This is a genomic window from Hoeflea sp. CAU 1731 (assembly GCF_039888615.1).
In the GTDB taxonomy this organism is placed as follows: domain Bacteria; phylum Pseudomonadota; class Alphaproteobacteria; order Rhizobiales; family Rhizobiaceae; genus Flavimaribacter.
This window is the reverse complement of record NZ_JBDQQS010000012.1, coordinates 1-55,560: the sequence shown is the minus strand read 5'-3', so window position 1 is coordinate 55,560 and position 55,560 is coordinate 1. Positions and strand designations below refer to the sequence as shown.

General features: G+C 57.0%; 61 protein-coding genes and 1 tRNA gene (1 of these 62 only partly in view). 27 read left to right on the top strand and 35 right to left on the bottom strand.

Translation table 11 applies throughout. The annotated features are described in order from the left end of the window. Together AAFN47_RS19025 and AAFN47_RS19020 are read left to right on the top strand one after the other, a co-directional pair. Positions 1-217: the 3' portion of a class I SAM-dependent methyltransferase gene (locus AAFN47_RS19025; RefSeq protein WP_499810937.1), read on the top strand. 428 nt of this gene lie to the left of the window's left edge; the window shows 217 of its 645 coding nt (coding positions 429-645); the start codon falls outside the window, past its left edge; the stop codon is at positions 215-217. A 69-nt stretch (positions 218-286) separates the two neighbouring features. Then, on the top strand, positions 287-694 hold the full coding sequence (locus AAFN47_RS19020; protein ID WP_499810829.1) for a DUF1761 domain-containing protein: 408 nt from the start codon (positions 287-289) through the stop codon (positions 692-694). A gap of 6 nt (positions 695-700) precedes the next feature. On the opposite strand, the gene AAFN47_RS19015 is transcribed toward AAFN47_RS19020, so the two are convergent. Then, positions 701-1,261 carry a L,D-transpeptidase family protein gene (locus AAFN47_RS19015; protein ID WP_499810828.1) on the bottom strand — a complete coding sequence of 187 codons (561 nt, stop codon included), beginning with the start codon at positions 1,259-1,261 and terminating at the stop codon, positions 701-703. 168 nt (positions 1,262-1,429) lie between these two features. Between AAFN47_RS19015 and AAFN47_RS19010 the strand changes: the two genes are divergently transcribed. Both AAFN47_RS19010 and AAFN47_RS19005 read left to right on the top strand, forming a co-directional pair. After that, a complete protein-coding gene (locus AAFN47_RS19010) occupies positions 1,430-2,113 on the top strand; it encodes a response regulator transcription factor (protein ID WP_220229109.1) in 684 nt (227 codons plus the stop codon). A 76-nt stretch (positions 2,114-2,189) separates the two neighbouring features. After that, entirely contained in the window at positions 2,190-2,663 is a 474-nt protein-coding gene (locus tag AAFN47_RS19005) for a cyclic nucleotide-binding domain-containing protein (protein ID WP_499810827.1), read from the top strand. A gap of 13 nt (positions 2,664-2,676) precedes the next feature. Here AAFN47_RS19005 and AAFN47_RS19000 read toward each other — a convergent pair whose 3' ends face one another. The 6 genes from AAFN47_RS19000 to tesB form a co-directional block, all read right to left on the bottom strand. Further along, positions 2,677-3,495, bottom strand: a complete 819-nt coding sequence (locus AAFN47_RS19000) for an exodeoxyribonuclease III (protein WP_499810826.1) — start codon at positions 3,493-3,495, stop codon at positions 2,677-2,679. 155 nt (positions 3,496-3,650) lie between these two features. Then, a complete protein-coding gene (locus AAFN47_RS18995) occupies positions 3,651-4,322 on the bottom strand; it encodes an outer membrane lipoprotein carrier protein LolA (RefSeq protein ID WP_499810825.1) in 672 nt (223 codons plus the stop codon). 92 nt (positions 4,323-4,414) lie between these two features. Beyond that, positions 4,415-7,051 carry an FtsK/SpoIIIE family DNA translocase gene (locus AAFN47_RS18990; protein ID WP_499810824.1) on the bottom strand — a complete coding sequence of 879 codons (2,637 nt, stop codon included), beginning with the start codon at positions 7,049-7,051 and terminating at the stop codon, positions 4,415-4,417. Positions 7,052-7,261: 210 nt separating this feature from the next. Next, positions 7,262-8,623: an ammonium transporter gene (locus AAFN47_RS18985; protein WP_499810823.1), complete on the bottom strand. Its 1,362-nt coding sequence runs from the start codon at positions 8,621-8,623 to the stop codon at positions 7,262-7,264. 19 nt (positions 8,624-8,642) lie between these two features. Continuing rightward, positions 8,643-8,981 (bottom strand): P-II family nitrogen regulator, encoded by a 339-nt coding sequence (locus AAFN47_RS18980; RefSeq protein WP_499810822.1) that lies wholly within the window; start codon positions 8,979-8,981, stop codon positions 8,643-8,645. Between the two features lie 311 nt (positions 8,982-9,292). Continuing rightward, positions 9,293-10,165 (bottom strand): acyl-CoA thioesterase II, encoded by an 873-nt coding sequence (gene tesB / locus AAFN47_RS18975; protein WP_499810821.1) that lies wholly within the window; start codon positions 10,163-10,165, stop codon positions 9,293-9,295. A 164-nt stretch (positions 10,166-10,329) separates the two neighbouring features. Here tesB and AAFN47_RS18970 point away from each other — a divergent pair, with 164 nt between their 5' ends. From AAFN47_RS18970 to AAFN47_RS18950, 5 genes are all read left to right on the top strand, one after another. Next, the gene (locus tag AAFN47_RS18970) at positions 10,330-11,556 is read left to right on the top strand and encodes a ubiquinone biosynthesis hydroxylase (protein ID WP_499810936.1); all 1,227 of its coding nucleotides are present in this window, start codon (positions 10,330-10,332) and stop codon (positions 11,554-11,556) included. A 105-nt stretch (positions 11,557-11,661) separates the two neighbouring features. Further along, complete coding sequence (locus tag AAFN47_RS18965; protein WP_499810820.1) at positions 11,662-12,303, top strand: TetR/AcrR family transcriptional regulator; 642 nt, start codon at positions 11,662-11,664, stop codon at positions 12,301-12,303. A 1-nt stretch (position 12,304) separates the two neighbouring features. Beyond that, positions 12,305-13,261, top strand: coding sequence for an HlyD family secretion protein (locus AAFN47_RS18960; protein WP_499810819.1), 957 nt, complete (start codon positions 12,305-12,307; stop codon positions 13,259-13,261). Continuing rightward, entirely contained in the window at positions 13,251-14,192 is a 942-nt protein-coding gene (locus AAFN47_RS18955) for an ABC transporter ATP-binding protein (protein ID WP_499810818.1), read from the top strand. Before AAFN47_RS18960 ends, AAFN47_RS18955 begins: the two co-directional genes overlap by 11 nt. 4 nt (positions 14,193-14,196) lie before the next feature. Continuing rightward, positions 14,197-15,327, top strand: a complete 1,131-nt coding sequence (locus AAFN47_RS18950) for an ABC transporter permease (RefSeq protein ID WP_499810817.1) — start codon at positions 14,197-14,199, stop codon at positions 15,325-15,327. Between the two features lie 13 nt (positions 15,328-15,340). On the opposite strand, the gene AAFN47_RS18945 is transcribed toward AAFN47_RS18950, so the two are convergent. The 5 genes from AAFN47_RS18945 to AAFN47_RS18925 all read right to left on the bottom strand — a co-directional run bounded on the left by AAFN47_RS18945 (position 15,341) and on the right by AAFN47_RS18925 (position 18,562). Further along, the gene (locus AAFN47_RS18945; RefSeq protein WP_499810816.1) at positions 15,341-15,919 is read right to left on the bottom strand and encodes a TetR/AcrR family transcriptional regulator; all 579 of its coding nucleotides are present in this window, start codon (positions 15,917-15,919) and stop codon (positions 15,341-15,343) included. After that, positions 15,916-16,116 carry a Trm112 family protein gene (locus AAFN47_RS18940; protein WP_499810815.1) on the bottom strand — a complete coding sequence of 67 codons (201 nt, stop codon included), beginning with the start codon at positions 16,114-16,116 and terminating at the stop codon, positions 15,916-15,918. The genes AAFN47_RS18945 and AAFN47_RS18940 overlap by 4 nt, the downstream gene beginning before the upstream one ends. Before the next feature lie 13 nt (positions 16,117-16,129). Continuing rightward, positions 16,130-16,804, bottom strand: coding sequence for an LON peptidase substrate-binding domain-containing protein (locus tag AAFN47_RS18935; protein ID WP_499810814.1), 675 nt, complete (start codon positions 16,802-16,804; stop codon positions 16,130-16,132). Positions 16,805-16,916: 112 nt separating this feature from the next. Then, complete coding sequence (gene trxA, locus AAFN47_RS18930; RefSeq protein ID WP_499810813.1) at positions 16,917-17,900, bottom strand: thioredoxin; 984 nt, start codon at positions 17,898-17,900, stop codon at positions 16,917-16,919. 152 nt (positions 17,901-18,052) lie between these two features. Next, the gene (locus tag AAFN47_RS18925) at positions 18,053-18,562 is read right to left on the bottom strand and encodes a prolyl-tRNA synthetase associated domain-containing protein (protein ID WP_499810812.1); all 510 of its coding nucleotides are present in this window, start codon (positions 18,560-18,562) and stop codon (positions 18,053-18,055) included. A 193-nt stretch (positions 18,563-18,755) separates the two neighbouring features. On the opposite strand from AAFN47_RS18925, the gene AAFN47_RS18920 reads away from it, so the two are divergent. From AAFN47_RS18920 to AAFN47_RS18875, 10 genes are all read left to right on the top strand, one after another. Further along, positions 18,756-18,830: transfer RNA gene (locus tag AAFN47_RS18920), tRNA-Gly, on the top strand. Between the two features lie 367 nt (positions 18,831-19,197). Beyond that, positions 19,198-19,563: a hypothetical protein gene (locus tag AAFN47_RS18915; RefSeq protein ID WP_499810811.1), complete on the top strand. Its 366-nt coding sequence runs from the start codon at positions 19,198-19,200 to the stop codon at positions 19,561-19,563. 72 nt (positions 19,564-19,635) lie between these two features. Further along, entirely contained in the window at positions 19,636-19,857 is a 222-nt protein-coding gene (locus AAFN47_RS18910) for a hypothetical protein (protein ID WP_499810810.1), read from the top strand. Next, positions 19,854-21,311: a TolC family protein gene (locus AAFN47_RS18905; protein WP_499810809.1), complete on the top strand. Its 1,458-nt coding sequence runs from the start codon at positions 19,854-19,856 to the stop codon at positions 21,309-21,311. The genes AAFN47_RS18910 and AAFN47_RS18905 overlap by 4 nt, the downstream gene beginning before the upstream one ends. A gap of 14 nt (positions 21,312-21,325) precedes the next feature. Next, a complete protein-coding gene (locus AAFN47_RS18900; protein WP_499810808.1) occupies positions 21,326-22,675 on the top strand; it encodes a multicopper oxidase family protein in 1,350 nt (449 codons plus the stop codon). Between the two features lie 42 nt (positions 22,676-22,717). Continuing rightward, positions 22,718-23,005, top strand: a complete 288-nt coding sequence (locus AAFN47_RS18895; RefSeq protein WP_499810935.1) for a copper-binding protein — start codon at positions 22,718-22,720, stop codon at positions 23,003-23,005. A gap of 13 nt (positions 23,006-23,018) precedes the next feature. Beyond that, positions 23,019-23,468, top strand: a complete 450-nt coding sequence (locus AAFN47_RS18890) for a c-type cytochrome (RefSeq protein WP_499810807.1) — start codon at positions 23,019-23,021, stop codon at positions 23,466-23,468. 30 nt (positions 23,469-23,498) lie between these two features. Beyond that, entirely contained in the window at positions 23,499-23,969 is a 471-nt protein-coding gene (locus tag AAFN47_RS18885) for a DUF411 domain-containing protein (RefSeq protein ID WP_499810806.1), read from the top strand. A gap of 154 nt (positions 23,970-24,123) precedes the next feature. Further along, complete coding sequence (locus AAFN47_RS18880; RefSeq protein ID WP_499810805.1) at positions 24,124-24,972, top strand: DUF6692 family protein; 849 nt, start codon at positions 24,124-24,126, stop codon at positions 24,970-24,972. A gap of 357 nt (positions 24,973-25,329) precedes the next feature. Then, positions 25,330-26,172, top strand: coding sequence for a hypothetical protein (locus AAFN47_RS18875; protein ID WP_499810804.1), 843 nt, complete (start codon positions 25,330-25,332; stop codon positions 26,170-26,172). A 48-nt stretch (positions 26,173-26,220) separates the two neighbouring features. Here AAFN47_RS18875 and AAFN47_RS18870 read toward each other — a convergent pair whose 3' ends face one another. From AAFN47_RS18870 to AAFN47_RS18845, 6 genes are all read right to left on the bottom strand, one after another. After that, positions 26,221-26,475 (bottom strand): hypothetical protein, encoded by a 255-nt coding sequence (locus tag AAFN47_RS18870; protein ID WP_499810803.1) that lies wholly within the window; start codon positions 26,473-26,475, stop codon positions 26,221-26,223. 185 nt (positions 26,476-26,660) lie between these two features. Continuing rightward, positions 26,661-26,921 (bottom strand): hypothetical protein, encoded by a 261-nt coding sequence (locus AAFN47_RS18865; protein WP_499810802.1) that lies wholly within the window; start codon positions 26,919-26,921, stop codon positions 26,661-26,663. After that, positions 26,918-27,610 (bottom strand): hypothetical protein, encoded by a 693-nt coding sequence (locus AAFN47_RS18860; protein WP_499810801.1) that lies wholly within the window; start codon positions 27,608-27,610, stop codon positions 26,918-26,920. The genes AAFN47_RS18865 and AAFN47_RS18860 overlap by 4 nt, the downstream gene beginning before the upstream one ends. 71 nt (positions 27,611-27,681) lie before the next feature. Continuing rightward, entirely contained in the window at positions 27,682-28,143 is a 462-nt protein-coding gene (locus AAFN47_RS18855; protein ID WP_499810800.1) for a S24 family peptidase, read from the bottom strand. A gap of 66 nt (positions 28,144-28,209) precedes the next feature. Continuing rightward, positions 28,210-28,533: a hypothetical protein gene (locus AAFN47_RS18850; RefSeq protein WP_499810799.1), complete on the bottom strand. Its 324-nt coding sequence runs from the start codon at positions 28,531-28,533 to the stop codon at positions 28,210-28,212. Between the two features lie 378 nt (positions 28,534-28,911). Then, positions 28,912-29,484, bottom strand: coding sequence for a DUF4760 domain-containing protein (locus AAFN47_RS18845; RefSeq protein ID WP_499810798.1), 573 nt, complete (start codon positions 29,482-29,484; stop codon positions 28,912-28,914). Between the two features lie 551 nt (positions 29,485-30,035). Here AAFN47_RS18845 and AAFN47_RS18840 point away from each other — a divergent pair. Next, entirely contained in the window at positions 30,036-31,757 is a 1,722-nt protein-coding gene (locus tag AAFN47_RS18840) for an adenylate/guanylate cyclase domain-containing protein (RefSeq protein WP_499810797.1), read from the top strand. 611 nt (positions 31,758-32,368) lie between these two features. Here AAFN47_RS18840 and AAFN47_RS18835 read toward each other — a convergent pair. The 4 genes from AAFN47_RS18835 to AAFN47_RS18820 form a co-directional block, all read right to left on the bottom strand. Continuing rightward, positions 32,369-33,904, bottom strand: coding sequence for a sulfatase family protein (locus tag AAFN47_RS18835; protein WP_499810796.1), 1,536 nt, complete (start codon positions 33,902-33,904; stop codon positions 32,369-32,371). 56 nt (positions 33,905-33,960) lie between these two features. Next, on the bottom strand, positions 33,961-35,433 hold the full coding sequence (locus AAFN47_RS18830; RefSeq protein ID WP_499810795.1) for an NAD-dependent succinate-semialdehyde dehydrogenase: 1,473 nt from the start codon (positions 35,431-35,433) through the stop codon (positions 33,961-33,963). A 112-nt stretch (positions 35,434-35,545) separates the two neighbouring features. Then, positions 35,546-36,931 (bottom strand): aspartate aminotransferase family protein, encoded by a 1,386-nt coding sequence (locus AAFN47_RS18825; protein ID WP_499810794.1) that lies wholly within the window; start codon positions 36,929-36,931, stop codon positions 35,546-35,548. 74 nt (positions 36,932-37,005) lie between these two features. Further along, complete coding sequence (locus tag AAFN47_RS18820; protein ID WP_499810793.1) at positions 37,006-37,707, bottom strand: GntR family transcriptional regulator; 702 nt, start codon at positions 37,705-37,707, stop codon at positions 37,006-37,008. Between the two features lie 469 nt (positions 37,708-38,176). Here AAFN47_RS18820 and AAFN47_RS18815 point away from each other — a divergent pair, with 469 nt between their 5' ends. The 5 genes from AAFN47_RS18815 to AAFN47_RS18795 all read left to right on the top strand — a co-directional run bounded on the left by AAFN47_RS18815 (position 38,177) and on the right by AAFN47_RS18795 (position 43,797). After that, on the top strand, positions 38,177-38,728 hold the full coding sequence (locus AAFN47_RS18815) for a tripartite tricarboxylate transporter TctB family protein (protein WP_499810792.1): 552 nt from the start codon (positions 38,177-38,179) through the stop codon (positions 38,726-38,728). 4 nt (positions 38,729-38,732) lie between these two features. Further along, positions 38,733-40,265, top strand: a complete 1,533-nt coding sequence (locus AAFN47_RS18810; protein WP_499810791.1) for a tripartite tricarboxylate transporter permease — start codon at positions 38,733-38,735, stop codon at positions 40,263-40,265. Continuing rightward, positions 40,262-41,215, top strand: coding sequence for a Bug family tripartite tricarboxylate transporter substrate binding protein (locus AAFN47_RS18805; protein WP_499810790.1), 954 nt, complete (start codon positions 40,262-40,264; stop codon positions 41,213-41,215). The genes AAFN47_RS18810 and AAFN47_RS18805 overlap by 4 nt, the downstream gene beginning before the upstream one ends. Positions 41,216-41,333: 118 nt before the next feature. Further along, positions 41,334-42,743 (top strand): amidase family protein, encoded by a 1,410-nt coding sequence (locus AAFN47_RS18800; protein WP_499810789.1) that lies wholly within the window; start codon positions 41,334-41,336, stop codon positions 42,741-42,743. Between the two features lie 85 nt (positions 42,744-42,828). Next, entirely contained in the window at positions 42,829-43,797 is a 969-nt protein-coding gene (locus AAFN47_RS18795; RefSeq protein ID WP_499810788.1) for a tripartite tricarboxylate transporter substrate binding protein, read from the top strand. 167 nt (positions 43,798-43,964) lie between these two features. Here the strand turns inward: AAFN47_RS18795 and AAFN47_RS18790 are convergent, their stop codons facing one another. Both AAFN47_RS18790 and AAFN47_RS18785 read right to left on the bottom strand, forming a co-directional pair. Beyond that, positions 43,965-44,255 (bottom strand): hypothetical protein, encoded by a 291-nt coding sequence (locus AAFN47_RS18790; protein WP_499810787.1) that lies wholly within the window; start codon positions 44,253-44,255, stop codon positions 43,965-43,967. Between the two features lie 271 nt (positions 44,256-44,526). Then, a complete protein-coding gene (locus tag AAFN47_RS18785; RefSeq protein WP_499810786.1) occupies positions 44,527-45,765 on the bottom strand; it encodes a hypothetical protein in 1,239 nt (412 codons plus the stop codon). 65 nt (positions 45,766-45,830) lie between these two features. Here AAFN47_RS18785 and AAFN47_RS18780 point away from each other — a divergent pair, with 65 nt between their 5' ends. Then, entirely contained in the window at positions 45,831-46,067 is a 237-nt protein-coding gene (locus AAFN47_RS18780; RefSeq protein ID WP_499810785.1) for a hypothetical protein, read from the top strand. On the opposite strand, the gene AAFN47_RS18775 is transcribed toward AAFN47_RS18780, so the two are convergent. From AAFN47_RS18775 to AAFN47_RS18760, 4 genes are read right to left on the bottom strand one after another with little or no spacing between them, the layout of a single operon-like run. Then, on the bottom strand, positions 46,064-47,752 hold the full coding sequence (locus tag AAFN47_RS18775) for a hypothetical protein (RefSeq protein WP_499810784.1): 1,689 nt from the start codon (positions 47,750-47,752) through the stop codon (positions 46,064-46,066). The two genes, AAFN47_RS18780 and AAFN47_RS18775, sit on opposite strands and share 4 nt — an antisense overlap. After that, positions 47,752-48,762 (bottom strand): hypothetical protein, encoded by a 1,011-nt coding sequence (locus tag AAFN47_RS18770; protein WP_499810783.1) that lies wholly within the window; start codon positions 48,760-48,762, stop codon positions 47,752-47,754. The genes AAFN47_RS18775 and AAFN47_RS18770 overlap by 1 nt, the downstream gene beginning before the upstream one ends. Before the next feature lie 13 nt (positions 48,763-48,775). Beyond that, positions 48,776-49,048, bottom strand: a complete 273-nt coding sequence (locus tag AAFN47_RS18765; protein WP_499810782.1) for a hypothetical protein — start codon at positions 49,046-49,048, stop codon at positions 48,776-48,778. 14 nt (positions 49,049-49,062) lie between these two features. Continuing rightward, positions 49,063-49,269 (bottom strand): hypothetical protein, encoded by a 207-nt coding sequence (locus AAFN47_RS18760; RefSeq protein ID WP_499810781.1) that lies wholly within the window; start codon positions 49,267-49,269, stop codon positions 49,063-49,065. 325 nt (positions 49,270-49,594) lie between these two features. Here AAFN47_RS18760 and AAFN47_RS18755 point away from each other — a divergent pair, with 325 nt between their 5' ends. Beyond that, positions 49,595-50,239, top strand: coding sequence for a hypothetical protein (locus AAFN47_RS18755; RefSeq protein WP_499810780.1), 645 nt, complete (start codon positions 49,595-49,597; stop codon positions 50,237-50,239). An 80-nt stretch (positions 50,240-50,319) separates the two neighbouring features. Here AAFN47_RS18755 and AAFN47_RS18750 read toward each other — a convergent pair whose 3' ends face one another. From AAFN47_RS18750 to AAFN47_RS18720, 7 genes are all read right to left on the bottom strand, one after another. Beyond that, positions 50,320-50,643 carry a DUF6074 family protein gene (locus tag AAFN47_RS18750; protein WP_499810779.1) on the bottom strand — a complete coding sequence of 108 codons (324 nt, stop codon included), beginning with the start codon at positions 50,641-50,643 and terminating at the stop codon, positions 50,320-50,322. Beyond that, on the bottom strand, positions 50,640-51,314 hold the full coding sequence (locus AAFN47_RS18745; RefSeq protein ID WP_499810777.1) for a helix-turn-helix domain-containing protein: 675 nt from the start codon (positions 51,312-51,314) through the stop codon (positions 50,640-50,642). The genes AAFN47_RS18750 and AAFN47_RS18745 overlap by 4 nt, the downstream gene beginning before the upstream one ends. Beyond that, the gene (locus AAFN47_RS18740; RefSeq protein ID WP_499810934.1) at positions 51,311-51,643 is read right to left on the bottom strand and encodes an HNH endonuclease; all 333 of its coding nucleotides are present in this window, start codon (positions 51,641-51,643) and stop codon (positions 51,311-51,313) included. The genes AAFN47_RS18745 and AAFN47_RS18740 overlap by 4 nt, the downstream gene beginning before the upstream one ends. A gap of 484 nt (positions 51,644-52,127) precedes the next feature. Further along, positions 52,128-52,394: a hypothetical protein gene (locus tag AAFN47_RS18735; RefSeq protein WP_499810776.1), complete on the bottom strand. Its 267-nt coding sequence runs from the start codon at positions 52,392-52,394 to the stop codon at positions 52,128-52,130. Between the two features lie 218 nt (positions 52,395-52,612). Beyond that, positions 52,613-52,819 carry a helix-turn-helix transcriptional regulator gene (locus AAFN47_RS18730; RefSeq protein WP_499810775.1) on the bottom strand — a complete coding sequence of 69 codons (207 nt, stop codon included), beginning with the start codon at positions 52,817-52,819 and terminating at the stop codon, positions 52,613-52,615. Between the two features lie 99 nt (positions 52,820-52,918). After that, the gene (locus AAFN47_RS18725; RefSeq protein ID WP_499810774.1) at positions 52,919-53,707 is read right to left on the bottom strand and encodes a hypothetical protein; all 789 of its coding nucleotides are present in this window, start codon (positions 53,705-53,707) and stop codon (positions 52,919-52,921) included. 1 nt (position 53,708) lies between these two features. Beyond that, positions 53,709-55,016: a tyrosine-type recombinase/integrase gene (locus AAFN47_RS18720; protein ID WP_499810773.1), complete on the bottom strand. Its 1,308-nt coding sequence runs from the start codon at positions 55,014-55,016 to the stop codon at positions 53,709-53,711. Between the last annotated feature and the right edge of the window lie 544 nt (positions 55,017-55,560).

Genomic DNA, 55,560 nt, shown 5'->3' with positions numbered 1-55,560 from the left:
TGCCGGCGACGTGTTCTATGAAAAGGCGATGGCCGACCAGCTTGTGTCTTGGTTCGCGACGCTCGCCGCGCGTGGCGCGCTCGTGTTGATCGGCGATCCGAAACGGGCCTATTGTCCGGTCGACAGGCTCACGCTGCTGGCCACATACGCGGTCCCCGTCAGTCGCGAACTGGAGGATCAGGACGTCAAGAAGACGAATGTCTGGCGATTTTTCTGATTGGTGGCGCCCGGTCGGTCTTGCAGTCTATAATAAATGCCGCACACACAATGGATCAGGAGTTTCGCCATGATATTCGCCGGCATGAACTATCTCGCAATTCTGGTTGCAACCATCGCGGCGTTTCTGATCGGCGGCGCCTATTACGGCGTTCTCGGCAAACCGTGGATGAAGGCGGCGCGGATCGATCCCAAGGACGCCAAAATGTCGCCCATGCTGTTTGCGATCTCCATCCTGAGCGAACTGGTCATGGCGTTCTTTCTCGCCGGCGTGATCGGCCATCTTGGCGACGGTCAGGTGACGCCGTGGAACGGAGTGGTGTCAGCCTTCTTCATCTGGCTGGGCTTTGTATTGATGACGATGATCGTCAACCACCGATACCAGGGTTTCAACTGGGACCTGACGCTGATCGACGGCCTGCACTGGTTGCTGGTGCTGGTCGCAATGGGCGCGATCATTGGCTGGTTTGGGGTTTAGGGCCTATCAAGGCATGACGATGACGGCCGTTCCGCGATGCACGCGCTCGAGCATCCATATCATGTCGCGCAGACTGACGGCAATGCAGCCTTCCGTCGGGCGCTCCGGTTCGGCCTTCAGGTGAAAAAAGATGGCGCTGCCCATGTTCCTGCTCCGCCGCCGTATGTTCCAGTCCATCACGAGGCAAATGTCGTAGAGACCATCTTCACGCAACATGCGCTCATGTCCGCCCGCGAAAGGTAGCGTAACCGGCCGGTTGTACAAAGCTTGGCCGCAATCATCGCACCAACCGAGTGACGACGGGATTGGCTTCATGGCAAGGCGACTTCGCGGTCTTGGCAGTCGGTCGGCGCGATAGAAACCATACAGCAAAGACATGCGCGCGATAGGCGTGGCGCCATCGCCTTCGCGTTTGAGCAGGGCGCGGCCCGACCTGCCGATCGCTGCGCTGAACACCCGCCCTCCGACGTTGACCAGAGCCCTGCGAGCGTCTCCCGGAACGCCGCGAACCGTGACTGTATCTATTCCATGGCGTTTGCGGCGATTCGTCATTACACTGTTAATCATGATTCTATTCCGCACCTTCGGATCACAAATATGCCTGCAAACCATGTAAGTAACCGCTTTTTTGCGCTGCGATACAGAGAAGCTTTTGCTTCTGCAGTCCTTTTCTGGAAGCAGACAAAACCTATGTAACGGTCCAGGCGCAGGTTGCGACCGCATTGGAGGTAGTGAATGACGGCCAGATCCATTCTTCTCGTTGATGATGACGACGATCTGAGAAACACGCTAGTGGAGCAGCTTTCACTCTATGAAGAGTTCTCCATCAGCCAGGAAACCACTGCCGCGAAAGCGGTCCAGACGGCCCGCAACGACCATATCGACCTGCTGATCATGGATGTCGGCCTGCCCGACATGGATGGCAGGGAAGCGGTCAAGCTCCTGCGCAAGGGCGGATTCAAGGCTCCGATCATCATGTTGACGGGCCACGACACCGACTCCGACACGATCCTTGGCCTCGAAGCCGGGGCGAACGACTATGTGACGAAGCCCTTCCGCTTCGCAGTTCTGCTTGCCCGCATTCGCGCGCAGCTTCGCCAGCATGAGCAGAGCGAGGACGCGACCTTCACTGTCGGCCCCTATACTTTCAAGCCGAGCCAGAAACTGCTGATCGACGACAAGGGCGGCAAGATTCGCCTGACTGAAAAGGAGTCCGCGATCATCCGCTACCTCTACCGCGCCGACGAAAAAGTCGTCACGCGCGACGTATTGCTGGAGGAAGTCTGGGGTTACAATTCCGGCGTGACCACCCACACGCTGGAAACCCACGTGTACCGTTTGAGGCAGAAGATCGAACGCGATCCCTCCAATGCCGAAATTCTTGTCACCGAAAGCGGCGGCTATAAGATCATTCCGTGAGTCGATATCGCGAGCAATCAGTTTGCCAATCCGGTCCGCGGCTCGTATATCCGGAGACCGGGGGTGAGCGACACGCATGGCACTGAATACCGAAATTGCGTTTCTATCCAAGATTCCTTTGTTCGAAGGTTTCTCCGAGGAAATGCTTCGGCTGTTGGCTTTCGGATCTGAACGGCGCACGATCGAGCAGAATCGCTATCTGTTTCATGAAGGCACGGCGGCGGACAGCGCCTTCGTGATCGTGGCCGGCCGGTTTGAACTGACGCAGAAGGACCGCAAGGGAAAGCCTCGCGTGGTCGGCGAAGCAATGGCGGGCGATCTGCTCGGCGAACTCGCCATCATTTCCGCAACCGAACGCAAGCTCACCGCGCTGGCGCTCGAGGACAGCGAAACCTTGCGCATCAGCCGCCCGATGTTTCGGCGCATGATGGAGGAATATCCTCAAATCGCGACGCTTCTACGCCGCCGCATCAACGCCAACCTGGCGACCATGCTGCACAGCATCAACGCGCTGTCTCCGCAATTCGACAACGACAACAACAAGAGCTGAGACGACTGGCTCCTCAGACGCCCGCCATATTGAAATGCGCGAACACCGGAACATGATCCGACGGGCGCTCCCAGCTGCGCGCATCGCGCAACACCCTGATGTTCCGCAATTGCGGCGACAGGTCGCCTGACGACCAGATATGGTCCAGCCTGCGTCCGCGGTCGGCGAGGGCCCAGTCCTTCGCCCGGTAGCTCCACCAGGTGTAGATCTTTTCTTCCGGCGGAATATGCTGGCGCATGAGGTCCACCCAGCCGCCGCTCTCCTGCAGTTGCAAAAGACCCTCGGTCTCGACCGGCGTATGGGAAACCACGCGCAAGAGCTGCTTGTGCGACCATACATCGGTTTCCAGCGGAGCGATGTTGAGATCGCCGACGAGAATCGAGGAAACGCCGTCTCCCCGTTCCATTTCGGAGTGAAGCTGCTTCATCTCCTCCAGGAAAGCCAGCTTGTGCGCGAATTTCGGATTGATCTCCGGATCGGGCTCGTCGCCGCCGGCCGGAACATAGAAATTGTGAATTCTGATCCGCCGGCCATGCGCATTGACGATCGCCGAAATATGCCGCGTGTCGCCGATATCGCAGAACCCGATCCGGTCAACAAGCTCGAGCGGCAGTTTCGAAATTATGGCGACGCCGTGATAGCCCTTCTGCCCGTGTATGGCGATGTGCTCGTAACCGAGCTTCCTGATCTCCGACAGCGGAAAATTGGCGTCGGGACACTTGGTTTCCTGCAGACAGAGAATATCGGGCGATTCGGTTTCGAGCAGCGTCTTTACCAGCGGCAGGCGCAGCCGGACCGAATTGATGTTCCATGTCGCGAGGGAAAATTGCATGCGGCGGATCTCTTGTCGTTCATCGGCCGCAGGTCGGCCTTTTCAAGCCAAGCACATGCCACAAAGAATCTGGATGAGCCACCCCGGCGGCCGGCGATTCGGCGGCTGTCTAATAGATATTCACCGGCCGTCGCCAGAACGCGCCGCTCAGGCGCTCAGCGGTCGCCGCGCGAGGCGTAGACCTCGTTGTAGGGCACTTCGAAAACGCTGTCGGCGAATTGCACGCCGGTCTGGACTTCGAAGATCATCACGGTCGTATCCTTGCCCTGGGCGTCTGTGATGGTCCACTGGCGCAGGTCGTAGGTTTCCGTGTCGAACATCATGGTGATCGTCGAATTGCCGAAGATCGAACGGTCGCCGAGAACAACCGTCGTCAGGTCCGTGTCGACATTGACGGACTTGACCATGGCGCCGCCGAGATCGATCCGCTCGCCAAGCAGCAGCTTGAGCGGGGTTTTCGACAGCGGATAGATGTCCCATGTCTTGAGTTCGCGATTGCCGATGACCACCGACTTGCCGTCGGAGATCACGCGGACCGGCGAAGGGTCTTCATAATTGAAGCGCAGCTTGCCCGGACGCTCGATAAAGAACTTTCCGCCTATCTGCTGGCCCTTGGGTCCGAACTGGACGAATTCCCCGGTCATGGTCTTCACGCTGGAGAAATGGTCGGCGATGCTGCGGGCGATGTCGTCGGACGCCGCGGCGACGCTGGCCGCCAGGCTGCCGATGGCTACGACGCCGGCGGCGGCCGCCATCTTCAGGGTCGATGCAAATCGGCGATTGGTTTTCACCATGTCATTCATCCGTTTGGTTCGTTGCCGGAACATCCGCAAACCCGTCTGGACAGGAAGTGCGGCGTGAGTGTGACGCGTGACTGTCCATCTATATAGTCGGGAACGGGCGCCGAAACACCGGCGTCCTACATTTTATCTTCTTCCGTCGGCACGAGGATTTCGCGCTTGCCGGCGTGATTGGCGGGACCGATCACACCCTCGTCCTCCATCCGCTCGATGAGCGACGCAGCGCGATTGTAGCCGATGCCGAGCCGGCGCTGGATATAGGAGGTCGACGCCTTGCCGTCGCGCAGCACCACGGCGACCGCCTGATCGTAGGGATCGTCCGAATCTTCCATGTTGCCGGCGCCGCCGGAGCCGCCCTCGCCGCCGTCCTCGTCGTCGTCTTCTGTGATCGCGTCGAGATATTCCGGGACGCCCTGGGATTTCAGGAAGCCGACGATGTCCTCCACCTCGTTATCCGAGACGAACGGCCCGTGCACGCGCTGGATGCGACCGCCGCCGGCCATGTAGAGCATGTCGCCCATGCCCAGGAGCTGTTCGGCTCCCATTTCGCCGAGAATGGTGCGCGAATCGATCTTCGACGTGACCTGGAAGGATATTCGCGTCGGAAAGTTCGCCTTGATCGTGCCGGTAATGACGTCGACCGACGGTCTCTGCGTCGCCATGATCACGTGAATGCCCGCGGCGCGCGCCATCTGCGCCAGACGCTGCACGGCGCCCTCGATATCCTTGCCGGCGACCATCATCAGGTCGGCCATCTCGTCGATAATGACGACGATATAGGGTATCGGGGACAGTTCGAATTCCTCTGTCTCGTAGACGGCCTCGCCCGTATCGCGATCGAATCCGGTCTGCACCGTTCGGGTGATTGCTTCGCCCTTCTTCAGCGCCTGTTCGACGCGGTTGTTGTACCCGTCGATATTACGCACGCCGATCTTGGACATCTTCTTGTAACGGTCCTCCATCTCCCGAACCGTCCATTTCAGCGCGACGACCGCCTTCTTGGGATCGGTGACGACCGGCGTGAGGAGATGGGGGATGCCGTCATAGACGGAAAGCTCCAGCATTTTCGGATCGATCATGATCAGTCGACACTTCTCCGGCGGCAGCCGGTAGACGATCGAAAGGATCATCGTGTTGATAGCGACCGATTTACCGGAACCGGTGGTGCCGGCGACGAGCAGATGCGGCATCTTCGCGAGGTCGGCGATCACGCCCTCGCCGCCGATCGTCTTGCCGAGCGACAGCGCCAGCTTGGCCTTCGAGGTCTCGAAATCGCGGCTCGACAGAAGCTCCTGAAGATAGACCGTTTCGCGGCTCTGGTTCGGCAGTTCGATACCGATCGCATTGCGTCCCGGCACCACGGCGACACGGGCCGCGATGGCGCTCATGGACCGCGCGATATCGTCGGCGAGACCAATGACGCGCGAAGACTTGATGCCCGGCGCGGGCTCGAGTTCGTAGAGCGTCACCACCGGACCGGGTCGGACCTGGATTATTTCTCCGCGCACGCCGAAATCCTCCAGCACCCCTTCGAGCATGCGGGCGTTCTGCTCAAGCGCATCCTGCGAAAGGCTGGGATCCTTGGCGATGCTTTTCGGTTCGGCGAGCAGGTGCAGCGGCGGAAGCTGGAAACCGCCGGACTTGATGAGCGAAGCCTGGGCCTCCTTGTTGACGCGGGTTCCCTGTTTCGGGCGCTTTATCTGCGAGACAAGGGACGGCCCTTCCGACGCCTTGCGGGCAGGCGCGGTCTGCGGAGCCCAGTCGGACACCGGGTCATAATCCTCATTCGCGCGCTCGCGGCGCGCCCCGCCGCCTGGCTGGCCCGGATCATTCGCGGCCCGCCACTGATCCGCGCGGGACGGAGAAGGATCGTCGTCAAACGGCGGTTCATCACTGAACATGGAGAATTCCGGTTCGATCCGCTCGTCATTGTTGAGGCGGATGAAATCATCCTCGTTGAAATCGTAAGGCGCGTCCGGGTGACCGTTCCAGGGCTCGGCATTACGGCCGCAGATCCGCCGGAACTGAGCCCTCAGGAGCAAAAAGAGATGCGTGGATGCGCCGATTAAGTGGGAGGAAGCGCGGAAGAAGGCCGAGCCGCCGTCATCATCCTCTTCTTCGTCGCGTTCGTGGATTTCCGCGTCAAGGCGCGCAGATCTTGGCCTGTCGACCGCCAGCGGCCGCGAGACCAGCAATGCGCCGTAGAGCAGAAGCCAGATCGCCGGGAAGAACAGGGCGACCGCCAGAACAGCGGCGAGAATGCCGGACGGATAGTCGCCAAGGAAGAATGCAGGCAGGTTGAGAACCATGTCGCCGAACACGCCGCCAAGCCCTGTCGGCAGGGGCCAGCCACCAGGCGACGGCATGCAGGCAAAGAAACCCGCCGCCAGAAGCGACCCGCAGAACCAGGCGAGAAGCCGCTGCGGTATGCGGTCGATTGACCAGTTTCGGCCGAAATAAAGACTCCACATGACAAGCGGCAGCAGCGAGACAATCGCCGTCAACCCGAGAAACTGCATCATCAGGTCGGCAAAGACCGCGCCCGGATATCCGAGGATGTTCGTGGGCGCCTTTCCGGTCGCATAGCTGAGACTCGGATCGGAGACATTCCAGGTGGCGAGCGCCGCAACGGCGAGCGCCAGGAGGCAGGCGACCAGGGCGCCGGTAAGCATGCGCATCGGTCGGCGCAGGAGCTCCGGCACCCGGAAACCTGAAACGAGTTGGCCACCTAGAACGATCGGATTGCTGGTCTGCATCACTTGTCTCTAAACTCGACATCAAACGGAGCGCGACCGCGCGCAGGCGGCCGTCATTGAGAGCAAGTCTAGCGCCGGTGAGTTAATGCGGCATTAACCATGCCACGTTTCGAACACGCGCACGGCCTGATTAAATGTCGGATGGCTTCACCAAAAGAAATCGGGGCCCCGAAGAGCCCCGACCGTTGTTTTCTGAATGTGATCCGGAAATCAGATCTTGGTGAATTCCGGATAGGCTTCGACGCCGATCTCGCTCTTGTCGAGACCGTCCATCTCCTCTTCCTCGCTGACGCGCAGACCCATGATTCCGTTCAGGATGAGCCAGACGACACCGGAGGTGACGATCATGAAGACAGCGACGATGACGATAGAAGCGACCTGACCGTAGACGGTTGCATCATCATTAGTGAAGACGACCGCGAAGGTGCCCCAGATACCTGCAAGCAGGTGAACCGGGATGGCGCCAACGACGTCGTCGATCTTCAGCTTGTCGAGAAGCGGCACCGCGAAGACCACAATAACGCCGCCGATGGCGCCGATGATGGTGGCTACGCCAAGGCTCGGCGTCAGCGGCTCAGCGGTGATCGAAACGAGACCTGCAAGAGCGCCGTTGAGCACCATCGTGATATCGACCTTCTTGTAGAGGATCTGGGTCAGGATCAGCGCAGCAATAGCGCCGCCGGCAGCCGCGGTGTTGGTGTTGGCAAAGATGCGCGAAACGTCTGCAACGTCACCGACCGAACCCATGGCGAGCTGGGAGCCGCCATTGAAGCCGAACCAGCCGAGCCACAGGATGAACGTTCCAAGCGTAGCAAGCGGCATGTTGGAGCCCGGCATCGGATGAACCTGGCCATCGACATATTTGCCCTTGCGCGCGCCGAGGATCAGAGCGCCTGTCAATGCGGCCCAGCCGCCGACCGAATGCACAACCGTCGAACCAGCGAAATCCAGGAAACCGAAATCGGTGTCAAGGAAACCGCCGCCCCACTTCCAGGAGGCCTGGATCGGATAAAGGATACCCGTCAGGACAATGGTGAAGATCAGGAACGGCCAGAGCTTCATGCGCTCGGCAAGCGTGCCTGACACGATGGACGCCGTGGTCGCACAGAACATCAGCTGAAAGAAGAAGTCAGAACCGGTGCTTGCGTAATCAAGAGCATCGGCCGCGTCTGGCGATACGCCGACAGGCTCCAGCGTCGCAACGCCGAAGGCGCCGAGAATGCCGGGGATCGTCCAGCCGTCGCCCGGATACATCAGCATATAACCAATCAGGTAGTACATGATCGCCGCGATCGAAAACAGCGCGACGTTCTTGGTGAGCTGCATGGAAACGTTCTTCGAGCGGACGAGACCGGCTTCGAGCATGGAAAAGCCAGCCGCCATCCACATCACCAGGAAGCCGGAAACGACAAACAGCAATGTGTTGAGAATATAGACGGTGTGGACCGGAACCTCGGTCGCCGCGACGGCAACCTCGGGAGCAGCGGCGGTATCCTGCGCAAATGCCGGAAGCGCCATTGCACCGAGCATCAGCAGCGCTGAGCCTGGCTGCAAGAGGGTTTTGATTTTCATGTGTTTTTCTCCTGTCAACTTACAGCGCGTCCGCGCCGGTTTCCCCAGTGCGGATACGCATGACTTGCTCCAGATCACAGACGAAAATCTTTCCGTCGCCGATCTGTCCGGTCTTCGCTGCACTTGAAATCGCTTCGATAGCCGCTTCCGCCAATTCGGCCGACACTGCGACTTCGATTTTCAGTTTGGGTAGAAAGGCCACCGCATATTCGGTGCCACGGTAAATTTCCGTGTGGCCTTTCTGGCGGCCGTATCCCTTGACTTCGGTCACTGTCAGCCCCTGAATCCCCACTTCGGTCAGAGCCTCTCGCACCTCGTCCAGTTTGAACGGCTTGATGATTGCCATTATTATCTTCATCCGGATTCCATCCTTGTTTTTCGGCGGTCACGAATTGTCCGGTTTCCATCCGCAGCCTGAACTGCATGCCGGTTCCGGTACTCATTTCGCACTCTCGATCCCGCTTGACGCAACAGGATTGCGGGTGCAATCTGACGACGACCACCCCACAGGCGATCATTGTCATGCACCAAACGATTCAAGGATCGTGCCAATTCGGAATCGGCAAACCTAATAGATTGTAATAATTATGTGATTCCACACGCACCCAAAGAGTGCGCTGAACTCTTGTGCAGCATATGCACAAAAATTAGGCAGCCGATGCAGAACTCTTAAGACTGACGCGGCGGGCGCTGTCGAATCAGGCCTTCCTGTGCAACGGAAGCGATCAGACGACCGTCCCGGTTGTAGAGGCCGCCTCGCGTGAGGCCGCGCGCGCCGATTGCGTTGGGACTGTCCTGCGCATAGAGCAGCCAGTCGTCGAGCATGCAGTCCCGGTGAAACCACATCGCATGATCCAGGCTCGCAGCCTGGATTCGATTGCTGAAGATTGAAACGCCATGCGCGAACAGGGAGGTGTCGAGCAGCGTCATGTCCGAGAGATAGGCGAGCACAGCCGCCTTGATACGGCGATCGTCGGGAACTGCGCCGGTGGTGCGCACCCAGATATTCTGCAGCGGATCAAGCTTCTTGTCCGACACGTAATGCGTCAGCGACAGGGGGCACATTTCGATCGGCCGCTCCCTCTCCCAATAGCGGCGGACATTCTCCGGAGCAGCGTGAAGGAATTTCTGCTTCAGTTCATCGAGGCTGACCAGGTCTTCCGGGGTCGGCACATCAGGCATGTTGATCTGATGATCGAATCCGGGTTCGTCGATCTGGAACGAGGCGGACAGGGAAAAGATCGCCTCGCCATGCTGTATGGCGACGACCCGCCGGGTCGTGAAGCTCGATCCATCGCGGATCCTGTCGACATTGTAGACAATCGGCACCGACGGATCGCCGGGCAGCATGAAATAGGCGTGCAGAGAGTGGACGAAGCGGTCTTCCTCGACGGTGCGCTGTGCCGCGACCAGCGCCTGGGCGATGACCTGGCCTCCGAAGACGCGCTGCCATTCATCCTTCGGACTGACGCCGCGATAAAGATTGTGCTCTATGCGCTCGATATCGAGAAGGTCGAGAAGCGCGTCCATTGCCTGGGACATGATGTTTCTTTCCGGTGTGTCGACTGCAGAAGGGATCCGCGCGCGACAGTCTGCCTGTTTCCGTATTCCTGCGCATCCCCTATATGATGGGGACACAAGGGGTCGCATATCGCATGATGGCGGCGATCCCGCAATCGGAAGACGGATATTCGGGATACGAGACAATGGCCGAAGCGACACTGGACATTCTCATTGGCGGGGGCGGTTATGTCGGCCTCGGCGCGGCTGTCGCCATCAAGGACGCGGCGCCGCATCTGGCCATTGCGCTCGTCGACGCGGCGCCTGAAGGCGTGTGGATGAAGGATCAACGGGCGTCGGCGATCGCCGCCGGCGCGAGCCGCATGCTGAGCCGGCTGCAGATCTGGGACGCCATTCTTCCCGACGCGCAGCCGATCAACGACATGGTGGTTACCGATTCACGCGCCAGCGACCCGGTAAGGCCGGTCTTCCTCACCTTCGGCGGCGACGTCGAGCCCGGGGAGCCTTTCGCCCACATGGTTCCGAACAAGTCGCTTGTCGGAGCGCTGCGTCAGCGCGCCATAGACCTTGGCGTTGAGATACTGCAGGGGGAGACGGTCGAGGATTTTAGCCGTAACGGTCCGCACGTGGACATAACGCTCGGGAGAGGCGCGAAACGACGCGCAAGACTGCTTGTGGCCGCGGACGGCGTTCGGTCGGGTCTGCGCGACAAGGCTGGCATCAAGATCGTGCATTTCGACTACGGCCAGTCGGGCATCGTGACGACGGTCGCCCATGAACGGCCACACGGGGGCCGGGCGGAAGAGCATTTCCTGCCGGCGGGGCCCTTCGCCATCCTGCCGCTCAAGGACAACCGGTCCTCGCTGGTTTGGACCGAACGCACACGGGAAGCGGAAAAACTTCTCAAGGCGGATGAGCTCGTGTTCGAAACCGAACTCGAACAGCGTTTCGGCCACAAGCTCGGCGCGATCGAAGTCGTCGGGGATCGGCGCGCCTATCCGCTTGGCCTGACGCTCGCGCGCGAATTCGTCCGGCCGCAATTTGCGCTGTGCGGCGACGCCGCCCACGGCATCCATCCTATTGCGGGGCAGGGCCTGAACCTGGGTTTCCGCGATATCGCCGCGCTCGCAGAGACCGTCGTCGAGGCGGATCGTCTGGGCCTGGAGATCGGGTCCCTCGCCGTGCTCGAGCGTTATCAGCAATGGCGACGCTTCGACACATTCCGCATGGGCGTGACCAGCGACGTGCTGAACCGGCTGTTTTCCAACGACCGCGCCCCTGTCAGGGCCATTCGCGATCTCGGACTCGGTCTTGTCGACCGCATGCCGGGGCTGAAGTCGATGTTCATTCGCCAAGCTTCCGGCCTGCCGGGACGCGACGGACCGCGACTGCTGCGCGGCCAGCCTATCTGACGTCATTCCCAGGGTCTTTCCCTGGCCGCGCCTGTGGGCCGGCATTGACTCTCGTCGTAGCCAATAATAAGTAAATGACTGGTCATTTACTTAATGGAGTGGTTCTTGCCCAGCGAACCCGAACCAAAATGGCGCCGCCGCGCCGAGGATCGGCCCGACGAGGTGCTTGACGCGGCGCTGTCGCAGTTCGTCAGCCGAGGCTTCGCGGCGACGAAGGTCGAAGACATCGCGCGCGAGGCCGGCCTTTCGAAGGGCGCGATCTATCGATATTTCGCAAGCAAGGAAGACATCCTGGAATCGCTGATCCGACGCGCTATCGTGCCAATCGCCGAACGCGTGTCTGAGCTGGCCAGGACATCGACGGGCGACCCGGTTGAAGTCATACGGTCGATGATGTCGGTGGTGATCGTCAATATCGCCGATCCGAACACCCTGGCGATCCCCCGCCTGGTGCTGCAGGAATCCGGAACTTTTCCGCAGCTCGCGGAAATCTATCGGCGCGAGGTGCTCGACCGTGGCGTCTTGGCGATGGAAACGCTGATCGAACGTGGCGTCGCCGAAGGGTTTTTCAGGCCCGTCCAACCGCGCTTTGCGATCAGAAACGTGATTGGCCCCTTAGTCGCACACATTCTGCTCGTCCAGGTTTTCGGAATGGAAAGACGGCAGGAGGAAACGATGGAAGCGTTTCTCGAAAGCCATCTCGACATTCTCATGAACGGTCTCTCGAAAAATCCGGAAGGCGCTTGAGATGGACAAGATCTATGCCGGCATCGTCGCCTTCCTTGCAGGTCTCTGGCCCGGCGGAGACGCCGCGGACAACGCCGCATGGTTCGGCTATGTGGAAGGCGAGTACGTATATGTCGCAGCACAGGCGAGCGGCGTTCTCGAGACGCTCGCCGTAGCGCGCGGCGACGCAGTGACAGCCGACGCGACACTTTTTCATCTCGACCGCGACAAACAGGAAAACGCCGTTGCTCAGGCGAGAGCCGAGCTGGTTGCGGCGCAAAAGAACCTCGAAGACGAAACCACGGGCAAGCGGCCCGAGGAAATCGCGGTCATCGAAAAGCAACTCAAAAGCGCAAAGGCTGATTTCGAGCTGGCGAAAGCGTCATACCGTCGCGCCAGTGAACTGGAGAAACGCAACGTCGTCGCAACCAGCGAACTCGACCGACGGAAGGCCGAACGCGATGCGGCGGACGCCGCCGTGGCGCAACGCATGGCGGAACTGGACGTGGCGCGCCTGCCGGCAAGACAGGCTGAAATCGACAGGGTCCGCAGCGCCGTGGACAAGGCGAGGCTCGCTGTCGAACGCGCCGACATCGACCTTGGCGAACGCACGGTCACAGCGCCTGCGACGGGTTTTGTCGAACAGACCTATTTTCTTCCAGGCGAATTCGTAACCGCTGGCGCGCCGGTCGTCTCCATCCTGCCGCCCGGAGAAGTTCACTTCCGCTTTTATGTTCCCGAGCCGCAGCGGGCGGCAATCAGGATCGGCATGCCGGTGGAAGTCTCCTGCGACGGTTGCGGCGAACCGGTCAAGGCGCATATCTCCTATCTGTCGTCTGCCGCGGAGTTCACTCCACCCGTCATTTACAGTCTCGACGAGCGCGCCAAGCTTGTCTTCCTGGCCGAAGCGCTGCCTGACCAGCAGACGGACCTGCTTCCAGGCCAGCCAATCGAGGTCAGGCGGGCCGATGAGCAATGAGCCGAACGTCATAGAGGTCAGCGGTCTCAGCAAGCGTTTCGGCGACAAGACGGTCGTCGATGATTTCGCAATCTCCGTTCCAAAAGGCGCGATCTACGGCTTTCTCGGGCCGAACGGCAGCGGCAAGACCACAACGATCCGCATGCTGTGCGGCTTGCTGACGCCGGACGCCGGGTCCGGGAGCTGCCTTGGCTACGACATCCTTCGACAGTCGGACATGATCAAGGAACATGTCGGCTACATGACGCAGAAATTCTCGCTCTATTCCGATCTGACGATCCGCGAGAACCTCGATTTCATGGCGCGCATGTACAAGGTCCCGAACCGCCGCCAAAAGGTCGACGAGGCGCTGAAGGACCTTGGCCTCCACAACCGGTCGAGCCAGCTCGCCGGAGAGCTGTCCGGCGGCTGGAAACAACGACTTGCGCTGGCTGCCTGCCTGCTGCACAAGCCGGACCTGCTGCTGCTCGACGAACCGACCGCCGGCGTTGATCCGAAGGCCCGTCGCGACTTCTGGGACGAGATCCGCCGACTTTCCGACCATGGCGTGACGGTTCTGGTCTCCACCCACTACATGGACGAGGCGATCCAGTGTCACAACATCGCCTATATCGCCTACGGACGAAAGCTGATCGACGGACCGGCCACGGCGATTCCGGACATGGTCGGGCTGCACACCTGGCGCGTCGAGGGTCCGGATCTTGCCGAACTCGAACAGACCCTCAAAGGGCTTGATGGAGTGGAGCAGGTCGCCCGCTTTGGCTCCGCGCTGCACGTCTCCGGCACCGACCGCGAGGCGCTGCGCAGCGCCGTCGAAACCTTTCTTGAAAACACCGCCTGGCAATGGACCGAGCAGCCGGCCGGGCTGGAGGAAGTGTTCATCCATCTGATGGCTGGCTCCACCGACAATTTCGCAGGCGCGGAGGCCTGAGTCGATGGCGCTTTCCGCAAGCCGGTTCATGGCGATTCTCAACAAGGAATTCATCCAGATGCGGCGCGACCGCATGACGTTCGCGATGATGATCGCGATACCGATCATGCAATTGCTGCTCTTTGGCTATGCGATCAATTCCGACCCGCGTCACCTGCCTTCGCTCGTGGAGATGCATGAAAGCGGACCGTTTACCCGCAGCTTCATTTCGGCGATGCGGATTTCGACCTATTTCGATTTCCAGGGCACAGTCGGAAACGCCGAAGAAGCCGATCATGCGCTGAAATCCGGCCGCGCCGCCTTCGTCGTCACCATTCCGGAAAATTTCGAACGCGACATCATCCGTGGGCGCATGCCTTCGCTGCTGGTCGATGTCGACGCCTCGGACCCGGCGACTGCGGGCGCGGCCACCAGCGCCCTGACCCGGATCGCCGCCAATGCCGTTCAGGATCTGGCCATCGGACCGCTGAGCTATCTTCAACCGGAACCCGAAGCCTTTAACGTCATCGCCCACAAGCGCTACAATCCGGCCGGAAAGACCAGCTACAACATTGTTCCGGGTCTGCTCGCGATCATCATTTCGATGACCATGGTAATGATCACCGCGATCGCCATCGTGCGCGAAAGCGAGCGTGGCACCATGGAGACGCTGCTTGCGACACCGGCCCGCGCCCCGGAGGTCATGCTCGGCAAGATCATTCCTTACGTTCTGATCGGCTATGTGCAGACGCTCGTCTTCTTCTTTCTGGCGTTCCTCGTCTTCGGCGTGCCCTTTGAAGGCCGGGCGCTGCCGTTTCTCATCGGGCTGAACCTGTTCATTCTCGTCAACCTGGCGCTGGGCTTCCTCTATTCGACCATCGCCAAGAGCCAGATGCAGGCCATGCAGATGTCGTTCTTCTATATGCTGCCGTCGATCCTGCTGTCGGGCTTCATGTTTCCCTTTGCAGCCATGCCCGGCTGGGCGCAGGCGATCGGCACGATCATTCCCACCACCCATTTCATTCGCATTATCCGCAAGGTGATGCTGAAGGGCGCCGGTCTGACCGATATCGCTCCGGACCTGAGAGCGCTCGTGATCATCGTAACGGTCGTCACGATTATCGCGATGCTGCGATACCGGCGCACGCTGGACTGATGCGGCGGCCTGACTATTGGTAATTCGACTGGAGCAGCTTCTGTTCGGCGCGGCGCATCGCCTCCGCCAGGATCGTCGGATCCTCAAGCGCATGGGCCAGCGCGATGCCGCCCTGCCATTCGACGATGATCTCGCGCGCGCGGGAAAGTGCGATGGACGGCCGCGCGCCGGTGCGTTGCAACTCCCGTCCGATGAAGCCGATCAGCAATTCAAAGGCGCTCGCGGCGCGCCTTGCCGCGGCGGGCGCCGCCTCACTGAAGTCCCGCGCCGCAAGCGCGATTGGGCAACCCCGCTTGACCCGGCTGCGATTGGATTCCGAAAGCCTTCTGATCAGCGCCTGAACGCGCCGACGCGGATCGGCTTCCGCCTCGGCCACCTCCCGAAGCATGGTTTCCGTTTCCGCGAAAAAAATGTCGGCGACGCCGGCGGCGATATCCTGCTTGGTCTTGAAATAGTAGTAGACGTTGCCGAGCGGCACGTTGGCGTCTGAGGCAATGTCGGCAAGGCTGGTGTTGCCGAACCCCTGGCGCCAGAAGCGGTTCGCCGCGGCCGCCAGTAACTGGCTGCGCCGCAATTCGCCGCGCTTGTTCACTTTTCGTCCTCGAGTTGACGCGCCTCGGAGGGAAGCATGATTGGTATTCCGTCTCGCACGGGATAGGCGAGTTTCGCCTTTTCGGACACAAGCTCCGCCGCATCGCGGTCATAACGAAGCGGTCCCTTGGTCAACGGACAGACGAGAATATCGAGAAGCTTGCGATCAATCTCCTGATCATCATCCTCGTCGCTCATCGCCTCGTTCATCCTACTGCAACAGGGTTTCGTCGTCGCCGTCGCGCGCGAGCGCGATTTCTGTCATGGCGATCAGCGTTTCCGCCCGCGTCTTCAGATCGGGCGCTTCCAGAAGCGCCTGTTTCTCGGCGGGTCCGTAGGGCGCCATCATCGACATGGTGTTGACCAGCGTCGTGTTGCTCGCCTGCTTAACGCTTTCCCAATCGGCCTCGAGCTGGTTTGCCTCGAGATAGGTTTTGAAGGTGTGGAGCAGAGCCTTGCGATCCACGTCGTCTGCGCCAGCGTCATCGGCCAGGTCGCCAATAAACGGCGCGATCCGGCCACGCCGATAGACTTTCCTGCTCGCTGTTTCCTCAAGCAGGCGAAAGCGGCAAACGCCTATCAACGACATGATGTAGCGGCCGTCTCCGGTTTCCGTGAAAGACGTTATGCGCCCAATCGTGCCGACTGTGCACAGGGGCGGATGCTCCATGCGATCGACATCGCCTTCGATATCGAAACGCGGCTGGATGATCGCAATCAGCCGATCGCTCGCCAGAGCGTCGTCGATCATGGAAAGGTAGCGCGGTTCGAATATGTTGAGTGGCATCTGACCGCAGGGGAGCAACAAGGCTCCTGACAACGGGAACAGCGAAACCGTTTCGGGGAGATCCTTTTCCGTCCGGTAATGTCTGTTGCCTGCCCGCAATACATCCTCTGGATTTTCTTCAAGACGGTCGCGCCGGGCTTTCCGGGCGACCGCAAGATATTAAAACAATGTGGCTCTTACCGCGCAATTCTCAAGGGGCGCGGGGCGAGCCTCACGAGAACATCAGCGACGACAGTTTGCGCCGGGCGGCGAGCGTCGCCGGATCGGTCGGCCCCCACGCCTCGAAGAAAGTAAGCAACTGCTTGCGCGCGCCGTCATCCTGCCAGGCGCGATCGACCTTCATGATATGCAACAGAAAATCCGCGGCCTGTTCGCGTTCGCCTTGAATATTAAGGATCTTGGCCATGTCGAAACGCGCCTGATGATCGTTCGGGTCGGCGTCGAGACGGGCTTGAAGCGCCGTCGGCTCGCCAAGGCTCGCCACTTCCTCTTCCAGTTTGAAACGAGCGACGATCGCCGCAATTTCCGGCGTCTCTTTCTGTTCGTCCGTCAGATCCTCGAGCATGGCCTTCGCGCGGTCTTTCTGACCGGTGGCGATCAGGCATTCCATCATGCCGGCGAGCGCCCTGGCGTTCTCCGGCTCCTGCTGCAAAACGGCGCCGAAGACCTGGGCGGCGGCGTTGACGTCGCCAGCTTCCAGCGCCGCGCGGCCCTGTTCCAGGATGGCTTCGAGGTCTGGCCCTCCGCCGCCGCCATGCTCCTGTATTTGCTTCTCGATGAACTGACGTATCTGGCTTTCCGGCACGGCGCCCATGAAGGCGTCCACCGGCTTGCCGCCCGCGAAGGCAACAACGGCCGGAATGGACTGGATGCCCATCTGTCCGGGAATCGCCGGGTGCTCGTCGATGTTCATCTTGACGAGTTTGACGGCGCCGCCGAAACTCTGAACCACCTTCTCGATGATCGGGCCAAGCTGTTTGCACGGACCACACCACGGCGCCCAGAAGTCGACGAGCACCGGCTGGGTTTCCGATTCGCCGATTACGTCATCGCGAAAAGCGGCCGTGGTCGTATCCTTGATCAGGGCGCCTCCGCCCGCAGGCGACTGCTGCACGGCGCCGTCCGCGTCGAAATTCACCGTTCCGCTCATTTGGCCGCCCATCGAGCCGCCATAGGGATTGTCACCATTCTGCATTGTGTCCTCCGGTGTCTATATGTCCGGGTCGCCGGTTGCGCGTCGTATCAAATTGGCGGGATACGCATTCCCGGTATTGGTCCGATCGCTTGTCCGGCTCGCTGTTCTCGTGATCTCTTATGCCGCCCGAAGCCCGTGTTTCGCAAGCTTTTTCAGGAAACCGCGACAATAAGCGGACTGTGCCCGGTCGATTCGAGAAAACGCACGAGGTCGTCGCGGGCGATCGTGGTGGTCGCGTCGTTCCTCAGCGGATGCGCGTTGATCATGTCATGCTCCATCAGCGAACTGTCGAGCACTACCTGGACCTGACCGGCGTCGTCGTTGATTGCGCCGAACGCAGTCACCGATCCGGGAACAACGCCAAGATACTCCATGAGCTTGTCCGCGTTACCGAAGGAGACCCGGCCCTTCGCGCCGATCAGCGTGTGGATCGTCTTCAGATCGATTTCGGCGTCCTGCAGGGCCGTGACGAGGAAGTAGCGGCCCTTTTTGTCCTTCAGAAACAGGTTCTTGGTGTCGCCGCCCGGCAACTCCATCTTTACTGTCTTCGATTCGGCGACGGTGAAGACCGGCGCATGTTCGAGCGTGCGATGGGAGATGTCGAGACTGTCGAGATATGCAAACAGGTCGTCCGACGTTTTCGGCTTGGCTTCCGCCGACATTTCTAACCTCCGCTCAAGGATCTGACGGCTGTGTAGATAGGCGCGACGGCGGCCGAGCGCAACCACCCGACAGAGCGCAGCGATGTTTCATTTTCCTGTTGCATTTGGCGAAGGCTTGCGCCATATAGCGCCGGTCGCAAGAAATTGCGGCGTGACCCGGTCGCAGCGTTTTACGCGGTCGCGACGAAGCCAAGCGGGCGTAGCTCAGGGGTAGAGCACAACCTTGCCAAGGTTGGGGTCGTGAGTTCGAATCTCATCGCCCGCTCCAATTTCTTCTTTATAATCAGATACTTTGCGGCCTGCTGCATTTGCGGACAGATATCGTCATGCATCGTGTAGTCACCATGTAGTCACCGTTTAAAAAAGCAAATCTATGGAAGCCGCTCCTGAATAATCCTCGCCCGCTGTCTGATCCTAAGAATACGATTGGGATATTTCGCCTGGATCCAATCCAAATAGATGTGAGCGTGTGTTGCGCCCTGGCGCACATCCGATAAAATTTCGGTCTGATGGCCCTTGACCTTCCAGTAGATGGAAGCATTAACACATCATCATTCCGTGATCGTACGGATCACCCCTTGATCACAACACACACTTATCATTGTGTATCACTTATGTGCTTTACTAAGGTTCAGATGCGAACATTACAGAGGATCGTCCGCCTATTGCTGCTGACGGTGTTCCTGTTGCCGTCAACGCCTGTCCTCGCCTCTTGTGAAGCGATCATTCCGCTGCTGTCCGAATTGGAAACCGTGCAGACCCATGCGGATCATGCTGCTGGGCACCACGGCCATCTGTCCATGGCCAATGATGTGTCTCCGGACGACGCGCCGCTCGACCAGGACATGTGCAATGCCTGCTCGACATTCTGCACGGGAGCCGTGCTGTTCGGCGCGCCGTCCCTCCAAGCCTATCGTATGACTGATGATTACGATAAGCGCGCTCAGTCGGCTCTGATCAGTTCCAGTCCGACATTGCCCCAGCGACCACCAAAATCCTGAACAGACAGATTCATTGATTGATAGGCCGCTTGCCGATCGCAAGCGCAATCTGACCTGTTCAGGAGTGCTTAAATGAAAGAACTGACTCTCGTCGTAGCTCTGGCGTTTCTTGCCGGATGCGCGTCCACACCGCCAGCCGACGTATTGGCGGATATCTCGCCGGATGACGCCTATGCGCACATCCCGGATCCTTCCTATAGCTCCGTTGTGGCGGGATTTACGCCTCGCCGGCCGGTCGAACCCGGATCGTGGCGCCAACTGAACGAAAACTCCGGCGACGGAGCCGGTTCATGATTGGCCGTACGTCAATCGCGGTGTTGGCGTTGGTTTCGCTGGCCGGCTGCAGCACGATTGGAACTGAGGACTATGCGCAGTCCGATGCCGGCTTTGCGGCGGTTTCCGTCAAATCCGTATCGATTCTCGACAAGCAGACCGTTTGGATACAGGGCCGCGAGCAGGCACAGCAGGCCGCTGATGTCGTCCGCGCCATGGTCTACGGGAAAACCATTACCGCAGAGACCGCGGTTCAGGTCGCCCTCTACAACAATCGCGGCCTCCAGGCGTCCTACGCGGATCTGGGAATGGCGAGCGCGGAGGTCTGGCAGCAAAGCCTGCTGGAGAACCCTGTCGTCTCAATCGGAACGCTGGGAATAGGAAGTCCTGAACTTGGCGCCTACAGGGCCATCGAGGCGGTCGTCGCAGCAAACATCGTATCACTCGTCACACGGAACAAGCGCGTCGCAGTAGCGGAAGCACAGTTTCGGCAAACGCAAATGGAGGCCGTGGTGGATACCTTAAGCCTGGCAAACGAAACGCGTCGCGCCTGGATCGATGCGGTGTCCGCCTTCGAGCGTGTCTACTATCTAAATCAGGCGCTGAAAGCGGCGGACGCCGCTTCGGAGCTCGCTGAAAAACTGGGGGAAACGGGCGCCCTGAACAAGATGGGGCAGGCTCGGGAGCACGTTTTCTATGCCGAGCTGACCGGCCAGAAGGCGGAGGCGGTGCTTGCTGCAAGGAATGCAAAGGAAAGGCTCACCCGCCTCATGGGTCTCTGGGGCGCCGACACCAAATATTTCGTTCCGGACAAGCTTCCGGACCTCCCCGGGTCGGTCACAGTCAAACGCGACGTCGAACAAAAGGCACTGCTCTCGCGCGCGGATCTACAGGTGGCCAGGTTGCAGCTGGAATCCACGGCGCTCTCCTACGGCCTGACAGAGGCGACCCGTTATTTGACCGACCTCGAAGTCATCGGCGGCTTCGAAACGGAGCGCGAGCTGGAAGACGAACGGGTCAAAACAAAAACGACCCCGCAAGTCGAGCTGGAATTCACCATACCCATCTTCGACAGCGGCAAGGCGCGACTGCGCAAGGCGGAGATGGCCTACATGCGCGATGCGAACAGGTTGGCCGAAAAGGCCGTCAATGTACGCTCAGAGGCAAGGTCGGCCTATACCACCTATCACGCCACGCACGATATCGCTCGGCACTATTCCAGGAACGTGCTGCCACTGCGGGTCCTCATCGAGGAAGAGGCGCTTCTCAACTACAACGGAATGATCGGCAGCCCCTTCGAACTGCTTGCCGACACACGATCGAGAATCGGCAGCGTTCTGCTCTCGGTCGACGCCAAGAGAGCATTCTGGCTGGCTGACGCAAACATGAATGCGGCTATTTTCGGTCCGGGCCTGACCCCGGACGACGGCAATGACCAGGAAATGGTGTCCAACGCCGGCAACGGCGGACATTGAAAGGAAAATCGCAGATGATGAACCGACGTCAACTCATCGGCGCAAGCGCCGCCTTCGCCTCAACTACCGCCTGGGCGAAAACATCCAACATGGGGCTGCCCGAGGCAGCGGTCGCAGACAACGCAGCGACACAACCTCCGCAACATCCCGAAAGCGGCCCCGATTATCAACCGGTCGTCACTCTGAATGGCTGGACCCTGCCTTTTCGAATGAATGGCGGCGTCAAGGAGTTCCATCTCGTCGCCGAACCCGTCGAAAGGGAACTGGCGGAAGGCATGGTCGCCAATCTCTGGGGCTATAACGGCCAATCCACCGGACCGACCATCGAGGCCGTCGAGGGAGACCGGGTCCGGATATTCGTCACCAACCGTTTACCGGAACATACCTCCGTCCACTGGCACGGCATGATCCTGCCGTCGGGCATGGACGGCGTGGGAGGCTTGAGCCATCCGGCTATCCCCCCCGGAAAGACCTATGTTTACGAGTTCGACCTGCTGAAGAGCGGCACCTTCATGTACCACCCGCACGCCGACGAAATGGTGCAGATGGCGATGGGCATGATGGGAATGTTAATCGTTCACCCGAAGAATCCGGACCTTATGCGGGTCGATCGGGATTTCTGCTTCCTGCTCAACGCGTTCGACATCGAACCCGGTTCTTACCTGCCCAAGATCATGACCATGACGGATTTCAACATGTGGTGCTGGAACAGCCGCATATTTCCGGACATCGATCCTCTGGTCGTTTCCAAGAACGATCGCGTGCGGGTGCGGGCCGGCAACCTCACGATGACAAATCATCCTATCCACATGCACGGCTACGACTTCGAAGTCACCGGCACCGATGGAGGATGGGTCAGGCCGGAAGCCCGATGGCCGGAAGTGACGATCGATATCCCGGTCGGAGCCATGCGCGCCTACGAGTTCGACGCCGTCCATGAGGGGGATTGGGCAATCCACTGCCACAAATCTCACCACACCATGAACGCAATGGGTCACGATGTCCCGACGCTCATCGGCGCCGACGTGCAGGATCTGACCGCCAAGATCCGGCAGGTTCAGCCCGAATACATGTCCATGGGCACGGCGGGAATGGCGGATATGGGCATGATGCAGATGCCTTTGCCGGACAATACCATCCCGATGATGACCGGGTGGGGACCATTCGGACCACTTGAGATGGGCGGCATGTTCTCGGTGGTCAAGGTGCGTGAGAGTCTTTCCGCCAACGATTATTCCGACCCCGGCTGGTACGAAAACCCGCCCGGCACGCAGGCATGGGAATGGACCGGAGAATTGCCGGATCACGCGCGGATGGAGTCGGCCAAGACGCGGATTACCGACGCTTCGGGCCATACGGACTAACCAACATCAGAGAACAAACCAGGAGAAGCAACCATGAAAATCATGAAATCGACATTTCTGTCGGCCGTAATCCTTTCCGCTTTTGCAGGAAATGGACTGAGCGCCGACTACACAAAGGGGGTCGTCAAGAAAATCGATGCCAAAGGCAAAAATATCACCATCGTGCATGAGGAGCTCAAATCGCTCGATATGCCGGCCATGACCATGGTGTTCTTCACTGCCGACGACGCGATGCTTGACGCTGTCGGAGAAGGCGACGCCATCGAGTTCGTTGCAGACCGTATCGAAGGAAAGCTGACGGTCGTCGAGATCAGAGAACAACCGGAATAGAGGGACATCGAACATGAAAATCAGAGTATTGACTGGACTGCTCGGCTTTCTGGCGGTCACGGGGGCTTTTGCGCATAGCGGCGCCAGCGGCGTCGTGCTGGAGCGGATGGAGATGATGAAAGATATTTCCGACCAGATGAAAATTATCGTCACGATGATCAGAGGAGAAGAGGAATACGATGCCGCGAAAGCCCAGGCTGCAGCGCAGGCCATTGCGGCCCATGCGCAGGAGCTGACGGAAAAGTTTCCGGAAGGGTCCATTGGTCATCCAAGCGAAGCCCTCCCCGCAATCTGGGAGAACTGGGATGATTTCGTGGAGCAGACCGAGCAACTGCACGCCACGGCGATCGCGCTATCCGACCAGGCGGCGAGTGCCGACGGCGCGGACGGTTTGCGTGAAGAGATCGCGGCCGTAGGTCAAACCTGTTCTTCGTGCCATCAGGACTTCCGCAAAGCCAACTAGATGCGATGTAAATCAACAAGAGGTAATCTTATGAAACTCTCACGACGTAAATTGATCGGATCAACCATTGCCGCGATCCTTACAACGCCTGCTGTCGCGATCGCCTCGACCGGGCCTGCGATACATGTGGTGAAAGGACTGGGCTGTGGTTGTTGCACCGCCTGGGCGAAAATCCTCGAGGCCGAGGGTTTTCAGGTCACAACCGAAGAAATCCATCCCGCCGATCTCGCCAGAATCAAGGCGGATCTCGAGGTGCCGACGGATCTGGCTTCCTGTCATACAGCGAGGATCGACGGCTATATCGTCGAGGGACATGTTCCCGTGGCGGATATCAGGCGTCTGGTTGAGGAAAAGCCCGAAGGGATTGGTCTTGCGGTGCCCGGCATGCCTTATGGATCGCCTGGAATGGGACCGGAGATCGAGCGTGAAGCGTATGATGTCATGCTTTTCGGGGAACAAGGGTCCAGAACAGTTTTCACGAGCTACGAGGCGCAATCGTAACCTACTCCCAATCGTCCCCTGATTTTATAAGGAGAGGCTTCTTTTTTTGAGGGAGGGGAAAAGGTGATTCTAACCAGGTCAGGCCGCGTGGATCCGGAACATACCGGGATTGCGTCCGTTGTCCATTAGACAAGCAATCAAACGGTTCGGCAAAATGTCATACATCCGCTTCGGTCTGATGATCCTCACATCGACCATCATCATGTTCATCCTGATGTATTTGAACACATATGCATGGGAACATGTCTTTTTCAGCGAAACCCGCACGTACATGGCGCTTCTCATGGGTGCGACGATGGCCGTCATCATGCTCGCTTTCATGCTGGGCATGTATTCAAACAAGACGCTGAATTTCGCTATCTTCATTGGCGCAGTTATCGTCTTCACGGCGTCTCTCTGGCTCGTTCGCAGTCAGGTGACGATATCGGGTCCGAGCTATATGCGGGCCATGATCCCGCACCATTCCATCGCCGTCATGACATCGGAAAGGGCGCAGATAACGGATGCACGGGTGCGCAAGCTGGCAGACGAGATTATTTCTGCCCAACGTCGCGAGATAGCGGAAATGCGTTATATGATCGGCGATATCTCCGACGGGAATGTCGTTGACAGCATCTACGAGGACCCGCCGGCACGAGTCGGAACGGTCGAAGACGCTTTGAACAATACCCTTATTTCGACACTTGACCCTTCTCCGGTCACCGCTGAGGAAGCTGCTGAAATCGTCACATCCGGTGAAAAATGCCGGTTCAATCGATCTCCGGAAACGGATCCCGTTTTGTGGGCGGCGCAGGATGGCTCTAACGGAGCCATGAAACTCAATGGCGTAATAATTCCGCTTGAAAGCAACGGTGTCCAAGGAAGCCTGTCTGCTCAAGGTGTGAGGATGACCGTCAGGCCTCTTGGAGAGAATGCCGACTGGCGATCGGACGCTGAACTTGTCTTCCAACTGGACCAGCGGCTCAGCGTGGGATACCGGGGCTTTTACGAGTGTGGAATATAAAGCTGGGCGAAGGAATAGCGGAGATTGCTTTGAGGATACCCTTCAATTCTACGGATTATTGTACATCTTCCGACGAACTCAGCGTCCAAGATACCTTTTCTTGACCCGTAGAACATGACGAGCACATATTTCAACCTTTTGTGGTGTAAGGGCTGCTGCGTGCACTGAATATGGTCCTCGTCCATGTCAATTCGCCGATACGCTGTAACTGAATAGCGGGCAAAACCACCCAATCCGTTCTGGCAAATGTCTCCAGTGATGATAGGATAATATTCCTATTTCAACCGTAGGAGATTGATTATGCCCGTATACATTTTCCCGGAAGATGAACCGCCACTCCGCCTTTCAGACCGACTTGTGGCGGGTCTGGTTCACAATAACGACGCCTTACCGCAGTATGCGCTGACGACGCAGCGAATAGTCTCCGTTCTGCTAGAGCGGGAGAACGGCAAGCCAGTTCGCATCTCGGATACTTCCGGCGAGATTTGGCACTTTGACGAGAACGGACAGATCCGAAAAGGGTTGGTGGATTCCATGCGCAACGTTTCTCGGGTGATGGATACTCTCGCCTCCACCGAAACGGTCGTCGAGCTCAAGCCGCATACGGAGAGAAAAAAGCGGGATGAGAAGTATCGATGGGAGCCTGGCCGAAAAGAAATCAACATCATCATTGCCGACCTGTGGCCGAAGAAGAAGTCGGATCGGCTGAAGTTTGTAAAAGGCACGTCTGTTCGACGCCCACCGTTCACCGCTGATGCTGAGCGCTGCATGAGAAAGGTATCAGCGGACTTCTGGATGTTCGATCAGCATATCGGGATGCTGTCAGAGCCCGGCCTGAAAGGGTTTGCCTACGAAGCCAGGGAGCGCGCAGAAGACAAGTTTCCCGAAACACCGGAACTCTATGAAGCGCTTGCGGCAATGGCGGACAGGCATCTGGCTATTCATCAGCAGTGGCGGAGTGGAAAGGGAGTCTGGTATGCGCTGGTTGAACTCCTTCAATGGGACAGCAACCGGTCTAGCGAGGTTGTCGGGCAGTTCTACGAGCGATGCAACGGACGTAAAGAGGCTGTCAAAGCTGTAAGGCGGCTGATGGCAGAGCATGTTTCCAAGTTCAGCGACAACGTTACGGTCGAAGGCCAGTTGATGACCGAACCGGAATGGAAACGGCATGTCTCGATGTTTCCGGAAGATGATGACTGAACGACCGGAAAGGGGCCGGCTACCCCGACGAAGCTTGAGTGAACTCTGTCAGAAGCCTTTTCTTCGCTCTAGCGATTCCTGGATACCGCTTTCAACTGCGCCAGTGATGTCGCCGAGAAAGTCGAGCGCTATTGCGGACCGTTTTGCCACTTCGGGGTCGTCATGGTTCACCGGCATTTCTTCCTGAAGCACGTAGAGTTCGTTCGCCAGCATCTCACTGTTGAATCCGGGAACATCACTGGCCAGCCGGATTATCAACCTTTCGACGAACATCAGATGGGTTTTCCGCCAAACTTCGAACATTTCGCAACTCTCGAAATCAGCGGCCATGCTACCCCCAAAAATGATCTGGATAGTTCGGACTTAGTGTTCGAGGGGGGCTGTTTCAAGAAAATATTGCGCTGCAATAACATCGACGGATAGATCCAATGAAAGGCAGTAAAAAAACGGGGCGCTCGGCCCCGTTCATCTTCCTTCTGTAATGTTTCTCAGGCGACCTGTTTGATGACGCCGTTCCCGTCTCTTGCCTGTCTGGTTTCCAGATGATCGTGTACGCGTTCCATGAAGTGATATGCCGCATGTAACGCCAGGGACAGGTTTGCGCCCAACTGGTCGCTCGTCTGGTCACCTTGGATGCTTTGCATGTCTTGCGTTCCGTTCGCGCAAAGCTGAACCAAAGCCATGGCCGTGTGGGAACAGTTGATGATCTCCTCAGGCGTCATCTCGCTATGGTTGACCAGTCTCGTCATGCCTGAAGCCCTCCGGTTTCGCCTGCTGCCAGCCGTTTGATGTCGTCGATGAGCGAGTCGATGAATTCCTCGTCAGGCTCGACTCCATTGAACCAGCCAAGCAACTCGGCGGCGCGAACCTTGACGGCCATGCCCTCAGCCGAGTTGGCGGGGATTTCGAACATGCGGTGGGCTATGCCCACGCAATCCTGATAGGCTGCTGAAATGCGGTCCTCGTCATATCCGACAATGCGGTTCTGTTCGTCGTGGCGGACGCGCCAGGCATCCCATTCCTTCTGGACCTGTTCCTTCTCCGCCTCGACGCGAGCAAACCATTCACGGACGGACTTGGGTAGCCGTAGATCGAAATCTTTCGAGTTGAGCTCCCGTACAGGTGTCTCGGCAATGACGTCGCTGTGAATTTCCTTCAGGTCTGCGGGCATCTTCGGCTTGTGGTATCGCTCCCAATCCCATGGGTGCATTGGTCTGGGGCCGGCAGCCAAGTCTGCTTTCTTACCGGCAATGTCCAGTTCCCGGCTTACGGCGTCATTCCGCTCCAATGCCGCAGCGAGTTCCTTTTCGAGCGTCAGCAAGGTCTGCAGGTCAGGACCGACATGGATTGAAGCCGATGCAGGCGCACCGGCTGCAACAGCGGCGATCGATGCTCCGATCAGGACGTTGCGTCGTGAAAGTGTTTGCGTATTGGTCATGATAATTCTCCCGTTTGGTTTGGCCGACGAGTCTCCCGGCTCGCGGCAAGTCGATGTTCGATTGAATGGGTTCAGGCGTTGCCTGTGACGCTCTCCGGAAGCCGCCCGGTGCACTTGTGGATGCCAAGCAGCTTTGTGAGCGTGCAGGCGCGGTTGCTGTTCGGCTTGAACAGATCGAAGACAACCGCAAACTCGCCGTTGCTGTCAGGGTGCGGCTTCACGCCGAACTGAGCGTCCGGATGCGGCGGGAACACCATGCGCATGATGAAGGATTGCGGAGAGCTCTGAGCCACGTATTCGGGCCGAACCCAGACGATCACCGTATCGCCCTGCTCGGGCCTCTCCGTGCGGGAAAAGACAAGCTTCTCGCCGTCCCGAAAATGCGGCTCCAGGCTGTCGCCGCTTACGATCATTGCATAGTCATTCGGCAGGTGATCAAGGTTGGTTACCTGCCCTGTAGTCTGCCCTGCAATGGCGGCGGCGTTTCCACCCTTCAAAACGCCGCACTGTGTGCTAGATTGCGTCGTTACCATGCTAGTCTCCTGTGCTGGTTGTGGTGAAGGGCTGATTGGATATTGCAGCATCCAATCAGCCCGCTATCAGGCGGCCATCTGATGGTCCGCCAATTCCTCAAAGAACCGGTCCCGTGCATCGCTGCTGTTGCAGAGCGCTTCAGCCAGCTTCGCGAACAGCGCCCGGCAGAACGGGTCGTCATGCTTTGCGTGGATGTCGATGGAGCGCTTGTCGCGCCAGTCGTGCGGCGCAGTCCCGTCCAGCGTGATGCCAGTAACTGTAAAGCCGTAGGAAGATCCGTCGCCATAGCCAGGGTCATTGTCCAACGTGGCCGTTCCGGAGAACAGTGCTACCTCAGCAGCGCCAATCTGCAGGCCGATCTCTTCGAACGCGTATTCTGTGCTAAACATTGGCTTGAACCTCTTGCTTCTGGCGTCATAACCTTATAAAAAGTTATGTTATCTCCACAGGAAGGTCAATAGGTAACCTTACAAAAAATGAGGTCTTATGATTACGGATAAACAGTGTGTGGCTGCAAGAGGTTTATTGGGCTGGACGCAAGCCGATCTATCTGACGCGATCAGTAACCTCGGCGGCAAGTTCAGCAAAGCCGCTATCATTGCGTTTGAGAAAGGCGGATCGATTAGGGAAAGCAACGCCGCCCTGATAGCCGCTGCATTCGATTCCGCAGGGATTGAGCTAATCCCCGAGAACGGCGGCGGTGCGGGGGTGAGGCTTAAGAGGCGGGGGGAATAAGGTGCCGTTATATTGACCGTTTGGGTCGAGTGTCAGTCCAATGGCAATTTCATCTGAACTTCAGGGGACCATTTGAGTGCTAGAGTTTCAAAGTTTGAGAATGCCTTTAACGCACTAACCTCACTGCCACTGTCAGGTGTTGGAGTTCGTATATGCTGTATAAAAGGTTCAGCCGCAAGCCAGTCTCGTACTACAGTGCTTCGCATATAACTCTTATAAACTTTCTCATCTAGTATTCCTTCAAATATACCAAGTGCTATTATTTCATAGTGATTTAAGTAGTTTATCACCATCTGTCTTTGTTTGATTACTTCGGGGTTAGTTGGATATATTATTTGTTCAAATCCACCATTGTCTTTTCGAATATCAGTGAATGCCCGATATAGTTCTTGATAATATTCCGTTGATTCAGATCTCTCAATGAGATCGAGCGTGGCTCTCTTTCTGGCAATTTCACGATTTGTATTTATGGAGATCCAAGACAATACTCCTGCGCTTAACGCCGATATTGCCAATATTGACGGAGCAACCCACCAAAACGATGAAGCCGCGCATACGATGACCTGCGCGGCTTCACTGATATCTGCAGGCTGACAAGCAGCCATTGTTTAGTCCCTATAGCCTTCTTTAGTCATAGGTAACCTCCGTGGTAAGGATGCCCATATTGATATATGAATTGTGTGATCGCAATCAATTAAATTTTCGTAATAAAAGCTCGCGCAGCGGCGGCTTGAGGCGCGGATTGGGCAGTTGCTTGGGTCGTCCAGCCAAGGCGGGCGACCGACAGAGGATAACCCTACGCATGCGGAGGGTATTGATAGGGCAGGCGACCGCTCTGACTTTCGCACCCTCGCCCGCGCTCTCAATGGCGAATGCGAACTGACCAAAGCGGAATGGCGGCAATCTCGCCGCGAAAGCGAATCCCACAGCGCCGTTCCGCTTTTCAGGTAGGGTAGAGCACCAGCCAAGGCCCAAACGCGCATCCTGGCTTTACCGCTGTAGCGGGAAACGGTGTTCTGAATCGGCTAGGTCCGTAGCTGACCAACGTCCGCAATGTCTGGACTAAGCGGACACAGCGAAAAGTCTGGGTATTGCGTTTGAAGCCGCAGTCCAGCAGACTGCTTTCGAGAATCCGGGAGGACACAAAATCAGGCGATTGACAACCATAGTTGCCGCAGACCTCGCGGCATATTCGCGCCTGATGGCGATAGACGAAGAAGGCGTTGTTTCCCGTTTGAGCGCTGTCTGGTCCGACGTTGTCGATCCATTGATCGAAAATGCAGGGGGGCGGGTCGTAAAGACGATAGGCGACGGTTTTCTGGCGGAGTTCAGTTCGCCAGTCGAAGCCGTTCGCGCAGGCCTTGCAATACAAGATGCCATGGCAGACCGTGACACGGAGCGTCCCGAAGACGAGCGGTTGTGCTTCAGGATGGGTATACATGTCGGCGATGTCGTTGCCGTGGACGACGACATTCTCGGCGATGCCGTCAACGTTGCAGCGCGGCTCGAGACTATTTCACCAGTGGGTGGGCTTTGCCTGTCACGCACGGCACGGGACCAGGTTAAAAACCGCCTCGACATAACGCTGAAACCCACTGGTGAGCTGCGCGTGAAGAACCTGCCTGAGCCGATCGAAGCGTGGGTGCTGGGCCAAGGTTCAAACGAACAGGTAGTTTCTTCGACAGAAATTCTGCCAGTAGTTGTAGTTATGCCATTCGACGAGATCGGCAGCGAAAATGAGTTCTTCGCTGACGGGGTCGTGGATGAAATTACCAATGCCTTATCCAGAGTGGGCGAAATCTCTGTTATCGCGCGGCAATCTGCCTTCAGCTTCAAGGGACGGGTTGTAGACGTGCGTGCGGTTGGGCGCGAACTTGGCGCTAGATACGTGGTCACCGGCGCGATACGGCGGTCTGGAAAGCGTGTACGGCTATCGGTCCAGTTGGCTTCTGCCATAACCGGCGCCAACCTCTGGTCACAACGCTATGACGATGATCTGGAAGACCTCTTCGAGTTGCAGGACCGAATCGCTTCGCACGTTGCAGGGGCTGTTTCGCCTTCTATTCGAGCCGCCGAGATTGCCGCCGCTCGTGCCGTGGCACCTATGGACCGTAGGGCTCACCAACTTTACATGAGTGCATTTCCTCATTTCTGGGCACATCGGCGCGAAGAGAACGAACGTGCAATCGAGCTGTTGAGTTCGGCCATGGATTTGGATCAGGGAGATTTCCGTTCGCAAGCATTGAGGGCCTGGGCCTATGCTCAGCAGGCAACCTACATGTGGAGCGAAACGCCTATTGTCTCCCGGCGGAAGGCGCAGGAGGATGCAGAGGCCGCGCTGCTTTTGGCGGGAGATCACGCAACCTCTCTTGTTGCTATTGCCGCAGCTTTGGGAATGACCGGACTCGATCATGAACGGTCCGGTCAGTTGTTGGAGCAGGCGCTTGATCTTGACCCAAATTCGGCATGGGGCTGGATGCGACTGGGTTGGAACAACATCTATCGTGAGGAAGTGAAAACTGGTCTTGCAGCGTTCGACAGGGCGGAAGAGTTGAGCCCGCGTGACCCCTTTCTCTTCAATATTCACTTTGGACGTGGCTACGCATGCGGACAGATCGGAGAGTTTGAAAACGCAATCCGGCTGGTAAAGCTTGGACTGACAGCCGGGCCTGGTGTCACCTGGGCTTATCGTGACTTAGCCAGCTTTTGTGCCAATGCTGGCCGTCGTGAAGAGGCAGACGAAGCCGTTGCTGCGTTGATGCGCAGTTATCCTGGACTGACAATAAAGCGTGTCATTGACAGCATGCCGCCCGCAACTCATTCGCGGCATCACGGTTTTCTCGAAGGGTTACGGCGCGCGGGCGTACCGGACGCTTGAAGTCTGGAATGTTCGGTTTGGGCAGAGCAGACTTTCGCCGCTTGGTTTTCTCAGGCGTGCCGATTGCGATGCAGCGAAGGTCTGTTCTGAGCTTATTCCGTTGAAAAACTCGCCATTTGCCCAGAGTGTAAAAATTTTCGCCTTATAGAGACAGTTTCGGGAAATTTGGCCGAGGGGGTAGCTAATTGTCGTTTGTCGCGACGGTAGAGCTCCTGTGGTTTAGGGTGACCCAATATGGCGGCGGTTCTTGGCAGTTTGCCCTGTTAGCGAATATTTGAGGCTCTGCGATTTTCGAGTCTTTCAACAGTATCTCCGCATAGCGGTCATTAAACAACCGACTTAATCAAAAAACTATCCCTCCCCACACTGAGAACACCGCCTCCTTCGAACATACAGCAGGACGAGAAGCGATTTCGGATCTATCTTGGCTCATGCCTGGTGCATAGAACATCGCGTCTACCACAACAGACAGGCTGAACTGATACCGTCTCCCGGTTGGTTCCACCGGGAAGCAATAGAGCTTCAGTAGCTACAACCAGTCTCGTTAGCGATCTATGGTCGGTTCGAAATATTCAGTCGGTGAACAAATGAGCGTAATTTCTAAGGCCCAATCAACACATGCCGGCTGCCTGTAGGGGAGTGCTGCGTTTGTCGTCGGGTCGGTCACTGCGCAATTTATCGAGTTTCTCACGTCCATCAGCATGGTCGGGCTCGTCAAAGACGTTATTCATTTCGTATGGATCTTGCCGCAGATCATACATTTCTCCTTCGTTTGATAGCATTTCGAAGGTACAACGATAATCTTGGGTGACGATTGTCTGCAGATCGAGATCAATGCCACAGCGCGAGGCGCCCAAACCCCATTCGATAAATGCAAAGTTTCGCATGTCCGCTTTCGCTTCACCGGTTCTCAGCACCGGCTTCAGCGACTCTCCATGATAGTCGCGCGGCACACCTCCGGCGAAATCGACGAAGGTAGGGGCAATGTCGAGGGTGGAGACTACCTGGTTCACGACCTTGTTCTCTGCTATGCCCGGACCGGCTGCGATTAAGCCTACGCGGGTCAGGCTGTCATATAGCATAGGCCCCTTGAACAGCAGCCCGTGATCGCCGAGATACTCTCCGTGATCGGCGCTGACCACGATGATTGTGTTCTCGTCGATGCCTCGAGCTTTCAATGCAGAAAGAATTCTGCCCACTGAATGATCTACAAGGGAAATCATTCCGAAATAGGCAGCCGTGATGTCACGCAACTGACGATCGGTCAGGCGTCTTTGGCGCGAGAGGTTCTCGCGGATGGCGCGGAATTCTTCATTGGTCTGTGGCGTGCTGGTTAAGCTGGCTTCGTGCCACCACGGTCTGCGAGCAACATCGAGATCTCGGTGTTTCGGAAGGTCCACATCCTCGGGATCATACATCTTGTCCCAGGGTGACGGTGGATCGAACGGATGATGCGGATCAGGAAAGGAAACCCATAGAAGGAATGGTTCTTGTTCATCATAATTAGTAATGAAATCCGTTGCCCGATCGCCAAGCCAGCTAGAGGTATGCCAGTTCAACGGCAATTCCGGCGTATGGACCTGTTGCGCGCCGCTGGCCGGGCGTGCACCTTGATCGTACAACGCGCTCACCTGTGTTCCAGCCCCGGTCTCGTGCAGCCAGCGGGTAAAATGGAGCCCTAACGGTGGTTCCCAGTATGGCCATTTCACTGGTCCGTCGATGAACAACTCAACATGGTCGAAACCCATATAGGGACCAAACCAGCCGTCGTAGTATTCTGCCATCGTATATCTGCACTCGGGGCGACCAGTGCGTTCGAACGTATGCTGGGTTGATAGATGCGCCTTGCCAAGCAGCGCCGTGTGATAGCCCTGTCTCGCTGCCTGAGTGGCAAAGCCTCGCTCGATCATATCATCAGGCAGGTCAATTCCGTTGTCACGCACGCCATGAGTATGCGGCAGCACCCCCGTCAATAGCGAGGCCCGGGCGGGTTGGCAGATTGGTGAGGGACAGTAGCAGCGGTCGAACCGGGTTCCTCGTGCGGCGATGCTGTCGATATGCGGCGTGCGGATATCTGAGCGTGCAAAAGAATAACAGTCAGCCCTGTGCTGGTCAGTGGTGATGAACACGATGTTGGGCTTGCTCAATTGGATTCTCCCTGTTGCTACATTGTATGGAAAGCGCTCGAAGAGGAGCGAGGCGGCTAAATCCCAGCTACATGGAGATACTTCATCTCGACAAATTCCTCGATTCCATACTTTGATCCTTCGCGCCCAAGCCCGGAATGTTTGATGCCACCAAAAGGAGCGATCTCGTTCGAAATCAGACCCGAATTAATCCCAACCATGCCGTATTCGAGCGCTTCTGCTACGCGCCAAACCCGGCCGAGGTCTCGAGAGCAGAAATACGCGGCAAGACCGTATTCGGTGTCATTAGCCATGCGGATCACATCTTTCTCCTCTCGGAAGCGGAAGACCGGCGCCACAGGCCCGAATGTTTCTTCTCTGGCGAGCTGCATATCGGCGGTGGCGCCAGTGATAAGGGTTGGTTGGTAGAAGGTGCCGCCGAGCGCATGGCGTTCGCCGCCTACCTCCACCGACGCCCCCTTGCCAAGTGCGTCTGCCACGTGGTTCTCGATCTTTGACAGCACCTCGGCGTCTATCATCGGACCAATGTCGGTCGTCTCCTGGTTGCCGTCGCCGACCTTTAACTCTGAGATTCGCGCTGACAGCGCCTGGACAAATTCGTCGTGAATACCGTCCTGCGCATAGATCCGGTTGGCGCAGACGCAGGTCTGGCCGCCATTTCGGAATTTGCTACCTATGGCAGCTTCGACGGCTGTTTCTAGATCGGCATCATCAAAAACGATGAAAGGTGCATTGCCGCCCAGTTCGAGGCTTAGCTTCTTGATGCTTGGGGCCGACTGGGTCATCAGGATCCTGCCGACTTCTGTTGAGCCGGTGAAGGTTAGTTTTCGCACGGTGTTGTTTGAGCAAAGCTCTCCACCGATCGCCGCTGCATCGCTTCCTGTGACGATATTCAGAACCCCCGGTGGCAGACCCGCTTGTTCGGCAAGCTTGGCTAGCGCCAACGCCGAAAGCGGCGTCTGCTCGGCTGGTTTGACTACTAGGGTACAGCCTGCGGCCAAGCCGGGAGCAATTTTTCGGGTAACCGTCGCCACCGGAAAATTCCAGGGCGTGATCGCCGCCACAACCCCTATTGGCTGCCGCAACACCAAGATGCGCGCGCCCTCTTTATCTGACGGAATAATATCGCCATAGACACGCCTGGCCTCCTCGGCGAACCAACGCACGAAACTTGCGCCATAGACCACCTCGCCGCGAGATTCCGCCAACGGCTTTCCGTTCTCGGCGGTCAATAATTCGGCTAGCGCCACTGTATTATCGAGAATCAGGTGATACCAGGCGAGGAGGATATCGGAGCGCTGTTTTGCGGTCAGTCTACTCCAGTTCGAAAGCGCCGAGCCAGCTGCTTCAATGGCATTCCGTGTTTCTGCCGCGCCGGCATCCGGTACAATCCCCACAATCTCTCCAGTAGCTGGGTTAGATACCGCAAAGTTTGCGCCAGATTGCGACCCGATCCAAACTCCATCGATGTAGTTGCCGACCTGATGCGGCAAGAGTGTTGCGTGCTTGGTGGGAGCGATAGTGCGCATTTTTGTACTCCGTATTGATCTAGTCACCCGTTCGAAAAATCTCAAATCGCCGGGCGGAATGAACTGTGCCTGCGCGTATCGCTCACAAAGTCCTGAAGATCGTGCCCGGGCCTTAGCCCAAATTGCTTCTGACCCAAGTTTCAGCCTCATCCAGCGCACATAGGAAGCGCGTGATCATTTCGCGGATTTGGTCCTCTTGGATGATCAGTGGTGGGCAGAAGGCAATACTGTCCTGGATTGCCCGAACTACCAGCCCATGTGCCTGGGAACGGTCGTAAACATACTGTCCCAGCGCTCCCGGTGGGTCAAAATTGGCTTTGGTGGTCTTGTTTTTGACCAACTCAACCGCTGCTATAAGTCCCGTGCCGCGCACGTCGCCGACCAACGGATGATCCACCAGCGCCCGCAGACCATCCTGTAGCAATGGCGCCATGCGAGCGGCATGACCCACAAGGTCGCGCTCTTCAATGATAGCGAGATTTTCTAGTCCGACTGCTGTCGCAACTGGATGGCCCGAGCCTGTAAAGCCGTGCCCCAGCGCGCTGAGACGAGCGGAGTTGTCGGCGATGCCCTGATACAGTTGGTCCGAGATTACCACCGCTGCAAGCGGCATGTAGGAGGAGGTCAGCTGCTTTGATAGAACCATGATGTCGGGCTGGATCTCAAAGGTCTCCGAACCGAACATCCGTCCGGTCCGACCGAACCCGGTGATCACCTCGTCGGCCACCACCAATACGTCGTACTCTCGGCAGACTGCCTGAACTTTCTGCCAGTATCCTTCCGGAGGCACGTAAACTCCGCCAGCCGCCATCAACGGTTCACCTATGAATGCCGCTATCGTTTCCGGACCCTCCTCAAGGATCATCTCTTCCAGATCTCGGGCTAGCCTGTCGGCGAAATCGGTCTCGCTCTCGCCCGGTTCGGCATAGCGATAGTAATGCGGACAACCGGTATGAAGAACGCCCGCGATTGGCAGATCGAAATCGGCGTGATTGAGCGGCAGACCGGTGAGGCTAGCCGAGGCGACGGTCACCCCGTGATAGCCACGCTGTCGAGCGATGAATTTCTTCTTCTCAGGCCGTCCAATGGCGTTGTTGTAATACCGAACCAGCTTGATCACCGTATCGTTCGCTTCGGAACCGGAATTGGTGAAAAATACGTGATCGAGTCCTTCTGGCGTCATCTGCACCAACTTTTCGGATAACGCGATGCAAGGGTTGTGTGACTTGTGCGAAAATATGTGACTGTAGGGCAATTTTTCCATTTGTCGGCATGCCGCCTCGACCAAGCGCGGTTCGCTGAAACCCACTGCCACACTCCAGAGCCCCGCTAGTCCTTCGATCAGGTGGTTGCCCTCATCGTCGATGACATACACACCATTGCCACGCTCGATAATTGTCGGCCCAACCTCTTCATGACGACGGGCATTTGTATAAGGGTGCAATACATATTGCAGATCCCGCGCTGCCTGCGAATTGAGGCGTTTCAGTTCGGTCATCGAAAGTTCCCGTCTTTAGTTTGAAAATCCTGACGGCTGGAGCCGTGCTAACTCCTGCCGGATTGCTTGTGTCACTACCGATTGGCGTTTTCGGGCATGTTCAGTTCGACGAGCTTGATCAATAGGCGTTCACCATGGGCGTAGATGTGGTTGCTCATCGCCTTAGCGGCTGCTTCAGGGTCCCGTTTACGAATCGCCTGAAGTATTGGCGCATGGGACTGCACCTCACCCTCGGCATCGGTGCCGTAGACCTTCATGTGCATAAGCGACAGGCGGGTGGAGGATTGCAGCCGCTTGAGCATATCCAGCAGCAGATCTATTTCGCAGGGTTTACAAATTGCCCAGTGAAACGCCATGTCAGCCTCGATCAGTGCGGGGATGTCGTTGCAGTTCGCGCAGTCGACCATGCGTTCATAAGCAACTTCTATCGCGGTCATTTCCTTCTCGCGGATACGGCCGTCAATCAGGGCGGAGCGCAGTGCATGGGATTCGAGCAGAGCGCGAAGGGTATAGGTTTCCTTGGCGCGCTTTGGGGAGATCTGCGGAATGCGGGCGCCGCGGCGTTCATGTAATTCTAGCAAGCCAAGGCTAGCCAGTGCGCGCAGCGCTTCACGGACGGTTTGACGTGAGGCGTTATAACGCTTGGCCAAGGCGACTTCGCGCAGTGGTGTGCCTGGTTCAAACGCACCTGATAGGACCTCTTCTCGCAAGCGATCAGCGACCTCTGTTGTCAACGTCGGCAAGGCTTCACTATGTGACTCCAAGACCTCGTCCATTTTTATCTCCTTACGACGGCTCCGGGCACTCTGCCAAACCCCCTCGGGGGGATACAAAACGGAGAACAACGCTGCCACTCGCCCCAAAAAATCCAAATTATTTTTGTCGACAAAATCTATTACCAAGATAACGTTGATTGGCAAGTCACAAATAAGAGAATCCGCCTAATATTTGTTCAGTGCGTCGTGCACACACGGCATCCGCTAGTCGAACTCGCTTGTGCCAACTGCTGAATCTGCCCAAAAATAAGGCGAAAAGCCCAGATGTAAGAATCAAGTGTCTCTTATGTGCGCATCATTCTGGAAATTCGAATCTCTACTTCTTCATCAATAATCGGGCCGATCTCAAATCTTGCCTAAAAATTTTTGACAGACAAAAACAGTGGAAATTAAAAAAATAATCGACAAAAAGAAAAATGTAAGCAATAACGCTCATCGAGCTTGCCTTAGGTGCGTAGGAGAGGTCGCATTGAACGAAAAGACCAAAGAGCTTGCACTGGATGGATGCATCCTTGTTTTCGCGGTCGGGGGACTGCTGTTCGTCAACCCAACCGGTTCGCCAATCTTTGAAGGGCCGGGTGGCTTGAGTTGGCGGAGCCTGCCGCTGCTGTACTCCGGCCTGCTGCTCGGTCTCGCCGTCTTTTCTATTGGGATAACTCTGGTAGCTGGGCGGGAGGCGCCTAAAACCACAACTCCCGCAACTGATGGCCAGATGGACGAGCCGCAAAGTGAATCCGAGATGCTCCACAACCTGCGGCGGTTGGGCGTAGCGGTTGCGCTAATCCTTTACTCGCAGGCGCTGGTATATATGGGCTTTGCTCTCTCGACGCCGGTATTCCTTTTCGCGCTGCTTTTCCTTTTTGGCCGTCGCAACTTGCTGGAAAACCTTGCTGTCAGTCTGATTGGCGGCGCTCTGCTTTGGCTATTGTTCGCCTACCTGCTACGGATGCCGCTGCGCGGCAGCCTTTGGGATCCGCTGACGCCCATTCTGATGCACACTTTGCGCGCGATCGGAGGTTGAGGCTATGACCGAGCTTCTGAGCGCCTTTGTCACCGTCAGTTCGCCTTGGCACTTATTTCTGATTCTTGCTGGCACGACGCTTGGTCTGTTGGTGGGCGCTCTACCTGGCCTTTCGTCGCCAATGGCGATCATCGTACTGTTGCCGATTACATATTCTATGACACCTCTGGCGGCGTTCTGCGTAATCATGGGTATCTATGTCGGCACCAAGCTGGGCGGGTCTTTTGCGTCCATCCTGCTGCGCACGCCGGGCACACCGGCGGCCGCCTGCACCGTTCTGGACGGCTATCCAATGGCGCAACAGGGTAAAGCTAGCCTTGCACTGGGATACGCCGCGATGGCCTCAGCGATCGGCGGGGTTTCTAGCTGGATCATTGCGGTCGCGTTCGTTCCGTTGATTGCCTCGTTGGCACTGCATTCTGAGCCGGCCGACATCGCGCTGCTTGCTCTGGCTGGACTGACGCTGGTCGCCACCTTTACCCGTGCCTCGATGGTACGGGGGCTGATGGGCGTGCTGATCGGCCTGCTGATCGCCAGTGTGGGTTATGATGTTCAGGATGGGATCGAGCGTTATACGTTTGGTAGCCCCTACATGGCTTCGGGCATTTCTTTCGCCGCGGTGTTAGTTGGTTTCTTTGGCATAGCTGTGGTTTTGGCAGACGTCGATATGGTCGGCAAAGGATCTTCGCTGGTCAGTACCAAGGTTGGCATGTCGCTGCCTGGCTTGCGTGACCTGATGAAGCGCTGGCGGGCATGGACAATCGGCAGTCTGTACGGAATTTTCATCGGCGCGATCCCGGGTGTCGGATCGGACGGGTCAGTCTGGATGGCCTACGCCACCGTACGTAGTCAGTCGAAGAATCCCGAGGCATTTGGCAAAGGAGAGCCGGACGGCATCATTGCGCCGGAAAGCTCGAACAACGGAACCACCGGTGGCACAATGATCCCGATGCTGACGCTCGGAATTCCGGGTGACGGATCCACCGCTGTAATGCTGGGTGCAATGATCCTGCATGGGCTGCAGCCGGGCGTGACGCTGATGTCGTCGTCGGGCGATTTCGTCTATGGCATTCTAGCCTCACTACTCTACGCCAACATATTTATGCTGATAATGGCACTGCTGTTAGTACGAGTGTTCATCACACTGCTGCGACGTGATCGGTCGTCGGTTTTCCCCTTCGTCCTAGTCTTCGCTGTGATCGGTGCTTTTGCTGAAAACAACCACATCTTTCCAGTCTATATCGCCATTGCCTGTGGAATCGTTGGTTACATCCTTGAGAAGCGAGGGTTTCCGGTAGTGACGATCGTGTTAGGCGCAATCCTTGGCCCGATCATCGAATACAATGTGAGGCTTGGCCTCGCCTACTCTGCCGGCGATTGGATGACTTTCGTCGGCTCTTGGCCCAGGGCCGTTATGGCCGCCGTGATCGTCGCTCTGGTGATCCGTGAAAGCTGGCTGGGACTACAACGGATGCGTCAGGCCGGGCGCAATCCTCCCAACGAAAAGGCCATCACTCCAAAAGAGGTAAGCGAATGACTTTCAAAACCTTTCTCAAGACCGCCTCTATCGCGGCACTCATCGCAACTGGCAGCGAGGCCATCGCACAGGACTATCCATCTGAGCCGATTCGAATGGTCGTGCCATGGAAGGCGGGTGGGGGGACGGATTCAATCGCCCGCGCACTGGCTAAGGCTATAGAAGCCGAAAGCGATGGCACTGTAATCATAGAGAATATTAGCGGCGGTGGCCGCGTGCCAGGGCATCTGGCGGTCGTGAACGCTTCACCGGACGGCTATACCCTGCTGCTGAACGGATCGAGTGACATCTCGAGTTCCCAAGTATTTCGGGAGATGCCGTTTACTCTGGACGATTTTACCTGTGTGGGCGGGGTATATTCGGCACCGCTGTGGATCGTTGTGAACAGTGAGTCCGGATATGAAACGCTGGAGGATTATACCGCAGCAGCCGCAGCCAAGCCCGGCGAACTGACGTTAGGCGTCACAACGCTGAATTCGCCCGACGAGGTACTTGGCAAGGCGGTGGCTGAGAAATTCGGCATCGATGTACGGATCATCCCGTTCAATGGCGGCGCCAACATGAAAAAGGCGTTGCTGGCAGGTCAGGTCGACGCGGGCATATTTTATGTTCCGGTGATGCTGCCTGAGGTGGAAGCCGGACTGGCCGGAGTAATTATGGGCGGCGGGTCTCTGGAGAACGTGCGGTATGAAGAAGTGCGAGATGCACCGACACCTGCGGATCTGGGGCTGGAGTTCGAGATTGGGTCCTATCGCGGCGTGCTGATGCCCGCAGGTGTGTCCAATGAGGTGCTGGCGGAGGTTAGCGCGCTAGTAGAGGCGGCAGCAAAGAGCGAAATCTTTGCAGCGTTTGGCGAGACATTCGGGTCGGCGCCGAAATGGGTCAGCGGACCGGAATACTGCGACGTGATCCGATCGGAAATGGATACGTTTGAAGCGTCGGCAGAGTGAGAAGCAATATCCGCATCCACGTACTGAAAATGCGACGGCGGCTGGTGCTTGTGAACAGCCGCCGTCGCGGGCGGGCCGCTACCTACACCTATCTAGTGGCGCTCACAATCGAAGGGTAATGCAAATGGTTCCTTATTGGAGCATGCCGGCGAATGCGATTTCAGCGCTCGTGCGCGCTCGTGCAGTCTCGGCGAGTGAGGTTGTCGAGAATGCGCTCGCGAGGATGGAAAGTGTTAATCCGACTGTAAACGCCGTGGTCGATTCTCTCGCCGGACCGGCTCTAACCGAGGCGAAAGCGCTGGATACCAAACTCGCTGCGGGTGATGACGGGGGCCCACTCGCCGGGGTGCCAATCACAGTGAAGGTCAGTGTCGATCTCGCTGGTCGGCCGACCACGAGCGGATTACGATTGCAGGCTGATCTGATCGCCGAGCAGGACAGCCCGGTAGTGGCCAACCTACGGCGCTCGGGCGCAATAATAATTGGAAGAACAAATACACCAGCTTTCTCGTTGCGTTGGTTCACGCGCAATACTCTGCATGGTGCGACACGAAACCCACATAATAGCGCATACACGCCGGGCGGCTCCTCAGGCGGTGCAGCTGCGGCCGTCGCGACTGGTATCGGTGCAGTTGGTCATGGCACAGACATAGCGGGCTCGATTCGCTATCCCGCGTATGCCTGTGGAGTGCATGGTTTACGCCCTACACTTGGCCGGGTGCCCGCGGCGCATTTGTCCGGGCCGGAACGGACGATCGGTGCCCAACTCATGGGCGTGTCGGGTCCACTAGCGCGCACTATAGATGATCTTGAATTAGGATTCCGTGCCATGTCCGCCGGGGATGCGCGAGACCCATGGTGGATGCCAGTTCCTCACACCATGCCGACTACCGCCCGACGTGTCGCACTTAGCGTCGGGCCGGACTCGCTGGTTGTCGCCCCACCTGTTCGAGCTGCGCTTGAGGCAGCGGCGCATCGACTCGAAAAGGCTGGCTGGGAAGTCGCACAAGTTAATCCGCCATCCTTTCGTGATGCTGCTGCCGTCAACATATCACTCTGGATGGACAGTTTCCGTAGTGCTGGACTTTCGAAACTGGAAGCAGAAAACGATCCTGATGCACTCACCATAGTTGAACGCCTTATGGCAGTAGCGGAGCGAGCGCCACGACCAGAGGAAGCTCTACGAATGCGCGCCACGCTCCTGCGCGCTTGGCAGCTTTTTTTAGAAGAATGGCCGCTGGTACTCTGCCCAGTCTCCTCCGAGCCGCCATTTCCAGATCACCTGGATGTTGGGACAGAGGCTGATTTTGAACGGGTCTACGAAGCACAGTTGACGCAATCGGCTATTCCCGCACTCGGGCTGCCAGCGCTCGCAGTTGCGACCGGACGTCCAGGCGCTCCCATGGGTGTGCAACTAGTAGCCGGAAGGTTTCGTGAAGATATTCTTTTCAAAGCAGGGCGAATTGTTGCCGCTCCAGTCTCGACGATTGACCCCGCGGCTGAAGGACACGGAAAGCTAAGTGTTTAATTCCCCCGGAGAAAGCCTCCAATCCTCGAACCACCGTAGATGGACATGACCTCGACAAGGTCCATTCAATCAGAAGGAGAATTACATGTTCAAATTTTCACACGGGAAACATAGCATCATCGGGTCGTTTGCCCTTGCTGCGGCGTTGGTATTATCCGCCTCTGCGGCGGCAAAGGCCGAATACCCAGATGACACGATCCGTATCATCGTCCCATGGCGTGCGGGTGGTGGAACTGACTCTATTGCGCGTGCATTAGCTGGCCCGATGGAAGACGTGGCAGGTCAGCCGGTACTCGTTGAGAACATTACTGGCGGTGCGGGTAATGCTGGGATGTTGGCAGTAAAAGACGCCGTAGCTGATGGTTATACAATGCTGCTCAACGGGTCTTCGGACATTAACGCCCCAATTGCGTTTCGTGACGTACCGTTTTCGCTGGACGACTACGTTTGCGTGGGCGGTGTCTATGACACACCAACTTGGATTATCTCAAACTCTGACAAAGGCTATGGCGATTTCGCTGATTTCGTCGAGGCGGCTCAGGCCGCGCCGGGTGAATTGTCGCTCGGAGTTACGGCACTTGCCTCACCTGATCATGTGCTGGCTGAATTATTGGTCGAGAAGTACGAGATAGATGTGCGTATTATTCCATTTAATGGTGGCGCACCATTGAAGAAGGCGATCCTTGCCAACCAAGTCGATGCGGGAGTGCTGATCGCTCCAGTGATGTTGTCAGAGGTACAAGAAGGCCTCGCTCGAGTACTGGTAGCGGGAGGATCTTTGGGACAAATCAGCGACTCCTCACTACATAACGTTGCGACGCTTCAAGATCACGGAGTAGACGCCACGATTGGCATGGTCCGGGGAGTTTTCTTGCCATCCAACACACCGGAGGAGGTTCGTCAGAAGGCCATTGAGATCGTCGGATCGGCGGCCGCCAGCGAGGCTTTCGCAAAGTTCGGCACTACATTTGGCTTCGCGCCAGTCTGGATACCTGGTGACGCATTCTGCGATTTCATGAAAACCGAAGGCGAGATTTATTCTTCAATGAAGTAACTTTCAGTAGCCGGCTTGTTTCATCTGAATCGGGCCGGCCGCTCCCAATGACTAACGCCACCCATGTTGGAAACCGCACTTGCTTCCAATCCAGAGGTGGACGAGGAGCGAATTCTCGGTCTGGATGATGCCATGCACCGGAAAGGGCGAATCCCTTCCTCGTCCGGCTATTTTCCAGTTTGTTTAACTATCTCTCCGTTCTCATCGAAGTCGATTAGCCGCTTGCCGTTCTGTTGTACGTAATCGAGCAATTCCCTGAGTGGATCTGTCGTTACAGCGACATTCGCATCCACCTGCGTCGGGATGATTTTTCCAAGCAGTGAAGTGAATGCGGTCGGGTGGTCTCTCGCAAGAGAACGACAATAGCCGACAAGCCCTTCTTTCCCATTCCCGTCTGAACCTTCGGCTTCCGCAGCCTGCAACACTGCCTTTTTCAAGAGCGCTGTGGTCTTGTTCAAAGATCCTTTCGGTCTGCCCTTACCGGCAGCGGGTGGCTTTGGTGCACTATTTCCCACTATTTTACTGGCTCCTGTTCAGTTCCATCCGATCATCATATCGACTGTTAAAATCAGGGGTTAAAAGGCCCTATCCGATTGAAATTAAGCCACTTTAAGATACTAAGTGGTCGCCCGCCGGAGCGCTTGTCAGATGTATGGATTGGTGGCGTCGGCCTCAGTGTCCCGGTTGAGGCTCCAAACATCGGCGACTGTCTCTTGTTTCCTTCCATACTCAGTATAAGCCTGCTCCTCCTTTCAGGAGTGCATTGAGAAACTGATGGCTGTTCGATGCGGTGTTCATTCCAAAGGCGTTAAGCCCCTGAAACGGATTGAATTGTGCCACTGGCGGCATTGGTACGGGCGGGAAGAATTCCTCGCTGCCCTTGTCGGCCCTCGCTATCAGATCTTGCCTTGTGTCGCCGTTCGTATGCGTCGGAGTTGCGCCCTGTGTGCTTCGGCGGGCTCTTTCATGTTCGCTGCTCTTTACGGCGTCCTGTATCAACTGGCTTGCGATCACTTCCGGACGTGGCGTCGGTATCGGAGGGATGACGTTAGCCTGCCAGTCGGCGAATTGCTGGTTGCCCTCCAAAACTGGATTGCCGGTATTCGTTGGTCGCGGCGATGGGATGGGCGGCATGGAACCCGGCATTCCGCTGTCTGTGCCGGTTGATGCTGTTCTGGTGTCTCCATATTGCGCGTAGGCGTCCATTGTCGGCTGCATGGGATTGATGCCCATTGCATCCGGCGGATGGCTGGTCATAAGCTGATTGCCGCCGCGCGGCGTGGGTGTCGGAACGCCTGCGGCAGTTGTAATGCCGTAGTCATGCAGACCACGCGCCTGTTGCTGTTGAAGCTGGTAGCCGGGGTCTTTGTCATTGCCCCACGAGTTGGCGGGCGCATATCGGCTTGGAGGCGCAGTATCGAAGTGCGTGCGTCCATAGCCCATATAGCCGGGACCGCCCCTTCCGATGTTGCCGTCCGTGGCTTGCGTAAACGAGAAGATGATCTCGTCCAGGATATCCTGATCCCGTATTGCGTTGCCTTCTCCGTCTTCGAAACGTGCATCAACGGCCAGTCCGAGAGGATGCCGTCCTTTCGAGCTGTGCGCATTGGCCATGCGCTCCGCCTGTTCGGGTGAATAGCCTTCCGCGACATACTTGCGATAGTTGTTCTTCTGGGCTCGCGACATCCAGTTGAACGGCTTGCGCGGTTCCTGGCCGGAGAAGACGACTGTCCTGTACGAAGGATCGACAGACGCGGCGGCATCCGCAACGAGATCCGAGATATTGCTGGACGGTTTCTCCGATCGCTTTGGACCAAGCGCGTATTGAACGGCTGGCCGTCTGCTGGTCTTCCTTGACTGCGGAGACCAACGGGTAGCGGATTCGAACGCCTCGCGCGGGGATAGCCCTACAGCAAGAGCCGCATCGTATGCTTCCTTGAAGCTGCGATTTGAATTGATGTCAGCCATTAACTGCAACCTCATGATGTGCAGGCGAATAGACAAAGCGTCCTGCAGAACCTATCTTTCGGGTGATGACGGAAGAACCAAAAACCATTGAACACAACCGCCATGAAACTGGCGGCAAAAGATGGAGTAACCGGTATCTAATACTGGTTTGGGTTGTGTATGCGGTGGTTGGCATCTTGGGGATTTCCTCCGGCCTTTTTCAGTGGGTTTCCTTCGCCTTTGGTTTTGCGGTTGGTGCCGCTTTTCTTGGGACTGCGCTTGCCTTACTTGGGTCTGATCTTCCCGAATGGATGCGCCGTTAGGGCACCTGCGGGATTGCCGAATTTCTCAGCATTGAATTGATGACTGCATTCGCGCCGGGTCCTATCGGCGGGAGCAACTGGTTCGTTAGATATTTCTGCCCCGGACCAGACATCATGGCGCGGCCTTGCATGGCCGGTAGGGCGATGCCCGCAAGTCCTCCGGCGTAGCCGCCACCAGGTACGCCAAGGAACTGGCCCGCTGCTTCTCCAGCCGCAGCGCCTACACCGCCACGAATGCCGGCTGTTGCAAGAGATGATCCAAGCCGTTCTGCCGTGCCGGAACTTGGCATCGGACGCATGAGCGCTTCACCGGCTCTCGCTATCTCTGCAAAGTCGCCTTTACCCTTGGCGTAACCCGACTTGTTCTGACGGGTGACTGCACTGCGAAGCTGTGACGGGGTGATCAGACCAAGCGCTGACGTCTCACCGGCTCGTGTCGCTGCATCTTCGATAACCAGCATGTTTTTGTAGAGCCTGCGGGCCTCGTTCCATTTCTGGGCGTCGGAAGGATTATAGAGGCGAATGCTGCGCTCCATGGCGTCGTCGAGCGCGCCCTGTATATCGAACAGCGCCCTTTTGACTTCTGGCTTGGTGGCGCTCCTGGCTTCCTTGCCAAGTGTCGAGCGGATGGACTGATACTTCTCGCCCGTCAAAGTGCCGCTGCTGATATCGTCCGCAATGCCCTTCAGCTTGGCATCGATCAGAGGGACGATATCGGCCTTGCCGGTCCTTAGTCTGTAGTTGGCGCGAGCATCACGCAGCGCCCTTACAAGTGGCTGGTCCGCTCGCAGTGTATTACGTGCCGCAAGGTCATCGAAGAGTCGCCCGATCCGGGAAGATCCAGCATCCAGAACATCCGGCGTTGCCCTGTTAGCAGTTATGCCAGCACGGCGCAGTGTAGCGGCCGTGAACTGCTCGAATTGCTTCTCGTAGATGTCAGCGGCTTTCGCGCCGCCAATATGACTTTCCTTGAAGCGCAGAGACTTGGAACCGGATTGCTGACCAGCGGTCGTCTGCACGCCTTCACGGCGGAGGATATCCGCCATGGCCTTTCGATCGGCTGGGATATGATTGGGGCTGACAACCTTTTGAGCAAGCTTTGTTGCGCCGCTGACGACTGCTGGTGTTGCGGTGCCAACGATTGCTCCAGTGCCCGCACCAATAAATCCCTGCTTTGATCGATCTTCGATACCCTCGCCGGATCCAATCCCATAGCCTGCGCCAAGAGCGGCACCTTCGGCACCGGAAGCTATCGAGACTGGCAACAATCCCCGTCCGCCCTGCGCCATGCGCACAGAGGGAGATATCGGAGCCATGAGCGCGCCTGTAGCCAGACCACCGGCGACCTGTCCCGCCGTTCGCATTGGGCCTGCGTTGGCGTCCCTGAGCCGTTCGGTGTTCAATGCCTGATCGTAGCTGATATCACTCGTTGCAGAGGTTCCGAGTGCAGCCAATTCATCCGCCGTTCCAAACGTTGCGACATCAGCCGCGCCACGAACGAAGTCGTCAGCACCCTGAAGGTCTCGACGCATTCGGCTTGCGGGCAGGCCGACAGCGTTGGCCGTGTCGTACAGCCAGTTGCCGACGCGAGCGCCGATGCTGTTCTCGACCGGCTTCAGTTCGCCCCTGCCTTCAAGCATATCGCGCGGCTTGCGCGGTTTATCTTTCAACATGTCACGCGGCATTATTCGGCCATCCTTCTGAGAACTTCCTCACGGCTAATCCCGTATTTTCGCATGGTGAAATCCACGTCTTCCTCTGTGAAGCCTTCCGGGAGATCGCTGCCGGGCATACCCGGCAATCCTGCTTCTGGCGTCAGAGGCAGAATCGTGTCCATGTTCCAGTTGGGGTCCATGATGCCGATGCTCGGGGGCTGGGTGACAATGCGCGTCGGGTCTATGCCGTACTGACCCGCAACGCCTGTGTAGTATTCGTTCGTCCTGCCGTGGAGTCCTGCGGCGCCCTGAAAGAGTTCTCCGGCTTCACGGACAAAGTCGCGGCGCTGTTCTTCGCTAAGGCGCTTACCGGTCCTGATCCGCTCGTAAGCAGCCTGTATGCGGTCGCCGAATGCGCCAGACGCTGCAGCCGTGGCGAACTCGCTCTCACGGACAACTGAGCCAGGATCAAGAACCTTCATGTAGTTGAAGATCAGAGCCAGATCACCTGCCGGTGAAGGGTTTCGCGCGCTGTCGATGACGCGCTGGTAAGCCGCTGTCTGCTCCCCGAAGGATTTGACCGTGCCAAGTCCAGAATATTCCTTGCGAAGTTTCTGCTCCGTTTCGAAGTCTTTCTCGGCCTGCTTCGGATCAGGACCGACATCGCCGAAGACGTAGTCACCCGTGTCAACAAAACGCTGCCGACCGGATGCGTCCTGCATGATCTTGCGCTCATCAGGTTTCTTGAACAGTTCCTGAGTGATGACGTTCATCGGAACGCCAGCCGCATAGGCTTCGGCCAAATCAGGACGGTTGCGGTTCAGGTAGTCGACCGTCTGGTTGCGCTGCGTCTGCTGGTCTTTCCTGTCCCTGCGCGCCTGCATTCCATACATGCCCGCCATCATCGCATTGGAGAGCGACTCCTGGTTGCTGCCACCGCCGATAAGAGCCGCAGCCATGGGCAATGCAAGGTATGGATCGACCAGACGCCCGCTATCGCCGCCCAGACCGCTTGTGAATGTGCTGAAGGGGTTCTTCATGTTCCTGCTTTCCTCAATGTACCGCTTCGCCGATGGCTTCCCGCATCGCTTCTGCAGCCGCTTCCTTCTTCACGGAGTTCGATTCCATCTGGCAGACGATATCCACACACTCCGCGACGAACTGCTCCAGAGGCACACCGACCTTTTCCGCCATCAGTTCGCCGGTAAGCGCCAGCTTTGGCTCAAGCGTCACGCTGAAGGTGACCGGACCGCGTTCAATCGCCTCGTCCACGCGCTTCAATACGGCCCGCATCACTTCCTGTTGTTCTGGCGTCAGATCGTTCATGGTGCCTTCCCTGTTCAATGAAGCCTCGCAATACCGTCTTCGTCTGCGCCTGAATGGACTTGAGCCATTTCTGCCGCGAGCAATTCCGCACCTTCCCGTAGGAACCGAGCCAGAGATACCTTCGCCTGGTCAGCAAAGTGCTGCAGCCGCTCAAGCTGCTCCGGCATGATGCTCAGCGAGATTGCGACCGCTTCGCCGTTGTCGAAATCGAGACCTTCCATGAAAACCTCCATTCGGTTCGTCTACCTGCAAGCACAAAAAAAAGGCGTGTCCGCTCCCTTTCGGGGTGACACACCTTCGGAACTCGCAGAGCAAGTCGGGTTAGTGACGTTCAAACCAGCAACACGGTCATCGTCACTGAATCAGGAATAATTTCCTATTTGGGTATAGCAGATTTCAATTGAAATGCAAATGCCGTAACAAACCCTGACCGAACTTGAGACGGCAGGACCGAGCCAAGGCCTATCACGAAATGTTCAAGTGACGATAAACTGCGGGTGACAATAGTATTACTTAGCGGAAGTCTCGCCCCATAAGGAGGAAACCATGAAAACCAGAACGATTGCTGCCTTGTTTGCCGTGACCTGCGTGCCGGTTCTTGCCTTCGCCCAGAGCGAAGACCGCTCCATCGGTTTTTTCGTCACCAGCGTCGGGCTCGGAAACGGCGGCGATCTTGGTGGCCTCGAGGGAGCCGACGCGCATTGTCAGCAGCTTGCCGAAGCCGTTGGTGCCGGCAACCGGACCTGGCGCGCCTATCTCAGCACGGAGGAAGATGGAAAGCGCGGCATCAGCGCCCGCAGCCGCATCGGCCAGGGTCCCTGGTACAATGCCCAGGGCGTGCTGATAGCCACCAATCTCACCGATCTGCATCTCTACAACGACACCATCTCCTACGAGACGGCGCTGGACGAGAACGGCAACCGCATCAAGGGCCGGGGCGACGACACCAACGAGCACGACATACTGACCGGAACGATGGAAGACGGAACTGCCTATTTTCCGGATGACCAGGACCATACATGCGGCAACTGGACGAGCAGCGGAGAAGGCAGCGCGCAGGTGGGTCACCATGACCGTCATGGCGGCGGAAACCTGTCCTGGAACTCGGCACACGCCTCGCGGGGTTGCAGTGCCGATGCGCTTCGCAGCACCGGCGGCAACGGCTATTTCTACTGCTTCGCAGCCGATTGAATATTCGTCGGAATACATGATGCATAGCGGGCAACCGGCTCTCCTCTCTTACGCCGGTCGCTCGTAGGACAGCGAACTCGTCACGCCGCATCATGTGGCCCGTTTTGCTCTTTGCCGGGATTGAACCAACCGCGCCGAGCCAGTTCACGACATACAGCGTCATGGAAGCTTCTGACCTCGTTGTCTATGCGCAACTTGTTGAAGCCGAGCGCTTCCAGACGAGCAATGAAATGTTTGAGAACTGACGTCTGCCAGTAGGAGTTGGCAGCGGAGACCGACTTTTTCGATATGATGACGTCCGCCACGTGTCTGGCCTTTCCAATCAGTCGATCGCTCGGAAACGGGATGATCTGCGCTGAATGCCCAGGATTGAACAGATCAAGCTGATCGGTCTTCATCGTCATGAACCTCCACTCATCATTTTGTAGGAATTTGTCTCTTGGGGATCGTCAGTTTCTGACTGATCTGTGTCAGTGTCTTTGAAGGGTTCAGGTACCGCCCTCTGCCCTAACACAACTACCTCTTTCATAAGCTGAGACTCCATAGGTGTTCCGTATAGGTAGTTCTTATGTAGGTGTTTAGGGGGCATTTTTGCCCTGTCGGACTGTGTTGTATTTGCCCTGTCGAACACGGCGTCATTTGCCCTGTCGGCGCAATCCTGAGGGGGCATTTTTGCCCTGTCGTAGCGAGCCTTTTGTTTTCTGATTGACCGCTCCCTGGCTTCTTCCTCCCGGATGATAGTCGCGTCGATGACGTGGTTGATCCGGTTCTTGAGAAACCGATAAACATTGCTCCTTTGCCGGTCGGGTCGACCGCAGCTCACCCAATGCTTCTTGAGTTCCCTGACGGCACGTTTCACTGTATCGGGAGATTTCTTCAACTGAGCTGCGATCCTTTCCTCGGAGGGATTAGCAAGCCCAGTTTCGTGGTTGACATGCTGAAGAATACGAATGCCGACGAGCTTCGCTGTGTCGCTGAGGTCGGCATCGCAGGTGATCGCGTCGATCAGATCAAGCTTCCGGGAAGTGAAGTCCTGGAGTGCCGTCTTGTCTATGGTGGTGCATTTATCAGTCACCGCACACCTCCCACACTGTACCGCGCCGCCTGCCAAGCGAAGCAGCCGAAATAATGCCGCTCGGCACGACAACGTTCGGCAACAGCATCCTCGATGCATTGGAACCGACCAAGATGGACGGTACGGCCCTCAACGCCGATATGGGCTTCGAACTTACCGGAAGCCTTGTCAGGGCATACGCCGACATAGCCTGTAGTGTTGCGTGTCCCTGGGCGCTTGTTTCGGGCGTTCTCTTTGTAGTTCGCAGCGCGGAGATTGCGCCAACGGTTGTTGATGCCGTCGCCGTCGCGATGGTCGACAAGACATTCGGGCCATTTGCCTTTTTCCATTAGCCAGATGACACGATGAGCCTTGTAGTTCTCACCATCTATGCAGATCTGAACATATTTGCCGCAGACAGCCCCGGCAGGTTTGCCGATTGCTGTACGGCAGCGATGTGACCTCCATGTAAGCCGTCCTGTTTCCCGACAATACCGAAGACGTTCATGGGCACGCTCATAGGTGAGCGGGAGGGTGTCTCGGATTACTCCTCTCATGACGCGCCTCCCTGTCGACCAGTTCGGTACCGCTTGGGAAGGTGACCGCAAGTAGAATGCCTTGCGCCCCATTGGATGGACATTGTTTCGATAGGGCGGTACTCGCCCGAGAGGTATCGGAGGAAAACGGCGCTGCCACGCTTGCACCCCATTGCGACGAGCGCTTTGCAGGCTTCATGATGAGGATCAGCCGCTTCTGTGACGATACGCTGCCTTCCAGCGTCGACGTTGAAACAATTGGGCTTGGCGGATTGAGTGACAACAAGATTGATTCTGGTCATCGCGCCAGCCCTCCCTCGATACGCGAGGGAAGGCAGTCCAGTGCAGGCGGGTCAATTTCTCCCGTGAGCCGGGACCACTTGCTGATTAGCGAGGCGCTGGTCCGGCAGTAGCTGATACCCCGCCATTCACTTCCTGGGCCGCCTTTACGGCGTTGCAGAATCCATTGAAGGTGGTCGCGGCAGACGATGACGCGGTACTTGCCGTGTTGATGAATGACGGGTGTGTAGTCGTCGCCGCTCTCTTTTCGGGTGATCTTCCTCATGACTGCTCACCTCCGAGGTTCGCGAGGCGGGCAACCAGTCGAGCACGAACTCCCGGCAAGCCGTAACGCTCACGGATACGAGCTTCTGCTAGACGTAGTGCTTTGGACGTGGTATTCGTTTCGGTATCGAAATGCTCTGCAACAATTTCGAGTTTACCGGCCCGGTCCGCAGTGCCCTGCGGTGCCGGGTCTTCCATATGAGATGTCATCAAAACACCTCACGCTGCTACGCTCGTTGAGGCGCGACGCTTGGCTTTCAGCCAATCATCAACCTCGCACCAGTCGTACAAGACGATCCGGCCGACTTTGTAGAAGGGGGGTCCGTCACCAGTGCAGCGCCAGTTGTTCAAGGTTTGCTCTGGGATGCCGTAGTGATCAGAAGTTGGTTTTGTCCTGTATTTCGGACGGCTTGAAATCTCGCTCATGGGTTTCCTCGTAGTTTGCCGCTAGTTGCGGTAAGCACGAGGAACTTGACACCGCCGGTGTCTTTACGGATTCCGATTTATACTTTTCAGTTGTCGCGATTATTTGGGGGAACGGTTCTGATAGGCACGCGCTTTTTCGAAACGCTTTGCAATTGCGCTTGCTGATTGGGCTCGTACCTGCATTCCTTCAGGTAACTCTAGATCAATGAAATCGCTCAATCTTTTTAGAAGCCTAGCGAAATCACTTGGCTCACCTTTTGCATTTTTCTCACTATGCCTTAAGCCTGCTGCCTCTGCCCATCTACGTATCTTCATCAGCCAAATGTCGAAGGCATCGCCTTTGCCCTTCTTGAAGCTGGCTTGATCCTCTCTAGCATATTCCTTTTGAACCTCTTCGATCGTGACTTCCACATTCTGAGCAATCTTCGCTAGAAGTTGGATGTCGACTCGCAGGAGCAGCTTTTGATTTTTCGATCCCTTCTGAACTTTGTTTGACTTCGTTTCGCGGGACTCAAGCCGATTGCCATCGATAAGGAGGCGTTGCTTGTTTAATAGTGGGCCAATTTTTTCAGCGATATCGTAAGTAACATCTGATTCCGGTTCTCGGAGTCGGTGCGCAAGATCTGCAAAATCCTTACAGAGTTCTCGCATCCTTTGGATGGCTGATTCTCTGCTTTTTCGTTGATCGGCACCGCACTCTAAAATTCTCCAGTACAAAAAATTATTACAAATCTCTTCCAAGCTTTCGAATGCTGCATCCGGAATGTCCGCGCTCAATATCTGAGACAGTGCGGTCTTTTTTTGTTCTCCAAGCTTGAATTTGGGCGGCAACTCGCCTTCTTCAGGCGCAAAAGTTGAGTTATCAACACGCGGCGTGAAATTTCCCAATTCATTCAGCCTCCCGCTTGAGTGGCACAACATCACCCGACGACTTACGTTTCAATGCTGCTGCTATCGGCTCCACCGCTCTCGCTGTCGCCTGTGCTGCCGGATCGCGTTGGACATGCGCATAGATCGCCGTCGACCGAGGATTGGCGTGACCAAGAATTGCACCAGTCATTGCCATCGTCTCGCCTACAGATATCGCAGATGATCCGAGAGTGTGTCTGAGCGTGTGAGGCGAGACGCCAGGCAACTTTGCCAATTCGATTGCCTTTGGCCACACCCGTTTCGTACCCTGAAAATGTCCGTTCCCGGTTGTAGCCGGAAACACGTATGGGGACTCATCCTCTCTCGGGATCTCCGAAAGTAGGGCAAGCGCCGACGCTGCAAGAGGGCGGACACTTCGTCCAGTCTTGCTGTCATCGAGCATCAGGCAGGAATGCTCGAAATCGACTTCATCCCATTTCAGCCCGGCAATCTCATCTCGACGGCATCCTGTCAGCGCCCACAATCGAGCAATGTTGAGCGCCTTTGGATTTACGCCTTGCTCTTGGAGAGTGTCGAGAGCTTCGCCAAGACGCTGGATTTCAGCCATGGTCAAGTATCTGGTTCTTTGATTGTCCGTCTTGCGGATCGCGGCATTCTTGCAGGGATTCTCGGTAACCAGTTTCCTTCGAATTGCGAATGTAAACACAGCGGAGAGATCGCGGGCAACCTTACGCGCCGCGCCTTCACCACCTTTGACGATAACGCGTCCTCTGCCGTCCTTCTTCTCATTCTTCGCAGTCTTCCCGGCAGTGATCATCCGGACCATCTTTTCGATGTCACCTTCTGCGACATTGGTTATCCGCAAGTCGCCAATTATCGGGACGACGTGATTACGTAGCCTGGCCAAAGTATATGCTTTGGTCGTAGGCTTCATCGGTTGTCCTTGGCGGATGCCGCGTAGCACATAACAGCCTTCCTCCTCATAGAGGCCGATCAGTTGAGCAACAGTGAGCTCTTTGCGCTTGGCAGCACGATCTTTAGCAGGATCTCCACCTTTGGCGACATCAGCGAGTATGGCCTTTGCCTTGTCCCGCGCCTGCTCCGGTGTGAGAGCTTTGTTTGAGCCGAGAGCAATACGCCTCATCTTGACACCGCGGCCGCCAGGGTAAGGACGATACTCCACCTGCCAAGTCTTCGCGCCGGTTGGACTGACCCTGACTGAGAACCCTTTGTGCGTGGAATCGAAGACAAAGTAAGGTTTCTCTCGAACCGGAAGTTTGTCCACTGCGGATTTGGTCAGCTTGATTGGCTTCTGATTTTCGGTCACCCGCACTATCCTGTAGAAATAGTCACCATGTAGTCACCATTTCGGTAATTTCCGGTAACACACTAAACGTCAAAGTACCGAATATCAAACGAATTCAGTACAGTTACGTAATCTTCAGGAATGCCCGGTATCTAGGGTAACAACCTTGCCAAGGTTGGGGTCGTGAGTTCGAATCTCATCGCCCGCTCCAATTTTCAAAAATTCCAATTGCCCGGAAAGACGGGGTTTTTTGCGGTATGAGCCGTGTTTTCGCATGCTTGCAACCAGGGCACTGGGAAGACCGCGGTTACCTGAGGGTTACACGTTTTTGAAATTGCGGTGGCGTGTAATCGCAGTGTCGAGGGAGTAGATGGGAATCCACAAGATCGATTTTACAACGCCTTTTATCAAGGATCATTACCGATATAGTCGGCTAGAGCAACGGGCGATTAGTATGCAACGCATCCTGTTGATCTGAAGTAGTTCCAGCATTCTTGCGGTGTGAACAGGCTGCAGACATGTCCGACGGCCTTCCAAAGGTCTTCATATGTTCGAGCTTTCGCCT

Excerpts from the sequence above, each read along its gene's own strand:
- AAFN47_RS19020 (WP_499810829.1), top strand. The coding sequence starts at position 287 with ATGATATTCGCCGGCATGAACTATCTCGCAATTCTGGTTGCAACCATC.
- AAFN47_RS19015 (WP_499810828.1), bottom strand. The coding sequence starts at position 1,261 with ATGATTAACAGTGTAATGACGAATCGCCGCAAACGCCATGGAATAGAT.
- AAFN47_RS19010 (WP_220229109.1), top strand. The coding sequence starts at position 1,430 with ATGACGGCCAGATCCATTCTTCTCGTTGATGATGACGACGATCTGAGA.
- AAFN47_RS19005 (WP_499810827.1), top strand. The coding sequence starts at position 2,190 with ATGGCACTGAATACCGAAATTGCGTTTCTATCCAAGATTCCTTTGTTC.
- AAFN47_RS19000 (WP_499810826.1), bottom strand. The coding sequence starts at position 3,495 with ATGCAATTTTCCCTCGCGACATGGAACATCAATTCGGTCCGGCTGCGC.
- AAFN47_RS18995 (WP_499810825.1), bottom strand. The coding sequence starts at position 4,322 with ATGTTCCGGCAACGAACCAAACGGATGAATGACATGGTGAAAACCAAT.
- AAFN47_RS18990 (WP_499810824.1), bottom strand. The coding sequence starts at position 7,051 with ATGCAGACCAGCAATCCGATCGTTCTAGGTGGCCAACTCGTTTCAGGT.
- AAFN47_RS18985 (WP_499810823.1), bottom strand. The coding sequence starts at position 8,623 with ATGAAAATCAAAACCCTCTTGCAGCCAGGCTCAGCGCTGCTGATGCTC.
- AAFN47_RS18980 (WP_499810822.1), bottom strand. The coding sequence starts at position 8,981 with ATGAAGATAATAATGGCAATCATCAAGCCGTTCAAACTGGACGAGGTG.
- tesB (WP_499810821.1), bottom strand. The coding sequence starts at position 10,165 with ATGTCCCAGGCAATGGACGCGCTTCTCGACCTTCTCGATATCGAGCGC.
- AAFN47_RS18970 (WP_499810936.1), top strand. The coding sequence starts at position 10,330 with ATGGCCGAAGCGACACTGGACATTCTCATTGGCGGGGGCGGTTATGTC.
- AAFN47_RS18960 (WP_499810819.1), top strand. The coding sequence starts at position 12,305 with ATGGACAAGATCTATGCCGGCATCGTCGCCTTCCTTGCAGGTCTCTGG.
- AAFN47_RS18955 (WP_499810818.1), top strand. The coding sequence starts at position 13,251 with ATGAGCAATGAGCCGAACGTCATAGAGGTCAGCGGTCTCAGCAAGCGT.
- AAFN47_RS18950 (WP_499810817.1), top strand. The coding sequence starts at position 14,197 with ATGGCGCTTTCCGCAAGCCGGTTCATGGCGATTCTCAACAAGGAATTC.
- AAFN47_RS18940 (WP_499810815.1), bottom strand. The coding sequence starts at position 16,116 with ATGAGCGACGAGGATGATGATCAGGAGATTGATCGCAAGCTTCTCGAT.
- trxA (WP_499810813.1), bottom strand. The coding sequence starts at position 17,900 with ATGCAGAATGGTGACAATCCCTATGGCGGCTCGATGGGCGGCCAAATG.
- AAFN47_RS18925 (WP_499810812.1), bottom strand. The coding sequence starts at position 18,562 with ATGTCGGCGGAAGCCAAGCCGAAAACGTCGGACGACCTGTTTGCATAT.
- AAFN47_RS18915 (WP_499810811.1), top strand. The coding sequence starts at position 19,198 with ATGCGAACATTACAGAGGATCGTCCGCCTATTGCTGCTGACGGTGTTC.
- AAFN47_RS18910 (WP_499810810.1), top strand. The coding sequence starts at position 19,636 with ATGAAAGAACTGACTCTCGTCGTAGCTCTGGCGTTTCTTGCCGGATGC.
- AAFN47_RS18905 (WP_499810809.1), top strand. The coding sequence starts at position 19,854 with ATGATTGGCCGTACGTCAATCGCGGTGTTGGCGTTGGTTTCGCTGGCC.
- AAFN47_RS18900 (WP_499810808.1), top strand. The coding sequence starts at position 21,326 with ATGATGAACCGACGTCAACTCATCGGCGCAAGCGCCGCCTTCGCCTCA.
- AAFN47_RS18895 (WP_499810935.1), top strand. The coding sequence starts at position 22,718 with ATGAAATCGACATTTCTGTCGGCCGTAATCCTTTCCGCTTTTGCAGGA.
- AAFN47_RS18890 (WP_499810807.1), top strand. The coding sequence starts at position 23,019 with ATGAAAATCAGAGTATTGACTGGACTGCTCGGCTTTCTGGCGGTCACG.
- AAFN47_RS18885 (WP_499810806.1), top strand. The coding sequence starts at position 23,499 with ATGAAACTCTCACGACGTAAATTGATCGGATCAACCATTGCCGCGATC.
- AAFN47_RS18880 (WP_499810805.1), top strand. The coding sequence starts at position 24,124 with ATGTCATACATCCGCTTCGGTCTGATGATCCTCACATCGACCATCATC.
- AAFN47_RS18870 (WP_499810803.1), bottom strand. The coding sequence starts at position 26,475 with ATGTTCGAAGTTTGGCGGAAAACCCATCTGATGTTCGTCGAAAGGTTG.
- AAFN47_RS18865 (WP_499810802.1), bottom strand. The coding sequence starts at position 26,921 with ATGACGAGACTGGTCAACCATAGCGAGATGACGCCTGAGGAGATCATC.
- AAFN47_RS18860 (WP_499810801.1), bottom strand. The coding sequence starts at position 27,610 with ATGACCAATACGCAAACACTTTCACGACGCAACGTCCTGATCGGAGCA.
- AAFN47_RS18855 (WP_499810800.1), bottom strand. The coding sequence starts at position 28,143 with ATGGTAACGACGCAATCTAGCACACAGTGCGGCGTTTTGAAGGGTGGA.
- AAFN47_RS18850 (WP_499810799.1), bottom strand. The coding sequence starts at position 28,533 with ATGTTTAGCACAGAATACGCGTTCGAAGAGATCGGCCTGCAGATTGGC.
- AAFN47_RS18845 (WP_499810798.1), bottom strand. The coding sequence starts at position 29,484 with ATGGCTGCTTGTCAGCCTGCAGATATCAGTGAAGCCGCGCAGGTCATC.
- AAFN47_RS18830 (WP_499810795.1), bottom strand. The coding sequence starts at position 35,433 with ATGCGCACTATCGCTCCCACCAAGCACGCAACACTCTTGCCGCATCAG.
- AAFN47_RS18825 (WP_499810794.1), bottom strand. The coding sequence starts at position 36,931 with ATGACCGAACTGAAACGCCTCAATTCGCAGGCAGCGCGGGATCTGCAA.
- AAFN47_RS18820 (WP_499810793.1), bottom strand. The coding sequence starts at position 37,707 with ATGGACGAGGTCTTGGAGTCACATAGTGAAGCCTTGCCGACGTTGACA.
- AAFN47_RS18810 (WP_499810791.1), top strand. The coding sequence starts at position 38,733 with ATGACCGAGCTTCTGAGCGCCTTTGTCACCGTCAGTTCGCCTTGGCAC.
- AAFN47_RS18805 (WP_499810790.1), top strand. The coding sequence starts at position 40,262 with ATGACTTTCAAAACCTTTCTCAAGACCGCCTCTATCGCGGCACTCATC.
- AAFN47_RS18800 (WP_499810789.1), top strand. The coding sequence starts at position 41,334 with ATGCAAATGGTTCCTTATTGGAGCATGCCGGCGAATGCGATTTCAGCG.
- AAFN47_RS18795 (WP_499810788.1), top strand. The coding sequence starts at position 42,829 with ATGTTCAAATTTTCACACGGGAAACATAGCATCATCGGGTCGTTTGCC.
- AAFN47_RS18785 (WP_499810786.1), bottom strand. The coding sequence starts at position 45,765 with ATGGCTGACATCAATTCAAATCGCAGCTTCAAGGAAGCATACGATGCG.
- AAFN47_RS18780 (WP_499810785.1), top strand. The coding sequence starts at position 45,831 with ATGACGGAAGAACCAAAAACCATTGAACACAACCGCCATGAAACTGGC.
- AAFN47_RS18775 (WP_499810784.1), bottom strand. The coding sequence starts at position 47,752 with ATGCCGCGTGACATGTTGAAAGATAAACCGCGCAAGCCGCGCGATATG.
- AAFN47_RS18770 (WP_499810783.1), bottom strand. The coding sequence starts at position 48,762 with ATGAAGAACCCCTTCAGCACATTCACAAGCGGTCTGGGCGGCGATAGC.
- AAFN47_RS18765 (WP_499810782.1), bottom strand. The coding sequence starts at position 49,048 with ATGAACGATCTGACGCCAGAACAACAGGAAGTGATGCGGGCCGTATTG.
- AAFN47_RS18760 (WP_499810781.1), bottom strand. The coding sequence starts at position 49,269 with ATGGAAGGTCTCGATTTCGACAACGGCGAAGCGGTCGCAATCTCGCTG.
- AAFN47_RS18755 (WP_499810780.1), top strand. The coding sequence starts at position 49,595 with ATGAAAACCAGAACGATTGCTGCCTTGTTTGCCGTGACCTGCGTGCCG.
- AAFN47_RS18750 (WP_499810779.1), bottom strand. The coding sequence starts at position 50,643 with ATGACGATGAAGACCGATCAGCTTGATCTGTTCAATCCTGGGCATTCA.
- AAFN47_RS18740 (WP_499810934.1), bottom strand. The coding sequence starts at position 51,643 with ATGGAAAAAGGCAAATGGCCCGAATGTCTTGTCGACCATCGCGACGGC.
- AAFN47_RS18735 (WP_499810776.1), bottom strand. The coding sequence starts at position 52,394 with ATGAGGAAGATCACCCGAAAAGAGAGCGGCGACGACTACACACCCGTC.
- AAFN47_RS18730 (WP_499810775.1), bottom strand. The coding sequence starts at position 52,819 with ATGAGCGAGATTTCAAGCCGTCCGAAATACAGGACAAAACCAACTTCT.